This window comes from Bacteroidetes Order II. bacterium, assembly GCA_016788705.1.
Lineage (GTDB): Bacteria > Bacteroidota > Rhodothermia > Rhodothermales > UBA2364 > UBA2364.
Genome location: JAEUSQ010000039.1, coordinates 230,686 through 288,356 on the forward strand (window position 1 = coordinate 230,686; position 57,671 = coordinate 288,356).

General features: G+C 45.9%; 46 protein-coding genes (1 of these 46 running past the window's edge). 25 read left to right on the forward strand and 21 right to left on the reverse strand.

Features of this window, described 5'->3' with window-relative positions:
- The 5 genes from secD to JNN12_10760 form a co-directional block, all read right to left on the reverse strand.
- Positions 1-1,490 carry the 5' portion of a protein translocase subunit SecD gene (secD, locus tag JNN12_10740; GenBank protein ID MBL7978806.1) on the reverse strand. It extends 265 nt beyond the left edge of the window, so only the first 1,490 of its 1,755 coding nucleotides appear in the window; it begins with the start codon at positions 1,488-1,490; its stop codon lies beyond the left edge, outside the window.
- A 128-nt stretch (positions 1,491-1,618) separates the two neighbouring features.
- Positions 1,619-2,167 carry a hypothetical protein gene (locus tag JNN12_10745; protein ID MBL7978807.1) on the reverse strand — a complete coding sequence of 183 codons (549 nt, stop codon included), beginning with the start codon at positions 2,165-2,167 and terminating at the stop codon, positions 1,619-1,621.
- Positions 2,168-2,330: 163 nt separating this feature from the next.
- The gene (locus tag JNN12_10750) at positions 2,331-2,786 is read right to left on the reverse strand and encodes a hypothetical protein (GenBank protein ID MBL7978808.1); all 456 of its coding nucleotides are present in this window, start codon (positions 2,784-2,786) and stop codon (positions 2,331-2,333) included.
- A gap of 105 nt (positions 2,787-2,891) precedes the next feature.
- Entirely contained in the window at positions 2,892-3,536 is a 645-nt protein-coding gene (locus tag JNN12_10755; GenBank protein ID MBL7978809.1) for a response regulator transcription factor, read from the reverse strand.
- Positions 3,537-3,570: 34 nt separating this feature from the next.
- Entirely contained in the window at positions 3,571-5,319 is a 1,749-nt protein-coding gene (locus JNN12_10760) for a PAS domain S-box protein (GenBank protein MBL7978810.1), read from the reverse strand.
- Between the two features lie 225 nt (positions 5,320-5,544).
- Here JNN12_10760 and JNN12_10765 point away from each other — a divergent pair, with 225 nt between their 5' ends.
- From JNN12_10765 to JNN12_10780, 4 genes are read left to right on the forward strand one after another with little or no spacing between them, the layout of a single operon-like run.
- A complete protein-coding gene (locus tag JNN12_10765) occupies positions 5,545-6,513 on the forward strand; it encodes a universal stress protein (GenBank protein MBL7978811.1) in 969 nt (322 codons plus the stop codon).
- Positions 6,514-6,542: 29 nt separating this feature from the next.
- Positions 6,543-7,502: a universal stress protein gene (locus tag JNN12_10770; protein ID MBL7978812.1), complete on the forward strand. Its 960-nt coding sequence runs from the start codon at positions 6,543-6,545 to the stop codon at positions 7,500-7,502.
- Between the two features lie 43 nt (positions 7,503-7,545).
- A complete protein-coding gene (locus JNN12_10775; protein ID MBL7978813.1) occupies positions 7,546-8,514 on the forward strand; it encodes a universal stress protein in 969 nt (322 codons plus the stop codon).
- 52 nt (positions 8,515-8,566) lie between these two features.
- Positions 8,567-9,526: a universal stress protein gene (locus JNN12_10780; GenBank protein MBL7978814.1), complete on the forward strand. Its 960-nt coding sequence runs from the start codon at positions 8,567-8,569 to the stop codon at positions 9,524-9,526.
- Between the two features lie 1,092 nt (positions 9,527-10,618).
- Here JNN12_10780 and JNN12_10785 read toward each other — a convergent pair.
- Entirely contained in the window at positions 10,619-11,065 is a 447-nt protein-coding gene (locus tag JNN12_10785) for a VOC family protein (protein MBL7978815.1), read from the reverse strand.
- Positions 11,066-11,178: 113 nt separating this feature from the next.
- The gene (locus JNN12_10790; protein MBL7978816.1) at positions 11,179-11,565 is read right to left on the reverse strand and encodes a VOC family protein; all 387 of its coding nucleotides are present in this window, start codon (positions 11,563-11,565) and stop codon (positions 11,179-11,181) included.
- 659 nt (positions 11,566-12,224) lie between these two features.
- Here JNN12_10790 and JNN12_10795 point away from each other — a divergent pair.
- From JNN12_10795 to JNN12_10810, 4 genes are all read left to right on the forward strand, one after another.
- Positions 12,225-13,544, forward strand: coding sequence for an MFS transporter (locus JNN12_10795; GenBank protein MBL7978817.1), 1,320 nt, complete (start codon positions 12,225-12,227; stop codon positions 13,542-13,544).
- 11 nt (positions 13,545-13,555) lie between these two features.
- Entirely contained in the window at positions 13,556-14,416 is an 861-nt protein-coding gene (locus JNN12_10800) for a hypothetical protein (protein ID MBL7978818.1), read from the forward strand.
- A 41-nt stretch (positions 14,417-14,457) separates the two neighbouring features.
- Positions 14,458-16,635 carry a hypothetical protein gene (locus tag JNN12_10805; GenBank protein MBL7978819.1) on the forward strand — a complete coding sequence of 726 codons (2,178 nt, stop codon included), beginning with the start codon at positions 14,458-14,460 and terminating at the stop codon, positions 16,633-16,635.
- A gap of 69 nt (positions 16,636-16,704) precedes the next feature.
- Positions 16,705-18,141 carry an AAA family ATPase gene (locus JNN12_10810; GenBank protein MBL7978820.1) on the forward strand — a complete coding sequence of 479 codons (1,437 nt, stop codon included), beginning with the start codon at positions 16,705-16,707 and terminating at the stop codon, positions 18,139-18,141.
- Between the two features lie 48 nt (positions 18,142-18,189).
- On the opposite strand, the gene JNN12_10815 is transcribed toward JNN12_10810, so the two are convergent.
- From JNN12_10815 to JNN12_10825, 3 genes are all read right to left on the reverse strand, one after another.
- Complete coding sequence (locus tag JNN12_10815; protein MBL7978821.1) at positions 18,190-18,681, reverse strand: hypothetical protein; 492 nt, start codon at positions 18,679-18,681, stop codon at positions 18,190-18,192.
- 115 nt (positions 18,682-18,796) lie between these two features.
- Entirely contained in the window at positions 18,797-19,204 is a 408-nt protein-coding gene (locus tag JNN12_10820) for an ACT domain-containing protein (protein MBL7978822.1), read from the reverse strand.
- A 17-nt stretch (positions 19,205-19,221) separates the two neighbouring features.
- Entirely contained in the window at positions 19,222-19,902 is a 681-nt protein-coding gene (locus JNN12_10825) for a DUF4397 domain-containing protein (protein MBL7978823.1), read from the reverse strand.
- A gap of 90 nt (positions 19,903-19,992) precedes the next feature.
- On the opposite strand from JNN12_10825, the gene JNN12_10830 reads away from it, so the two are divergent.
- The gene (locus JNN12_10830; GenBank protein ID MBL7978824.1) at positions 19,993-20,832 is read left to right on the forward strand and encodes a 1-acyl-sn-glycerol-3-phosphate acyltransferase; all 840 of its coding nucleotides are present in this window, start codon (positions 19,993-19,995) and stop codon (positions 20,830-20,832) included.
- On the opposite strand, the gene JNN12_10835 is transcribed toward JNN12_10830, so the two are convergent.
- The gene (locus JNN12_10835) at positions 20,810-21,625 is read right to left on the reverse strand and encodes a polyphosphate kinase 2 family protein (GenBank protein ID MBL7978825.1); all 816 of its coding nucleotides are present in this window, start codon (positions 21,623-21,625) and stop codon (positions 20,810-20,812) included. The two genes, JNN12_10830 and JNN12_10835, sit on opposite strands and share 23 nt — an antisense overlap.
- Positions 21,626-21,695: 70 nt before the next feature.
- On the opposite strand from JNN12_10835, the gene blaOXA reads away from it, so the two are divergent.
- Positions 21,696-22,499 carry a class D beta-lactamase gene (gene blaOXA, locus JNN12_10840; GenBank protein MBL7978826.1) on the forward strand — a complete coding sequence of 268 codons (804 nt, stop codon included), beginning with the start codon at positions 21,696-21,698 and terminating at the stop codon, positions 22,497-22,499.
- A 109-nt stretch (positions 22,500-22,608) separates the two neighbouring features.
- Here blaOXA and hisN read toward each other — a convergent pair whose 3' ends face one another.
- The 6 genes from hisN to JNN12_10870 form a co-directional block, all read right to left on the reverse strand.
- Positions 22,609-23,382, reverse strand: coding sequence for a histidinol-phosphatase (gene hisN / locus JNN12_10845; protein ID MBL7978827.1), 774 nt, complete (start codon positions 23,380-23,382; stop codon positions 22,609-22,611).
- Between the two features lie 26 nt (positions 23,383-23,408).
- A complete protein-coding gene (gene ppk1, locus JNN12_10850; protein MBL7978828.1) occupies positions 23,409-25,700 on the reverse strand; it encodes a polyphosphate kinase 1 in 2,292 nt (763 codons plus the stop codon).
- 217 nt (positions 25,701-25,917) lie between these two features.
- Positions 25,918-27,807: a DNA primase gene (locus tag JNN12_10855; GenBank protein ID MBL7978829.1), complete on the reverse strand. Its 1,890-nt coding sequence runs from the start codon at positions 27,805-27,807 to the stop codon at positions 25,918-25,920.
- A gap of 26 nt (positions 27,808-27,833) precedes the next feature.
- Entirely contained in the window at positions 27,834-28,307 is a 474-nt protein-coding gene (locus JNN12_10860; GenBank protein MBL7978830.1) for a hypothetical protein, read from the reverse strand.
- Between the two features lie 3 nt (positions 28,308-28,310).
- Positions 28,311-28,883, reverse strand: a complete 573-nt coding sequence (locus tag JNN12_10865) for an SPOR domain-containing protein (protein ID MBL7978831.1) — start codon at positions 28,881-28,883, stop codon at positions 28,311-28,313.
- A 75-nt stretch (positions 28,884-28,958) separates the two neighbouring features.
- Positions 28,959-29,873, reverse strand: a complete 915-nt coding sequence (locus JNN12_10870) for a diacylglycerol kinase family lipid kinase (protein ID MBL7978832.1) — start codon at positions 29,871-29,873, stop codon at positions 28,959-28,961.
- Positions 29,874-29,942: 69 nt separating this feature from the next.
- Between JNN12_10870 and JNN12_10875 the strand changes: the two genes are divergently transcribed.
- The 4 genes from JNN12_10875 (at position 29,943) to JNN12_10890 (ending at position 34,422) form a co-directional block, all read left to right on the forward strand.
- Positions 29,943-30,860 (forward strand): ABC transporter substrate-binding protein, encoded by a 918-nt coding sequence (locus JNN12_10875; protein MBL7978833.1) that lies wholly within the window; start codon positions 29,943-29,945, stop codon positions 30,858-30,860.
- Positions 30,861-30,992: 132 nt separating this feature from the next.
- Entirely contained in the window at positions 30,993-32,024 is a 1,032-nt protein-coding gene (locus JNN12_10880) for a polyprenyl synthetase family protein (protein MBL7978834.1), read from the forward strand.
- A gap of 314 nt (positions 32,025-32,338) precedes the next feature.
- The gene (locus JNN12_10885; GenBank protein ID MBL7978835.1) at positions 32,339-33,100 is read left to right on the forward strand and encodes an MBL fold metallo-hydrolase; all 762 of its coding nucleotides are present in this window, start codon (positions 32,339-32,341) and stop codon (positions 33,098-33,100) included.
- 80 nt (positions 33,101-33,180) lie between these two features.
- Entirely contained in the window at positions 33,181-34,422 is a 1,242-nt protein-coding gene (locus JNN12_10890; GenBank protein ID MBL7978836.1) for a DUF445 family protein, read from the forward strand.
- A gap of 20 nt (positions 34,423-34,442) precedes the next feature.
- Here the strand turns inward: JNN12_10890 and JNN12_10895 are convergent, their stop codons facing one another.
- The 4 genes from JNN12_10895 to JNN12_10910 are packed head-to-tail and all read right to left on the reverse strand — an operon-like array spanning position 34,443 to position 40,068.
- The gene (locus JNN12_10895; protein ID MBL7978837.1) at positions 34,443-37,001 is read right to left on the reverse strand and encodes a CotH kinase family protein; all 2,559 of its coding nucleotides are present in this window, start codon (positions 36,999-37,001) and stop codon (positions 34,443-34,445) included.
- A gap of 18 nt (positions 37,002-37,019) precedes the next feature.
- Positions 37,020-37,337, reverse strand: a complete 318-nt coding sequence (locus JNN12_10900; GenBank protein MBL7978838.1) for a hypothetical protein — start codon at positions 37,335-37,337, stop codon at positions 37,020-37,022.
- Positions 37,334-38,725, reverse strand: coding sequence for a TIGR01777 family oxidoreductase (locus tag JNN12_10905; protein MBL7978839.1), 1,392 nt, complete (start codon positions 38,723-38,725; stop codon positions 37,334-37,336). Before JNN12_10905 ends, JNN12_10900 begins: the two co-directional genes overlap by 4 nt.
- A gap of 5 nt (positions 38,726-38,730) precedes the next feature.
- Positions 38,731-40,068: a M48 family metallopeptidase gene (locus JNN12_10910; GenBank protein MBL7978840.1), complete on the reverse strand. Its 1,338-nt coding sequence runs from the start codon at positions 40,066-40,068 to the stop codon at positions 38,731-38,733.
- Between the two features lie 66 nt (positions 40,069-40,134).
- Here JNN12_10910 and JNN12_10915 point away from each other — a divergent pair, with 66 nt between their 5' ends.
- The 11 genes from JNN12_10915 (at position 40,135) to JNN12_10965 (ending at position 57,647) form a co-directional block, all read left to right on the forward strand.
- Positions 40,135-41,937 carry a DegV family EDD domain-containing protein gene (locus tag JNN12_10915; protein ID MBL7978841.1) on the forward strand — a complete coding sequence of 601 codons (1,803 nt, stop codon included), beginning with the start codon at positions 40,135-40,137 and terminating at the stop codon, positions 41,935-41,937.
- 22 nt (positions 41,938-41,959) lie between these two features.
- Positions 41,960-42,601: a glycerol-3-phosphate 1-O-acyltransferase PlsY gene (gene plsY / locus JNN12_10920; GenBank protein MBL7978842.1), complete on the forward strand. Its 642-nt coding sequence runs from the start codon at positions 41,960-41,962 to the stop codon at positions 42,599-42,601.
- Between the two features lie 124 nt (positions 42,602-42,725).
- Positions 42,726-43,385, forward strand: a complete 660-nt coding sequence (locus tag JNN12_10925) for an LON peptidase substrate-binding domain-containing protein (GenBank protein MBL7978843.1) — start codon at positions 42,726-42,728, stop codon at positions 43,383-43,385.
- Positions 43,385-44,242, forward strand: a complete 858-nt coding sequence (locus JNN12_10930) for an MBL fold metallo-hydrolase (protein MBL7978844.1) — start codon at positions 43,385-43,387, stop codon at positions 44,240-44,242. The genes JNN12_10925 and JNN12_10930 overlap by 1 nt, the downstream gene beginning before the upstream one ends.
- Positions 44,243-44,564: 322 nt before the next feature.
- Positions 44,565-48,500 carry a type IX secretion system sortase PorU gene (gene porU, locus JNN12_10935; GenBank protein MBL7978845.1) on the forward strand — a complete coding sequence of 1,312 codons (3,936 nt, stop codon included), beginning with the start codon at positions 44,565-44,567 and terminating at the stop codon, positions 48,498-48,500.
- A 106-nt stretch (positions 48,501-48,606) separates the two neighbouring features.
- Positions 48,607-49,731 (forward strand): type IX secretion system outer membrane channel protein PorV, encoded by a 1,125-nt coding sequence (gene porV / locus JNN12_10940; protein MBL7978846.1) that lies wholly within the window; start codon positions 48,607-48,609, stop codon positions 49,729-49,731.
- 89 nt (positions 49,732-49,820) lie between these two features.
- A complete protein-coding gene (locus tag JNN12_10945) occupies positions 49,821-52,412 on the forward strand; it encodes a hypothetical protein (GenBank protein MBL7978847.1) in 2,592 nt (863 codons plus the stop codon).
- 5 nt (positions 52,413-52,417) lie between these two features.
- Positions 52,418-53,002 carry a hypothetical protein gene (locus JNN12_10950; GenBank protein ID MBL7978848.1) on the forward strand — a complete coding sequence of 195 codons (585 nt, stop codon included), beginning with the start codon at positions 52,418-52,420 and terminating at the stop codon, positions 53,000-53,002.
- Between the two features lie 129 nt (positions 53,003-53,131).
- A complete protein-coding gene (locus tag JNN12_10955) occupies positions 53,132-53,755 on the forward strand; it encodes a hypothetical protein (protein ID MBL7978849.1) in 624 nt (207 codons plus the stop codon).
- A gap of 2 nt (positions 53,756-53,757) precedes the next feature.
- Positions 53,758-54,333, forward strand: a complete 576-nt coding sequence (locus JNN12_10960) for a hypothetical protein (protein ID MBL7978850.1) — start codon at positions 53,758-53,760, stop codon at positions 54,331-54,333.
- A complete protein-coding gene (locus JNN12_10965) occupies positions 54,333-57,647 on the forward strand; it encodes a PD40 domain-containing protein (GenBank protein ID MBL7978851.1) in 3,315 nt (1,104 codons plus the stop codon). Before JNN12_10960 ends, JNN12_10965 begins: the two co-directional genes overlap by 1 nt.
- Positions 57,648-57,671: the final 24 nt, after the last annotated feature.

Sequence of the window (57,671 nt, forward strand, 5' to 3'; positions counted from 1 at the left end):
ATCCGTTCAAACACCAGAACGTTGGCATCCACCGCCATCCCCATCGTCAACACAATACCTGCAATCCCTGGTAGGGTGAGGGTCGCACTAAACGAGGCCAGAATGCCAAAAAGAAATACGATATTTAGCAACAGGGCAATCACCGCAAACACCCCACCTAAGCGATAATAGAACATCATGAAAACCCCGATCACCAAAAAGCTGATGATGAGCGACCACTTTCCGGCTTCAATTGAAGCGGCTCCCAAACTGGGTCCAACCGTCCGTTCCTGAACAATGGTTACGGGTGCAGGTAAGGAACCAGATTGCAAAACCGTCACCAAGTCTTTTGCCTCCTCTACACTACCCATGCCATTGATAGAGGTACGGCCCCCTGGGATTTTCTCGTTGATCACCGGATAAGAGTACACCACATTGTCCATAGTAATGGCAACCTGTTTGCCTACATTGGCTCCCGTAAGACGCGACCAAATACCAGCGCCTTCGCTGTCCATGGTAAGGGAGACTTCTGGTGCATTGGTGAACTGATCGAACTGGGTATCGGCATTGGTAATGTAGTCTCCTTTTAGTTCCACTTTTGACCGAACGGCTAGATAGTTATACACTTCTTTTCCGGGCTCACCACTCGGCTGTACGGCCCACATCGGTACGACACCAGCCGGCATCATAGCCCGTACTTCCGGACGACGGAACATCTCTGCTACCTTGGCGGTGTCTTTTTTGGCGGCAACCCCAAACGTAGTCCCCCCAACTGGCGTAAAGATGGCCAGCAATGGGTTTTTAGCATTATCGGCTTTCGGTGTTTCCTTTTTGGTAGTGTCTGCCTTTGCGGCTTTAGAGGTATCTGCAGGCGTGTTTTTCCCACCGTCGCGGTAGAATGCCACAATTTTTTCGAGGGAAGCCGCCACCTCATTTTGCTCGGCCATCAGGTGAAACTGCAACTGTGCGGTTCCACGGAGCAGTTTCCGTACCCGATCAGCATTGGCCACCCCCGGCAACTCGACCGAAATCCGTCGGGTTCCTTGCTTCACAATGGAAGGCTCGGCCACCCCGAATCGGTCCACCCGATCACGTACAATTTTAATGGCGGCATCCATCGCCTTGTCTGCCTGTGCGTTCAAATAGGTCTGTATTTCGGCATTTGTAGATTTGCGGGTGATGCCTTCGTCGGTATTACGAAAATATCGAGACAGGCGCACATTCGCATCTCGTTTTTCAAATTCCTGAACAAAAGTGGCAATAACGTCCACGTCACTGGTTCTGGCGTTCGCTCCAGCAGTCTTAAGCACCTTATCAAACTGCTCATCGCGGTCGGTTGCCAAGTCCCGAACAAGGGCTTCCAAGCCTACTTCTAGCGTCACCTGCATCCCACCTTGCAGGTCGAGGCCCAAGTTCAGTGGGCGCTCGTTTTTGGTTGTGGGATAGATCAGATAAAACAATGCGATTACGAGAAGACCGATGGTCGCATATAGTCTAAAACCACCTTTCATAAGGGTTTATTATTTATAGGTTTGTAAATAGAATAAAGACAAAGATTCAGCAGGATTGACAACTGCCATCCTGTCAGTATGGAATCCACGAAGGTACGATACGTCCTTCAAACTGACCACAAAAACGACTAGGGCCCCATCGGGCAGACGTCATGGGCGTCTAAAATAAAGGAATTGGGTAGAGAACGTGTAGCGTAGGAAAGACTTTCCTCGATTCCGGTTGCATGTAATGCCAGTATAGACTCTGGCAAGACGGCGGTCAACGTGCGGGTTAAAGAAAGGAATTTAGCCGATCCCGCATCGGTAAGTGAAGCCTGGATAGGTGGTGGTTGTAACGAGAATCCAAATAAGCGCGCCTTGAGCTGAATCAGAAGGACTTCATCCGGCTGTGAAAATTTCAGATCAAGGAGCAATCCAACTGCCTCTGTTTTACGAATAGCACGTATAAAGCCCAACAAAAATTCGTCTGTGCTTGCGGGATGTAGGGAAACCGATGCGGAAATGGCTTCCTTAATTAGGCTTTTTCCCTCCGGATTAAGTTCCGCAGAGAGCCATTGCACCCGTTGTTGAGCACTTTGTCCTGCAACAGCAAATGGCACTCCCAATGGAGAGGTCATACCTACCAGTAGCAGGACTACACATAGTTGACGATATTTTTGGGGATACGGAAAAGACATTAAGCACGATGATTGCTATAGAGCCTTTTAAGATACACAATCTTTGACCTTATTGCAATCCCCAAAAACCTACTGTGGGTACAACATCAATAGAGGCTACCCAGTTGTGAATAGCCTTTTGATTAAAAGGAATAGCCTTTTGATTAAAAGATGGACTCCTATTTCAATCAAAGAAACGACCGATATTACCTATATCTATGGTTGTTTTTTGTGTGAAACCATCTTCTGAAGGGTAATAGTGATACAAATTACTGGTTACGCCATCTTCCGTTCTCCAAAAACGAAATTTGTACTGACGGTCTATGTCGCACCCAAAATCTAAAGAAGAACTTTCCGTCATGCTTCCTTTAGCAGGCACGTAAAAAGCGTCCACATGGCTGGGCCAAATTCGTGCCCATAAACCGTTTTTGATTTTCACTTTGCTAAAAGACGTGCTCACTAGAATCTTTTGTGTGGACTTATTTTCCATTTTAATGGTAATGGCACACCCTTTTACCCAGAAAGTTTTAGAAATGGTTTGTGGTCCAGCGTGGGCCATATGGGGTGTGAGGCTACCGATTAATAGAGCAGAAGCGACCATGGCAATGGCAGCAAAGGATAACATCCAAGTTTTTTTCATGATGGTATTCATTATAACATAAATGGATTAGGAAGCAGGTATTTTTTAACAAGACGACGGAAAATCTCTTGATCCTGCTCATCCACTACAATCCCCCACGAAAAATCATTCCGAAGACTCGACCCATTGCACAGCGTGTTTCATCAACTCGGCGGCAGAAGTAAGGCCCAATTTGTCCTTAATCCGGGTACGATACGATTCTACGGTTTTCGGTGATATATGCAAACGTTCTGCAATTTCGCCCGACTTGTAGCCGCGCCCGGTCATCTCAAAAATCTCCAATTCGCGATCACTGAGAATTTCTAACGGAGACTGACCAATGGGCCGTCTGCCGGGCATCATACTCTGAATCAGGCGTTCATTGATGGCGTCACTGATATAGATTCCCCCACCCAAGATTTTCCGGATGGCCTCGATAATCACTTTTCTGGCTTCCACTTTCATCACATACCCCTTTGCGCCGCTCCGAATGACCCGCTCCGCATACAATTGTTCATCATGTCGAGACATCACCAACATTTTGAGTGTTGGTTTCAGGGCAGACATATGCTTCACCAATTCAAGCCCACTCATTCCTGGTAGGGAGATGTCCACAATCAACAAATCTATATGGTGCTTATCAATAATTTCCATCGCCTCTTCTGCACTTCCAGCCATTGCAACGATGTTAAAATCCGGTTGACTTTCTAAAATCATGGCCAATCCTTCACGCATCAGCGGATGGTCATCAACAATAAAGAGATTATACATACAACAATATATTTTGGGGGTGATGGTTTTTATTCTAATCTAAGTGTAAAACACCTGTTCCAAGAGGTTGTGTGCAGGTGATGATGGTTCCGCCTTTTGAGGAGTTTCGGATATCCAAGGTACCTCCAATAAGCCGCGCACGGTAGTTCATAATGTGAACCCCCATCCCCCTTGGCTTGTTAAGTGCAGGAAAGAATCCGGTGCCATTGTCTTTGATACGCAACCGGAGTTGATCACTTCCAACTGCCAGTTCTACATGTATTTGCGAGGCTTTCCCATGTTTGACCGCATTGCTAATTGCTTCCTGTACAATGCGATACAAATGGATGGCACTGGGATCTGTATAGGTATCATACTCGCCGAATACCTCAAAAAAGCACTTAATCCTAAAAATTTGTTCGGCTTGGTGACAAAGACGTTCGAGTGCTGAGGCCAGTCCATAGGCTTCGAGTTGGACAGGCACCAAGCCCCGGGCCAAAAAGCGGGCAAATGTATCCGCTTCTTCTAAATGGCGGACAATTTTCTGGGCTTCGTTTGCAAGGGGGTTTTTCTCCCGCTCCAGTTTCATGGCCAAGTTGTCTGCCATCAGACTGAGGGCTGTTAACATCTGACCAAGGCCATCGTGAAGATCTTGCCCAATGTTTCGACGTTCTTGCTCGCTGATTTGCAGAATCTCCTTTTCCAATTCGCGTTGTTTGGTTACATCGCGCACAATGCCGCTATAAATCCGCCGGTTTTTAAGAACCACTTCATTCACGGCCAGATCCATCGGAAAAACAGAACCATCTTTTCTCAGGCCCTGTACTTCTCGACCAATACCGATAATTTTTCGGACACCTGTAGAGTGATAGTTATTCAGATACAAGTCATGCTCACGCTTATATGGATCAGGCATTAACATGCGGATATTTTTACCAATTACCTCTTCGGGTTGGTAACCAAATATTTTGGCCGCAGCCGGATTAAAGGTTTCAATATGGCCTTGGTCATCTATGGTAATGATTCCACTGATCGTAGATTCAAGAATGGCGTTGGCGCGTGCCTCCATATCATATAGGGCGGCCTCGGTGTGCCGTTGCGATGAAACATTTTCCACCAATAGTACCCGGCTCGTACCCGGCGTTCCAATGGAAGCCTCGGAGCACGATACCGACACAATGACCTCGCTACCAGATTTATGCTGGCCTGTCACCTCATCTCCCCTTAATCCAAAAGCACGACGGATGGCAGGGGCAGAAATCTTCGGAATAATGCACTGTATTAAACGCCCGTTCAATTCTTCTTTAGGATAGCCAAACATTTTCTCGGCCACCGTATTACACCACAAGATTTCGTCCTGTGCAGAAAGTTCAAAAATGCCTAAGGGCAATGTATTGTAAAACCTCAGATGCTCCTTTACTAACCGCTCGCGATCCAACTGCACTTCCTTAAGTTTGCGTAAGCGAAGGATTTTTTTCAATTTCACCCGAAGCATGTTCTCGGTTGTGGGCTTTATCAGGAAAGCATCCAATCCAAAATCCACCAGATTGGCCAGCATTTGATCGGTATCGGGTGGCAAAATGCCTAACATTACAACTGGCCTGAGCGCCTGGGCCTGTCGGATAATCCCTTCTGCCGCTTGCGTGTTCGGAATTTCTATTATCAGAATATCCGGTGGGGCGCCCTCCAAAGCAGCATAAGAAGGCAATCTGGAAATCACCTTCAGTTCATCGGCAGCTGAACCAAGACTTCTTTCCACCTGTTCAATAAACCCAGAAGTAGTGCTAAAGAGCCATATTTGCATGAAAATCCCAAAATGAAAAACCGCTATTGTATCACTTGTTTTAAAATAAGTTGGTGATACTTTATTCTATGTAGGCAATTCCCTTACAATCTTGCCCTAATTACCCTACACCCTGCTACCAATGAAGTGGGCAAGTATGCACAAGGCATTGCCCACACCATTGTATTGATTGTTTTTTATAATTTCAAATGAGAGGAAGAACCGTTCATTATATCCGAAACCGCAATGCTTTCTGCACATCAAATTTTAATTCCCTTTACAGAGATCAGTGATATCTACGCTTTAGCCGAGGTGGCTGATTCTCTTGGGAAAATGCTCAACAGCACCTCCCTGCATTTAATTTATCTGCCTCGGATGTCGGTACTGAACAGCGCGAAAGCCGCTATTACCGATTTAGACGACCTTTCTGATGCCCATCCAGCAGGACTCACCCAAGAAATAGAGCGTCGTCTAAGTGAAACAAAACATTTTCTTAAAATCCGTGGGATAGAGGTGTCTATCGAAGTAATTCCCACTGAATATCCTTCCGAGTCCATTTTAAAAGCAACCATGCGGCTACGGCCCGAAATGGTGGTCATGACTACTTCCGCTAAAGGAAAAGAACGCTTGTCAGAAGAACAACAAACCCTTAAACTTTTGTTAAGAAAGGGCGGTGTCAATGTGATGATGGTTCCTCTACGGAATGCTGAACAAGTACTTTTTTCCAGTCCTGAACGCATTCTTGTCCCCGTTGATTTTTCCGGTTATGCTCGTGCAGCCCTTACGGTTGCCAAAGAGCTGGCTCACGAACTACCTCATTCACGGCTAATGGTTCTTAATGTGGCGACCCAATCAGCGGGCTATTTGGCTCCCCAAGTTCATAATTGGGAGTATCAATTTGCACGGGATCGTATTCGCATGTCGCTATTCCAACGCTTAGAAGGCTTTATCCACGATACCCATGGCCCCGATGCCCAATATGATCTGGATATTTTGTTTGGCGATCCGGTTCATCAGATCCTTACGACGGCTACCCGCTCCAGAACCGACCTCATCGTTATGTCCTCCCACGGCCTGAGTGGTATTGAACGATTGATGATGGGCAGTGTCACCGAAGGCGTGATGCGCCAAGCCTCCGTCCCCTTGTTGGTGGTGAAAGCTTCCGACGTTCCAACAGGCATGATCAATGCCCCTCTTTTGGCGGCAAGTGCATAGTTTTTCCGAACCCTAACCCCTGTATAACCATGCTCCATATTAAACGCATCCTGATTCCACTTGATTTTTCTCCGGCATCGGTTGCCGCAGCCGAGTACGCACTCGCTTTTGGAAAAGAACTTGATGCCCAAGAAATCCACCTGATCCACATATTGGTTCTTGGTCCCGCAAACGATTTATACACGGATGTTTTGGATGTTCAGGATCCACAACACCATCTCCAAAACCTTCCGTTAGAGTGGCAAGAAACGTGGCATCGGCTACAACACCGGGCCGAATCTACGGGTTATGTTTTTGTCCCTGGAATGTTGCAATCAGATTCTATTGCGACCCCATTGGTCAAATATGCACAAACCCATAAAATTGATTTGGTGGTAATGGCTACCCATGGCCGCACCGGGATTGCACATCGGCTTCTGGGGAGTGTGGCAGACGGCTTAATTGAATATGCCCCTTGTCCTGTACTCACCCTCCGTGCCGATCTTGCAGAAAAACCATACCAAGATGTACGAAAAATTTTGGTTCCTTTAGATTTTTCGGAACGCTCGGCAGAAGCCCTTCGGGTGGCACGAGAATATGCACAGCGGACAGATGCGGGGTTGACAGCCTTGAATGTGATTGCTCGTACCGAACACTCCGACCTACCCGCCTCCCCGTGGGAGAAAGCCTACAATGATAAAAACCCGGATGTCCGGCAAATTCATAAATTAGAAGCCTTTATTCGTTATGCTGGTGGACCTAAAGTGCGCTTACAGACCGCTTTGATGTATGGAGACCCGGTAGAAGCTTCACAAATTTATTTAGAGGCGTATCCTCAAGACCTGATATTGATGTCCACCCGCGGACGTTCTGGAGACGGACTTTTCCACTACGGAAGCACCGCAGAGGAATTGGTTCGACGTGCCCCATGCCCTGTACTCACCTTTAAACAAGGAGACCGTATCCGATTTAAACACGCCCGCAAAAAAACGAGTACTGCTGAAGCTTAAGCGCCGTGTCGTTACGATTTTGACCACCTAACTCCCCAAAATCATGTTGACGAAAGCTAAATTACTGATTCCGATAGATCGGACAGATGCCTCGTATGATCTCGTTCCTTTTGCACGTGCTTTTGCGCTTGAGTATGGAATACGGGAAATTCATTTGGTACATGTATTGCCTCTCAATCCTCCTGTTGGTTCCTTAGAACCCTTGCTTCAAGCCACCCTTCCGGTATCGGACCTACCCGTTTTGCAGGAAGAATCCAAGACCTATCTGGATCAATTCGCACAAAAGGTCTTGGCAGGTGGCTTCGAAGTACACCAAGCCGTTTTATACGATTGGGATGTGGCCAATGCCTTGATCCGTTACACCGAGGACCAGCAAATAGACTTGGTAGTAATGGGTACACACGGCCGTAAGGGCTTAAACCGCCTCTTGATGGGCAGTGTCGCCGAAAAGGTCGTCCGCGAAGCCCCGTGTCCGGTATTAACAGTCCGCCCTGACGCAAATTTGGTAAAACCCGCATTGATCCGACGGATTGTGGTCCCTACCGACTTGTCTAAGCATGCAAAGATGGCCTTTAAGGTTTCTCTGCATTTGGCCGCTCGGCATGGAGCAGCTATCCACCTACTCCATGTGGTGAATGAGGAGGGGCTTCCACCTTTCTATGACCCATATTGGAATTATAACAAAAGCAAAGAAGCCCTACGTTCTAAGGTATATCGCCTCCTCACCAAGTTTATGGAAGAAACCGAAGGGCCGTCTGTTCAGGTAAATCGGGCCATTCGGTTTGGTCAACCCGAAAAAGAGATTATAGCTTTTGCTTCTGGTATTAATGCAGACCTGATCGTCATTCCAACGCATGGACTAACAGGTCTGGCACATTTTCTAATGGGAAGTATTACAGAAAAAGTTTTACGGAATGCCACCATTCCTGTTCTTACCCTTAAATCCTTTGGTAAACACATTAGCCCACTGCTTGCCGAAACCCCCTTGCCAGAGGAGTCATCCCCTGCATAAGTCATTATTAAGCAGAAGCGGTTTTTTTTATCACCCAAATTTAACGACTGCCATGCTGTACGCCCGCAAATTACTGCTACCCATTGAGTTTTCTGAAATGTCTTACGTGGCTGCCTCATGGAGTCTTGGTGTAGCCCGTAAATTGGGCATTCAAGAGGTACATCTTGTTCATGTTGTTCAGATGAACCCTGCCCCATCGGTTGCATCCGTTTCCCAAAGAACCCATTCGGGGCACGAAATCCGAGATAACATTCCACCCGCCTTTATGGCCCCTTGGGAAAGTCTGACCCAACAAGTCATTCAAGAAGGCTTTCGGCTGAGGATTGAAGTCTTGGAAGCCACCGATATTACCCAAGCCCTTGTAACGTATTCCGAAAGCCACCTAATTGATCTGATTGCACTGAATACCCATGTCCGGACGGGCTTTGCAATGGAAATTTTGGGAAGTGTTGCAAAAAGCCTTATTCGATATGCGCCTTGCCCAGTTCTGACCCTAAGGGTAAGCAATCAACAGTTATACAATACCCAGTCTGTTCAGCAAATTTTGGTTCCGATTGATTTTTCGGACCGATCCAAACAGGCCGTACGGATTGCAAGAGCCATTGCCGAGAGAATAGGCGGCGAAATTACGGCATTCCACGTTGAACCAATGAATGGTCCACCGACACACCACTCTCAGTGGGAGCGGCAATATGATGCCACCCACCCCCATGTTACCCAAACGCCTAAATTGGTTGAATTCCTCCATACGGCATCTGGCCCAAGGGTAACCTGTCATACCGCACCGCTCTTTGGGGACTTGGTTCCGGCAACCCTGCAATACCTCGCCCGTTATCAGCATGACCTGATCGTCATTGGCACACATGAGCACCGTCAAGAGGGGCTGGGATTCACCCAGAGTATGACAGAAAAGCTTATCCAATTTGCCCCATGCCCTGTTATTAGCTTCCGGCCTTCCTCCCGTTCCTTGATTGAGTTTCATCGCACCGATGAGCGGCTTGCATTGAACTAAGCCGTTCATCATTTCTCCTACACTTTTCTAAGGTTTTTAAAAACAGATAGATAAGTGGTGGAATTGGTCATAAAAAAGCTTCTGTCATCCATTGGCGCATTTGTATATTTATGGCCTTGGGCTGAGTAAACTGTTTTCGTGTATAGGTTTTACACGACGGAAAAACTTCGGTAACGTAGAAAGTTAGGCTATGAAAATGACTTGCCTATTGATGATTATTTTTTGAACATACAAACCATTTTGGATACATCAGCAATTCATTTGCATTTATCTTTCTTTATGGACCTAAACTATATAATAATTCTCTTATTCGTTTTTGCAGATGATTTTAGCTCTTAATTATCTTTAAATCTATTTTATAATCAATAATAAATTAATTAGTACCATCTTACATCCCAAAAGCGCAAATAAAATTATTAACATGACAGCACCACCTACTCAGAGAAAAATAAAAATAGAAATTTTGTATTATTTTTTATGACTTTTAAATCATTATAATATCTGATATTTTCTTAAATGGCAAAATGTATCTTAATCGGTCATAGTTCCAAGCAAGAAGATATAACCATTAGAGCCGAAGTCACCATTGAGTCTTCAAAAATAACCGAATATGAGAGCATCCAAATATTAAAAAATAATCAAAAAAAACACAGTAAAACACCTAAATTTAGCGTTCTTCTTATTAGCAATAAAACAACCAAAATTGCTTGTGCATCGCCAATAAATACAGAACGATAGATAGTATATATATTACCGATCTTGGAGAGCGACGACCATTATCTTCATCGTTAACCCATTTAAAACCAATCCAAGAGATAGTATTGGGATCTTTATAATTTATTTAGCACTCCCCAATCGGTAAACATATTCCTCTTCAAAAGTAGGAATACTACAAAAACGGAGAGTGTCAAAATCACAACAAATGCAACCATTTTATCAAGTCTATAATATTTTGATCAATAAGTGGTTATTACCCGTTGCAGAACGGATAATAACCACTTCAGAGACTACTCCAATTTTAAATGCTTACTTATGAGCTGCGCCTAATAATCCGCATAGAAAGTGTCATACAGTAACTGCTCCATTTAATTACTACTCATCAGATTGATTTGTTACATTAAACATCCAACGAATTCCAAATTTGTCAAGACAAACACCCCAATACCCCCAAAATGTATCATGGGGCGTAACACATTGCTTGGCGTCCCCACCTTCTGAAAGTTCTGCATACAGGCGGTCGGCCTCGGCTTTGGTATCGGTATTTAAACTGATCGTCGTATTATTTCCCACCGTTAGGCTATGACCCATGCTTTCAAGCATATCTGTTCCCATAATTTCCGTTCCTCCCAGAATCGGCAATGCAACATGCATCACTTTCTTCTTGTCTGCGTCGGAAAGTGGGGGCATGCCTGGCTGTTGAGGCATATCACCTATACGCATAAAGGGAGCAGAGAATTCTGTTTTGAAAACATGCTTGTAAAAGATAAATGCTTCTTCGGTATTACCCATAAAGTTGAGATAGATGGATACGTTTGCCATATTGATTACTATTTCAGGGGTTAATGATTTTTCGTGAAGGTTCAATAGAAAATTTATTTCACATTCATCTTTTTTTGTTTTTTTGGATCAAAATCTACCATCCACTCAATTCCTTATTTATCTCTAAACATACCAAAATAGGAACCCCATGGGCTATCAGAAATAGACATTTCAACTTGCCTACCTGTCGAAAGACCACTAAATAACTTACCAGCTTCTTCTTTGCTTTCTGCACTAATCACCATTTTACTCCTGTTCTCATTTTCGTTTGTTCTTCCCAACATCTCCGGGACATCATTCGCCATTAGAATGCTGTCACCTATCGGTAAAGCAATGTGCATTATTTTATTTTCTTCATGTACTGATACGGCAAAATCTGAGCTTGCAAAGTCTTTGAAACGCATTATTATTGCAAATTCACCTCCAAACATTGATTTATAAAAATTGAATGCTTCTTCAGCATTACCATTAAAATTTATGTGGGTATTGATAGTTGCCATGATTTTTAGTATTTAGTCATTAATTAATTATTTAAATGACACACTCAGTCATTTAAGGTATTTTTAGCTTTGAAGATTTTAGTAAAATAAAGGTTTTCTGCAAACAATCTTATAAAATTATTAAATGGAATATAAGGCTGGTTTCAAGTAGATACAACAACTTGTTTAGTTTGTAAATAAAATTTTGTACGTGATTTAGTTTTAAACACCTATATCGAGTAACTATAATGATTTAGCACATTAACTATTTATTGATTTTGAACACAATCGTTTGTCAAACTCTATACCCGATAAACCATAAAAACAGTTATCTGCTTCTCGGAGTAGGTTCACCAAAACCGGAATAAACCGTTCTTTTGTATCAAACCATGAAAATCATTTCACCGAACCCGCACTTCGCCTCTCCCTACCTCTTGGTCACTATTAGCGGGAAAAATTAAGTAACCTAATCGTCTGTCTAAACCACCATGCGCTTCTGGTCTATGTGCAAAAACATCTACCAACTAAAATTCACATTTTGTAAGCCCTTCCGGATTGCCTCCTCCGTTTGACACTGCTTTCCGTCTCACCGTACTTTGTCTATATCATCTGAAAACGTTTACAAAAATTTTCTCCCAGCCTGTAGGGTGTAAACGCTTCAACACAAACTCCTGCAAGATATGAAAAATCCTCCTCGTCAGTCTTTCTGGCAAATTTGGAACATGAGCTTTGGCTTTTTGGGTATCCAATATGGCTTTGGGCTTCAACAAGCGAACATGAGTCCGATCTACCGATATTTGGGTGCAGATGAAGCCGCTATTCCGGCCCTTTGGCTTGCTGGACCTGTCACCGGATTGCTTATTCAACCATTGATAGGCGCGATGAGTGACCGAACGTGGTCGAATCGTTGGGGACGGAGGAAGCCTTACTTTTTAATAGGCGCCGTTATTACCAGTATCGCCCTGATCTTAATGCCAAACTCCTCTTCCCTGTGGATGGCAGCGAGTTTAATGTGGATTTTGGATGCGGGTCTGAACATTGGTATGGAACCGTTCCGCGCATTTATCGGAGATCGTCTGAATTCTGAACAACGCACCCTCGGTTTCTCGATGCAAAGTTTCTTTGTTGGGTTTGGACAAACCTTGGCTAATCTGATGCCAGCACTTCTTGGGATTTTCGGATTGGTTATGGTAGCCGATGCAGGTGCCAATCATATTCCGGATATGGTTAAATATTCGTTTTACATTGGCGCATTTGCCATTTTGGCCTCTGTACTCTGGACGGTCTATACCACCAAAGAATATCCACCAGAAGATTTGGAGGCGTTTCGGCGGGAAAATGCCGAAAAAGGCATTCTCCATGTTTTTACCGAAATATGGGATGCTTTGCGGGAAATGCCTACCACCATGAAGCAACTTTGGTGGGTAAAGTTCTTCACTTGGTTTGGCCTGCCGCTCATGTGGCAATACCTGAGCCTCGCCATTGCCCGACATGCTTTTAATGCTCCAGAAGCCAACATGCCCGGATTTGAAGCAGGGAATGCATGGGGGGGTATTACGTTTGCCGCCTTCAATGTCTCTTGTTTTATGATCTCTTTTTTCTTGCCAGCCATTGCAAAAAAAATCACCCGGCGGGGGACACATGCCCTTTTTCTTACCATAGGAGGGGTTGGGTTTTTCTCTATGCTACTTGGGAATGACAAATACGTCTTCCTTTATGGTATGATTTTGGTTGGCTTGGCGTGGGGATCTATCTTATCTATGCCTTATGTATTGCTCTCGGACAGTGTTTCCCCAAAACGTATGGGGGTCTATATGGGTATCTTCAACGGTTTTATTGTGGTGCCCCAAATCATCAACATGATTACAATTCCCTTTTTGTACAAAACGTTGCTTGGCTCCGATCCACGAAATGCCTTAGTCTTCGCGGGCGTTTGTCTGATTTTGGCGGGTGTTTCCAGTTTCTTTGTTACTGAAAATCAACCGCAGAAAAGCGAATAACAGAAAGGTACATGAACAATCACATGACCATCGTTGGTTTGGGGGAAGTGCTTTGGGATGTATTTCCGGATGAACGTCGTCCCGGAGGTGCGCCCGCAAACGTTGCATTCCACGCTCAGCAACTAGGGAATCGCGGCATCATTGCCAGTCGGGTAGGGAACGACGAAGAAGGAACGGCCTTAACCAAATGGCTTGCCGGAAAAGGGCTAAATACCCATTATATCCAAACGGATACGACATATCCTACTGGAACCGTCCCCATTCATTTTATAAAAGAAGAACCCCACTATACCATTACGCCCAATGTGGCATGGGATTATCTGGCATTTACTGCCGAATGGCAAGCCTTGGCCCAAAACACCGATGCCGTTTGCTTTGCGACTTTAGCCCAACGAACACCTACCTCGGCCGATACGATTCGGCGTTTCCTCTCCGAGATGCCTACCAAAAGCCTGCGTGTGATGGATGTCAATATGCGGCTTCCGTTTTTTGGGAAAGAAGTATTGGAAATTTCTTTCCCACTGGCCGATGTGGTCAAGTTAAATATAGATGAGAAAGAAGCCATTTGTCGTTTATTCGACCTTGAAGACCCGTATGCGTGGTTGTTCCGAGAATTTGATATTCAATGGATTTGCCAGACACATGGAAAAGATGGCGCAGAATTAATCTCGCCGCAAGCGCGGTGGCGGGTTCACGGTGAAGCGGTGGATGCCTCGCAAGGGGATGCTGTTGGGGTTGGTGATGCCTTTTTGGCAGCCCTAACCACCGCCCTGCTTCGGAAGGACATCCCGGAAACCGCCCTTCATTTCGCCAACCGATATGCTGCCAAGGTCGTCACCTTCAAAGGTGCAATGCCTGTTTTTGACCCTTAATTCAACCATTAAGACCGTTTAACTCCCCCAAGTGCTCCGATATGCCCCCAACAGATGTAGCCGAACCAGTAAGTTTTCTACCGGATCTGCAAGCACGTATTCAAGCGTATTATCCCGATTTTTTTGCTTCCTACCGAACCCTGTACCCCACAGCGGGTCAAGAACGCATTGATGCCCTTTTGAAACAGGTTCAAGAAGCCTACGAACAACGCCCCAATGCACTTCGCGAGCGGGATCAACTACGGGTTCAGCACCCAAACTGGTTTACCGAAAATGGCTTGATTGGGATGATGTTGTATGTAGATCTCTTTTCCGGAGACCTTCAGGGCCTCGCAGAACGGTTAGATTATCTTGAAGAGTTGGGCATCACCTATCTTCATCTAATGCCCCTCCTCAAATCCAGAGAAGGCGCAAATGATGGCGGTTATGCTGTTGCCGACTACAAACAGGTTGATCCGCGTTTGGGAAGTATGAAAGACCTACGCCAACTTGCTGATAAACTCAGGGACCGAGGCATGGTCTTAGTCATAGATTTTGTCATGAACCATACGGCAAAAGAACATGAATGGGCGCAACGAGCGATGGCAGGTGAAGCCTATTATCAAAATTTCTATCGTATGTTCCCGGACCGTAGGCAACCGGATGCTTACGAAAAAACACTCCCCGAAGTCTTTCCCGATTTTGCACCTGGTAACTTTACCTGGGAAGAACAACCTCAAAAATGGGTTTGGACTACCTTCAATACGTATCAGTGGGATCTCAACTACGAAAACCCCGATGTTTTTGAAGCCATGTTGGGCGAAATCTTTTTTCTGGCTAACCAAGGAGTGGACGTATTGCGCTTGGATGCGGTGCCTTTTCTTTGGAAAAAAATGGGAACCAATTCACAAAATCAACCCGAGGTGGTTCACCTTCTGGCTGCTTTTAAGGCCCTTGTCCGTATGGCCGCCCCCGGCGTACTCTTCAAGTCGGAAGCCATTGTTGCACCAGAAGAGATCATCAAGTATTTAGGAAGTGGTGGGTTTGAAGGAAAGGCCTGCGAAATGGGGTACAATGCCACATTGATGAACCATTTATGGCACGCATTGGCATGTGAAAATACCCAACTATTGTACACAACCCTATCTGGCCTCCCGCATTTGCCAGAAACTGCAACTTGGTTGAATTATATTCGCTGCCACGACGACATCGGTTGGGGGATTTCTGACGAGAATGCCGCAGCAGTCCACCAAAACGGACGCAATACTAGAAATTTTTGCACCGATTTTTATGCAGGAATTCTACCTCATAGCTATGCAGAGGGTTACGCCTTTCAACGTGACCGACATACAGGAGAAGCACGTATTTCAGGAACGGCTGCCGCACTTTCGGGTCTCCAAAAAGCACAAATTGAAGCAGACGCTGATAAAATAAACGCTGCAATTCACCGAATTAGACTACTAAACGGCGTAATCTTTTTCATGAAGGGAATTCCTTTGCTCTACTCCGGAGACGAAATAGGGCAATTAAATGATTTTACGTATCTCACCGACCCACTCAAAGCTTCCGATAACCGTTGGATTCACCGCCCGCCCATGAACTGGACCAAAGCAGGGCTAAGAAAACGACAAGGAACGGTCGAGTCGCGTCTTTTTCACCTCCATCGCTCGATAATCGAAGCACGTAAGTCGCTCGCCATCATCAATGGTCATACACCGGAGAGCTTAGTTTTTGCCCAAAATGACGCCCTTTTTCTATGTGAACGCCATGATCACAAGAACAGCCCTTGTCTCTTGGTTGCCAATTTTAGCCAAAGTACCCAAATACTGCCTCTCAATCGGCTTTCGGAAATTTGGCGTGACGGCACCTGTACCGATGTGCTTACCAGAACAGCTTTTCATTTTGGGGCTGGGCACCTCGTTATTGGCCCGTATGATGTGTATTGGTTGCAACCGGAATCCAACTTCGAGGCAGTGGATTATGTTAAAATGCCCATATCGGTCCACGTTGAGACCACTCATGGTGAAGAAGTGATGATCGCAGGCTCTAACGGCGCTTTAGGAAATTGGGAACTTACCCATGCCAAACGGTGCAGTGCCCAAAATTATCCTTGGTGGCATACCGAAATCAGTGTGCCTGTGGGAGAAGCCTTTTGTTTTCGGTGGGTTAGGGTGAAAGACAACCAAATCATACAATGGGGGCCGGAATTATTTCATCGGTTGGCTGGATTTGTTGCCTAATTAACTTGGGTTCCTGCACGGTTTCCCCTATTTTTGGCAAACCATTGTTTTGAACAAAAACACCCATTTGTGAACCCCGAATCTTCTGCATCCAATGAATTAATTTGGGACCGCCGGGCGCGTTTTGCGCTCTGGCTGATGGAACACACCAAGGAACCTGTCTTTATCACCGGGCGTGCTGGAACGGGTAAATCTACGCTACTTCAATATTTCCGCAAATCCACTGCCAAACGAATTGCCATTTTGGCCCCAACAGGTCTTGCAGCAATTAATGTGAACGGGCAAACCATCCATTCGTTTTTTCGTTTTCCGTCCCGAATGATTACGGATGATGCCATCAAGCGCATTTGGGGAAATCAGGTTATCCGAAAAATTGACACTTTGGTCATTGATGAAGTCTCGATGGTTCGTGCCGATCTGATGGACGGTATTCACAAAGCCCTTCAGGTAAACCGAAAAAATGATTTGCTCTTTGGAGGCGTGCAAGTGGTGTTCTTCGGTGATTTATTCCAATTGCCACCCGTTGTAAGTCGTGCAGAAGAATCTTTGATGCAGGCCCACTACAGTTCGCCATATTTCTTTAGCGCAAAAGTTTTTCAAGAGGTAAAACCGATTCAAATTGAACTCACGACAGTTCACCGCCAAAAAGAAGCATCGTTTCTGGAGCTTTTAAATCAGGTTAGAGAAGACCGATTAAGCGAATCGGGGCTTGGACGGCTAAACGAGCGGGCAATCAATACAAAACCGCCGGATGATTATTTGGTCCTCACCACTGTAAATGAAAAAGCAAGACGAATTAATGAGGAACGATTAAAATCCCTTGGTGGCCCCCCTTTTACTTATGTTGCCCATACCGACGGAGACTTTAACCAACGTGACTTCCCAACCGAATCTGAACTAACCTTAAAAGTGGGGGCTAGGGTTATGTTTTTGCGAAATGATCCAGACGGATTGTTTGTCAATGGAACACTTGGAACCGTGGAATATCTACACGGGGAAATTATCCGCATCGAGACCGACGCCGGCGACCAAGTGGAAGTAAGCCCGGAGAAGTGGGAAAATATGCGGTATTACTTCGATGCAGAAGAGAATAAAATCATGTCCGAGACCGTCGGTACATTTACACAATATCCCCTAAAATTGGCTTATGCCATTACGATTCACAAAAGCCAAGGACAAACATTTGACAAAGTGGCGATAGATTTAGACCGTGGCGCCTTTACCCACGGCCAAACCTACGTGGCGTTAAGCCGCTGCCGTACTTTTGAAGGCATTCTGCTGACAAGGCCCATCCGCCCGTTGGATGTCTTGTTTGATCCAATTGTATATGAAGCCATTCATGCTTTTCAGCCCGGTAATCGGATTTATCAGGACTACCTTGAGCGGTTCAAAGAAGCCAAAAATCAACTCATTCAGGGCAATTCGGCCTATTTGGTCTCCAATCGCCTCCGGCTACCCCTGGCTACCGTCCAAAAAATGGCGTTAGAACTACCCACGTCCACATAAAAAAAGCCCCCAACCCTTATGTGGAGGCCTACTTTAGGGCACAGGTTTTTATTTTACAAAAGCATGTGCAATTTCTGTCACAATCTTATCGTAGGGTGTGCGTTGATTTGCAGGATAAACGATTTCAAAACTTTTGATGTAGTCATATGTCATTCCTGGGACTGTGTTGGCTTTTACCAAAATCGTTTTCCGGTAAAAAATCCGACCATCATCCTGATAACCGGAGACTACGATAAAAGTCGGTTTTACCCGTTTTAAGGTCACCCTGCGGCCTTCGGATGCCATAAAAAGTTGTTCCTGTAACACCGTATCTGTACGAATGACCACACTTCCCCAAGTCGTGTATTCGGCCAAACCATCTGCCGAGCGATAAGATTGTCCATCTCCATTCGTCGGAGGAGGGTCAGCAATCATGGCAGCAGGATATTTGATGCTGTAGTTAAACCGGGCGTTGGCATACAATTTTGTTTGTTGGGCCATACTAACAGAGGCCCCAAAAACAGAAAACACCAACAGTAAAAAAATTCTTCTTGTCAACATGGCGCTACTTATTTTTAGGTTGAGGTGAAGGTAAAAGGTTAAACAATATAACATGCAATCAGTGTGCCCGAAATAAGAAAAAACAAACTTATTTTGACAAATCAGCAAGACTTGATCATTCTGGAAGCATTTTCAACTTGATAAATTCTGTTTTTTCAAATACTTGTACGCATTCGGCTAAATTCTTCGCTTTCACTAATAAATAATCGGTATTATACGTTGAAAAAGCCATAATACTGATTCTTGCTTTCGCCAAAGGAGACAAAACCGCCGACAAAATTCCCGTTTCATTAAATGCAAATGGTCCCACAAATTCAAAAAGCCGCCAACCATGTTCTAGTAAACCGCCAACAGGGACTGCTTCTTCGGTGCAAATCAAAGACCATTCATCTGGGGTTGCGGTGAGGGAAATCACGCCTTTATTAGACCAAAGGGCGTTATCGGGCCGCCAACTTGGAGGAAACTGGGCTACTACATAATGACCAATAAGTAGCCGAAGCATAATTGGGGTACGGACTTCCATTAATCTCTCAAATTCGATTAATTATCTTTCAGATTGACCAGATCAAATTCATCACCGGAGTTGATAGGATCCGCCAGAATGAGGGTTCGTACTTCTCCAGCAGCAAGTGTAACGGTTTTGCTCGTAAAATTACGGTTTGGGTTCATAATGACAATTTGGTAATTTCCGGGGTCGAAAGCACGATAAGCCACCACCGATTTATACCCAACACTACCAGACCACTGCTGGACACTCTCGAAATCAACGCCAACGGGGGCTAAAAACAAGCTATATTGTAAGGTAGTGGATTTTGCACCCAATACAAACCGAACCAACGCTTTTCCACTGGCAGGCGTTTGCGGGGTTTCGGTAATGGAAAGAAACTCTGTCTGCGCGGTGTTCCCTAACAGCAGCCAAAACAATGTTTCGTCTTTCACAAAGGTTTGTTGTTTTTCCAGAAGGGGCGTAGTACCACCTTGACGGTACATCCCAACTGTCTGGCGGCTTCCGGCCTTTATTTGAAAAAAAGGTGTTCTGGCCTGATAGTTCAGATTAGAGGCAATATCTGTCGTCGCTGCTTTGACGGCCATGAGCGGTACATCCGAGAGGCCATTATAAACACGAAGATTTGCATATTCTGTTTGCCCTGGGTCATTGCCATCACAGCCCATAATTAGGGTCAAAGAAACAAATGCAAGCAATAAGAATAGTGTACGCATGGTAAATTAAGGTGTGTTATGAATGAACAGCAATTTTTGCCGTAAAGTAAATATACAGCGTTCCCGATCCCAAGCCCATATAATTAACCTATGTTGTATTTTTTGCCTATTCAACGGATTTTACGCCTTGTTATATCGTTGATTGTCCGAACTGCATGGCTTTCGTTGCGCTTAAAATGGCATCCAACAAGTGATCGCCGAAGAATCGCATATGAAGAAATCTCTCACACAGCACGTCGTTTATGTAATATTCTGAATATCGAAGTGCGGCTACAAAACCAACCGCCAGAGGTGGATCGTGGGCTGGTAGTAAGTAATCACTTGGGTTACATAGACATGTTGGTTTTGGCATCGGTTTGGCCTGTCTGCTTTGTGGCCCGACACACGTTGGAAAAGGAATTTCTTTTTGGTTGGATTGCCTCTACGTTCCAAACCATTTTTGTTAACCGTGAACGTAAATCCGCCACCGAAAACTTTGTGCGCGAGGTTCAAGGGAGGCTGAATGAAGGGTACCGTGTCTTGGTATTTCCTGAAGGCCGGGCCACCTTCGGAGATACCGTGTATCCCTTTAAAACGGGTGCCTTCGAAGCCGTTGCACAAACAACTTTGCCGATTATTCCGATTTATATGGGTTTACACGAAATTGATGGCGTGAAACCATTTGGCCAAATCCGGTGGAAAATTTGTTGGCATGCACCAATGCCCATTTTCAGGCATATTTGGCGTTTGCTGTCTATCCAGAAAACAGTCTTCGAAGTCACTTTTGCAGACTCTTTTCCTGCAAATAACCATACCCGTAAAACCGCTTCGGTAGCGGCCCATCAGCAAATCTTAACACGTTTTGAAGCACACCATCATGCCTTAGAAGCTCCAGAGTGGGCCATCAACCACGCAGGCACACCTCCTGTTAAACTAACTGATCTGCCGTAAATTGTGTCGGATCAAAAATGGGTTTTGGATAACGGGGTTTCATTTTCTCCAATACATCACGCAAGATTTGACTGACCACAAATGTACGGAACCACTTATTTTCGGCAGGGACCACATACCAAGGGGCTTGCTCAGTAGAGCACTTGAGCAGTGCGGCTTCGTAGGCGCTCATATATTGATCCCAAAGTTTACGCTCTTCTATGTCTGCGGGATTAAATTTCCAATGTTTTTTAGGGTCTTCCAAACGCTCCCGAAATTGCGCCAACTGGTATTCGGGGGATATATGCAACATGATTTTTACGACTTTTGTACCATGTGCATGTAGCATTTGTTCAAAATGATTGATATACTCGTACCGCTTTTTGAGTAATTTTTCCGACGCCCAGCCATGAACGCGGACAATAAGTACATCCTCATAATGTGAACGGTTAAAAATCACAATATGACCCTTTGGTGGTGTCTTTTGGTGAACACGCCACAAAAAGTCGTGTGCTTTTTCTTCGTCGCTGGGGGCCTTAAAACTATGTACCAGTACCCCTTGTGGATTTAAGCCAGCCGTAATGGCTTTGATGGTACTGTCTTTCCCTGCTGCGTCCATTGCTTGCATGACCAACAATACAGACTGTTTGTCTTCGGCATAGAGGCGGGTTTGGAGTTCATCTATGGCAGTTATATTTTGCTTTAGCCGTTCCAACGCTTTTTCTTTTTCAAAGCCAAGCGCCTCGGCGGAATTTCTTTTTTTTAAGGACAGTTTTTTGCCCGGTTCCACCCGGAAAGGATCGTAAAAAGCCATTGCTATTGTAGTTTTATTGGAAATTATTGTATTTTGTCTATCTTCTTTTCAAGCTACAAAAAATAAATTCATGATGCAAAGTTCCTTTTTTCTCTTCGCTTTTGTATGCACAATGTGGAGTGGTAAACCCCCGATAACTTCCTCAGAAACGATAGAAGATTTTTCGACACATTATCAAAAATATGGAGTGTCTGGCTCTTTCCTGCTATACGACCTTAGGCAGGACCACGTCTCTGTGTATAATAAAGCCCAATGTGAAACAGGCTACCTTCCGGCTTCAACCTTTAAGATTCCCAATACCTTGATCGCACTTGAAAATGGCGTCGTTCAAGACGAAAATACCGTTTTTAAATGGGATGGCGTGAAGCGAAGCATTGAAAACTGGAATCAAGACACCACTTTGCGGATGGCCTTCCAAAACTCTACCGTTTGGTATTACCAGAAAATTGCACAAGAAGTGGGATATGCCAAAATGAATCAATGGCTTCAAAAACTAAATTATGGCAACCATTCGATGGATGGGAAATTAGACCGCTTCTGGTTAGATGGCAATATTCGCGTTTCGCAATACCAACAAATTGATTTTATGAAACGCCTCCACCAAAATCGTTTACCTGTTTCGGCAAAAAGTGCTGCTGTTTTGAAAAATATCATGATTCGGAAAGAAACCCCCGCTTTCACTTATCGAGCAAAAACCGGATGGTCAGACCGGAACGGGAAGTCATTGGGTTGGTTTGTGGGTTACATCACCAAAGGCGAAAATACTTACTTTTTTGCCAACCGTGTGGACGGTACACCAGAAAGCCCACAATTTGGTGCTTCTCGAATCGAAATAGCAGAATCCATCCTACGTGAAAAAGGAATCCTGCCTTAAGCCATCCCTCATCTTGCTCCACATTTACCCTTAATCCCTACAGCCCTTTCCCATTGCAAAGGGGTATTTAGGTTGATGAGCGGCAAGCACCCACTTCCGAGCACCCAAATTATTCTTCGGTTTCGTTCAGAATTTGAATAATTTTTTTATGCAATAACGGACTTGAAGCCACCACAGAATTCGCACCAATCACCGATTCCCCCTGCCAGTTGGTTATTTTCCCACCTGCACCTTCAATAATGGGGCGCAAAGGCCCCACATCCCACGGATTCATGATTGGATCCACCATCACATCTGCCCTGCCGGTTGCAAGCATCAGATAGCCATAGGCATCTCCCCACGTCCGGAATTGTGCCACGGAGCGCATTAATTTGTCGAATCCAGCCCCATTCTGGTGTTTTTCCACACGGGCTGTCGCATAAGTACAGAGCATCAAGGCTTTAGACAAGTCATCGTTTGCACGCATATGGACGGGTTTTCCATTTAATTTGGTTACTTGACCATCACCAATGACCATTTCTTGTAAGATTGGTTGATGGATCACCCCTAAAACCGGTTGACCTTGTTGCAATAGTGCAATTAGGGTTCCAAAAAGGGGAATACCCGCAACAAACGAATGGGTCCCATCAATAGGATCTAATAACCAGACAAATTCGGCATGTGGATTTTCATTGCCAAATTCTTCGCCGATGATGCCATGCGACGGAAACGCGATGCGAATCAGGTCTCGCATTCGGGATTCAGCCTCTCGATCTGCAACCGTCACGGGCGAATCATCCCGTTTACGATCCACAGAGACCCCTTTTCCATAATATGAGCGGATAATATCGCCGCTGCTATGCGCCAATTTCGCGGCAAACTGATAATATGATGCGGGTAACATGGTCTTGTTGGATTGGTGAAAAGCATTTATAAGTCCCAAGGCATTCCGGTATGGCCTTTTTTTCGGATCTCGGCCCGACGCATCAACTCATCGTGGAAAGAACAGGTATTTTCTCCGTTTTTAGGCCGCCGTTGAAGGTATTGACCGTTTTCGTTCATTTCCCATGATAGGCGATTATCGGCGAGGGCAATCTTGAGAATTCGGATTAGACGATCCCGTATTTCCTCGTCCTCGACAGGCGTGGCCACTTCTACACGGTCTTCCAGATTGCGCCGCTGCCAGTCTGCACTGCTAATTGTCAGATTGGGTACGCCATTGTTATGAAAATAGTATATCCGGCTGTGTTCTAAAAATCGTCCGATGATACTTATTACCCTGATATTTTCGCTAAAGCCCTTTAGTCCGGGTCGCAAGCGGCAATGCCCACGCACAATCAGTTCAATTTTAACCCCGGCTTTTGATGCTTCGTATAGCTTATTGATCACCACAATATCATCCAAGGCATTCATTTTCGCCATGATAAGACCGTTTCCATGCTTTTTGTGGCTGAGCATTTCTGCTTCGATCCATTCGAGGAAACGGTTTCGTAGATCTTTAGGGGCAACAATAAGTTTTTTATAGTGCTGTTCGGGAGCAAACCCCGTTAAATAGTGGAAAAGGTTAATGGCATCTTTTCCAATCTCCCGATCGGCGGTCAATACCCCCACATCGGTATAGATTTTTGCAGTAGAAGGATTATAGTTGCCCGTTCCCAAATGACAATAGGTACGGAGGCCTTTTTCTTCCTGCCTCAAAACCAGAATCACTTTTGCATGGGTTTTAAGTCCCACCAAGCCATATGTCACATGAATCCCATGGCGCGACATCATGTTGGCCCATGCAATATTCCGCTCTTCATCCAAACTCGCCTTCACCTCGATCAGAACGGCCACCTCCTTTCCTTGTTCGGCGGCCAACATTAATGCTTTTACAATAGGCGACTGTTCCGAAGTACGGTATAATGTTTGTTTGATGGCCACCACCTGCGGATCTGCAGCGGCTATTTCTATAAACTTTTGGGTACTCATAGCAAAGGACTCATACGGATGATGCAGCATAAGATCCCTTTCCCGTATGATGCTGAAAATATCCCGACCTTCTTCAGGATCCAAGTCCAAAAGACGAATCGGCGTTATGGAATTCCATGCAGTAAACTGGTGACCGGATAAATTGAGCCCGGCAATCATAAAACAACGATTAAGCTCCATCATCCCCCGTACCTGATATACTTCCTCGTCGGTCAGGTCTAATTCCTCCTTCAACATCCCCAATACATGCGATGGCATGGTTTGATCTACTTCTAAGCGGACAATTTTGGCGAATCGTCTTTTGCGTACCTCCTCCGAAACCATTTCCAATAAGTCATCGGCCTCATCTTCGTTCAAGGACAAATCGGCACTGCGGGTTACCCGGAATGCGGATACAGAAACCACTTCCATTCCCCGAAAGGTTTCATCCAAATTATGGGCAATAACCTGTTCTACTGGTACATAGCGTTCGCGTTTACCCACTTTAACCCAAGGATGGCGCTGTGTAGGCACTTTTAAACGTGCAAAATGTTCGGTTCCTCGGATTGGATGACGGAGAACCACCGCCAACGAAAGGCTGAGGTTAGATAAAAAGGGAAAAGGGTGGCCTGGATCTACGCCTAATGGGGTTAGGATCGGAAACAAATTGGCCTCAAAAAACGCATGGGCTTCTTTTTTCTCGGCTGGCGTTAGGTCGGTATAACTACATATATCCACCCTTGCTTTTTTTCTTAGAGCAGGTTTTAAGGTTTTCTCCCATGTGTCATGCAAATACCGCATCATTTCTTGAATCACAGGACGAATCAAGGCCAACTGCTCCCCTGCTGTACGGCCATCCGGTGTCCGAATCCCAACATTTGCTGCCACCTGAGAATCCAGCCCCCCCACTCGTTTTCGGAAGAATTCGTCTATATTGCTATGCGCTATGGCAAGAAATCTAATTCTCTCCAATAACGGCCAACGTTCATCTTTTGCCTGCGCCAGCACCCGCCAGTTAAAATCTAGCCAGCTCAATTCACGGTTAAAGTACAAGGTTTCATGCCCGATCTTGGCATTTACAGGAACCTTCCTTGAACGAACTGCAACGGGTACACGAACCACATCACTAACCGCTTTGCGTGCATGCACGGGCTTTGGTAAAGAAACAGGCAGATGTACCACTGGGCGAACCGAGTCTATACCGGGGCTTATACGATCACTTGCGGCCTTATTTTCTTCCACAGGGGCGTTAAGGTTTTTGGATTGCGCCATAGGGGTTCATAGATTAAACGCGAAGCAAATAGTTTCCCTTTTACTATATGTTGGCCAAAATTTAAGGAGAACTCAAAATAGTCAACTTTCTGGGCGGTCATTGAGCGCAGTCGAGCCGAGTGAAGCGGCACACGAAGTAAATGCTCATTTTTACAACGTATTTGAGGACGAAAAATAAATTTCGGGCTTTATTCTAAAAAATGGCTAACATATAGTTTTAAGGACTCATTTGTAAAAACATACGTTGTTCAATGTGTTTTTTAAGCACATGTAAATCTCTGACTTGGGTTAGCAAGCCTTCGTCTTCATGGCCTTGCTCTTGAGTCAGACGCAGTTCCTGATTTAATTGTTCAATAACCTGCTCAATCCGATAGCTCTTTAAACGGGTCATGGCATCTCCGGCCACTTTATACGGCTCCTTAAAACCAGAGGCAGTTCCAAAATCGTCTGGAATGCCCCATTTTTTGGATACCGACGCGGTATTCATCAAGACTTCGGTGACCCATTCACGGATTTCCGCCCCAAAGTCGCCCCGAACCATTCGGCTCACCTCTACTTCTCCGGCCTCTAGTTGCGACAGCAACAGGTTCATCAATGAAACCGACACCCCCGGACTAAATTCTTGCAGGGTCATGTGTGCAAAGACAAAATAAATCATTTCCAGCCCTTCTGTCAGCATTAATCGCGCCAAAATAATTTCTGCGGCTTGCGGCTTATTGGAACCCAAACCGGTAAGTGTTTCTTCTTTTACACGAAACCTTTTGGTCACGACCGCCTCCCCTGTCCGCCCGGAAAGACCACCCGTACCTGCACCAATCGAACCTAAGACCCGCCTCAGGCTGTTTTCCGGAACCGAAAGTACTTTTGACGCCTCTTGAAGGTATAAATCCTGCTTAATCGGATCCGGAATGCACGAAATGGTTTCTACCACCTCGTGTACAACCTGGGTTTTTCCTTCTGGAGACGTCCAAAGTCCACTTCTTACAGCCAATGAATGCTTAAAAGCAATAAAATCCTGACGATGCTTTTGGATGTAGTTCAAAAAGGCCTCACCACCAAAATGACGGACAAAAGAATCGGGATCAGATCCTTTTTCCAATTCCACTACTTGCGGAGAAAGCCCGCCAGCGAATAACAGGTTTACCCCCCGCAGCATCGCATTGGCCCCAGCCGAGTCGGCATCATAAATCATGAGCACCTGTTTGGCATAACGTCCAAGCAATTTAACCTGCTGCGTCGTAAGCGCCGTTCCACTACTGGCCACTACATGTATAATTCCGGCTTGATAAAGCGAAATCACATCGGTGTAGCCTTCTACCAAAATCGCTTCTTGTTGCGACCGGATGGCATTTTTGGCTTGTTGTAAGCCATATAATACCTGACTTTTTTGGTAAACGGCCGTTTCGGGGGAGTTGATGTACTTGGGTTGGTCTTTGGCTTCGGTCAGGATACGCCCTCCAAACCCTATTACTTTACCCAAATGGGAGATAATTGGAAACATCGCCCTGCCGCGAAAGCGATCATAATACCCACCCCGCTGAGAAGGCAAAATAAACCCCGCTTCTTCAAGATGTTCTAATCGAATTTGGGCCGTTTCGGCAGCTTTTATGAGTCCATCCCAACCTTGCGGGGCATAGCCTAAACCAAATTTCTTAATGGTATCATTGGTAAATCCCCTTTTCCGAAAATAGGCCAATCCTGCCTTTTTCCCCTCCTCGGTTTTGATGAGTTGCTCCCAATAAAACTTGGCAGCAAAGCGGAGGGCGAAATACACGGGCTCTAAACGATTTTCCGGCAAGGAATCATCGGAGACTTCTTCTGGCAGATGGATATGTGCACGGGCTGCAAGATGTTTAATGCTCTCGTAAAATCCAAGGTGTTCATGATCCATCAGAAAATTAAACACGTCTCCTCCTTTCCCACAACCAAAACACTTATAAATCCCCATCGAAGGATTTACATTAAACGAAGGGGTTTTCTCTTGGTGAAAAGGACACAGCCCGATAAAATGAGACCCACGTTTTTTTAGGGCTACGAATTCTGAAATAACCTCTACGATGTCGGTTGCGGCCCGAACTTCTTCAATTTTGTCATCCGAGATTCGCATGGGTACCGTCCCGAATAGGGCCTTAATTATAGGGATTCTAAGGTTTTACAAGCGGCCCACATCCGCTGAATGTCTGCTTCGGTATGGGCCGCTGGTGTTTCGTCTTCTTTACAGGAAACCAATCCTTTTGAGGTCTTTACATTTCCCAAAAAATGGATTTCTTTACGGCTCTGAAACTGGCTTTCGTAGATCAACACTTCTGGCGATTCGGCCAAAATACGGGTAAGGCGATTCATCCGATTGGCTACAATGGCCGATTTCAGGAAGGGAAGGTCTATCGGCGTAGGGCCGAGGCGCAACTGAAACGCAGTTCCAGACCTAATGATTACCTCGTCACCAAGTGGATCTTTCACAACAACCGCATCATTTGGAACCCTGATACGGAATGCCTTCCCCCAAAGCGTCAGATTTTCCAATCGGTCATTGGCACAACCGACCAAAAAGAAGACCAACAAAAGCCCACCCTCAACCAGGGTTAGGAGCGAACGAAAGCGGATCATCGCTTACTGAACAATGGTATCCGGAACAATAAACGTATCTGGAAACTTGCGTCGCAGATAGGCCGCCGCTTGGTCGGCCTCTTGGCGTGTCAGGTAATTTCCAATCCGCACTTTATATAATCCTTGTTGCTGCGGCACATAAATGGGTAAGTCGCCTCGTCCCATCACAGCAGGTGCACCCGCCTTGTTTGCTGTCCACCACTGAACGACTTCGCGGCGCTTGGAATCTGCACCATCACGGGTTCCACTTGCATATATCTGAACCCGAAAGCCAGCACGGGTAGTACCCGTGGAATTGTTACCGATTGGAGGTTGCGGGTTGGGGGGCGTTGGATTGATAATCGGGGGCTGGGTATCCTTACGCAACAAGGTCTCCGGTACATCATGAACCAAGGTCACGGGCGAACTCGTGCTTGCCGTTCGTTCTGGATACGCTATTGAGTCAAAATTTTCATAGTCCGACATTTTTCCAGAATAACCCTTGTTGTCATTCTGTGTTGGGTCTTTGGGGCCTGTACAAGCCGAGATGCTCCAGACAAGTGCGAGCAGCAGGATGTATCGTTGTGGGTTTTTCATGAAAGTTATCAACGTTTTCATTTTTGGAGAAAGGGAAAATAGTGGAGAATGCAGGTCTATAACAAGAAGATCGTATCATTTTGCCGAAATCACCTTCAAGCGATTTTTAAAGATTTCGACCTCAACAACCAACGCTTCTAAAGACAACATTTCACCATCTGCATGAATAGGTAGCGGAATCTGGGAAGTAACCCGTGCGTTTTGGGTACGTGCCATGTGAACTTCGGGGAGGTGGATGTGTTCCCCTGTCAAGGTTTTTGGCAGGACACGGAGGATACGTGGAATGGAGGCCTGTTCAAATACACAAACTTCGAGCAAGCCATCATCCAGTAGGGCATGTGGTGTTAATTTAAAACCACCTCCCGTACAAAAACCATTCGCAAAGTCTGCCAGAATAAAGCGGCCTTCATAATAAAGGTGTTCATCCAACCAGATTTTGACGGAAGGGAAACGCCATTTCCCAAGGGTTCTTAAGACCGCTACCAGATAGGGAAGGGTTTTCCCCGGAATCATTTTGAGTCTAGATGCCAAATGTGCGGCTTGGGCTTCAAAACCGATACCCGCCTGATTGATAAAATCTACCACTTTTTTGCCGGCATTTTCCTGAATGGTCAGCCTCCCGAAATCTGCCATCACCCATACAGGTGTTTGGGTTAATGCCAAGATCGCAGGTTCCAGTTTTTTGGGTAATTTCAACATTTTAGCGTAATCGTTCCCAGTTCCAAGGGGCAATACCCCCAATGCAGCCTTACACCCGCCACGGATCAACCCACACCCCACTTCATGTACCGTCCCATCTCCGCCAATGGCAACGACCACATCGGCACTTTCGCTACAACGGTATGCAAGTTCTTCGGCATGTCCTGGACCCAAGGTTTCTATGAATGTATAAGACACCGCATGTTTTTCAAGTACCGATTCGATTCTTCGCCGTTGCTTGGCGGCATACCCATTTCCGGCTTTGGGATTCAGAATAAAGACATAATGCATGGGCAAACTTGAAATGAATGCGCGAAAAACCTAAATTGTATTTCTTTTTGGAAGATAGCGCATCCCTTCATGCTTCCCAAGGCTTTTTATCTCCTTTATTTACCTTGTTTTTCACTCATGTTCTCGGCTTGCGAATTTTTCTCGGCAAGTACCGAATCGTTAGCGGATTGGGTTCGTCTTGATCAATCGCCCATAGAAGAAGCAACTTCCGAAGTTTACCGAAGGGTCATTACTTTAGACCAAGGCATGACGGATTTGATGTATAGCGCCGGAGCGGGTGGCTATATTGTGGGCATCTCCGACTTGGAAAAACATGGTATGTTCCCCGACTCGGTAGCTAAAATCCTTATTTTTCCACCAGATATAGAACGCTTTCGACAATTAGAGCCTGATTGGGTAATCGGCACCCGCAATGAAACCTCGGAATTGGTTGCCGAAAAGTTGCGGAAATTAGGGTTTAATGTCCGTCTTTTTTCGTTCAAAAACTGGCACGATGTCACCAGAGCCATTCAGGAATTAGGTACTTATTTTGGGACCGACTACCGTGCCAAAAATGCAACGGATACCTTAACGGCCCAATGGCGTTCCATCCGGAGTCTCATCAATATTGGCCGTCCTAGCGTATTATTTCTTACAGGTGAGAAAGCCTTAGAAGGATTTGGCACCGATGCCCATCTGAATAAAATGATTGAAGACGCGGGTGGTTACAGCCTTACTTCTAAACTTGTTGGTGGCAAACAGCTCTTGAAGCCCGACTTTATTTCCCACGCCCCCGCAGATTTTATTATCCTCACCCCTGATGTTGCAAAATCCTTACAAGAACTCATCCAAAAACACCCCTACCTCGCCCAAACCCGCGCCTTTAAACGCAAGAAAATTTACCTCATCGCATCCGAATTAACCCTTCATCCCAGTCCGCGCTACATAGAAGGAGCCAAAGAACTTGCCCAGATTTTCTTTACCGATCTTTTCACTCCCTTGCAATAACTTTTGCCGTATTTACCGTATGACACCTTCAAACTGTGTTACCAGCCACCGAAATGCCGTTATCATTCTGACTCCACTATCACATTTATTTTGATTTGAAGATTCTTTACCCGACACGACAAACCGATTGATATGACTGCATTGGAAACCACCACCGCCACCACTAAACGCCCCGACCTATCGAACGGGAGACGCATTTCCATGCAAGACATCCAGCGCCCTATCGAGCAGGATCTGAAGGTTTTTGACCAATACTTTAAAGAGGCCATGCGGTCTTCCCATCGCTTGCTCAGCCTCGTAACCCGTTATGTTTTAAAACAAAAAGGCAAACGCATCCGGCCCACACTGGTCCTTTTGGCAGCACAAACAACCGGGGGTACAACCCCGACGACACACCGAACCGCAGCACTTGTGGAACTTCTCCATACGGCAACGCTGGTGCATGACGATGTGGTGGATGAAGCCGACCGACGACGTGGGCTTTTTTCTATCAATGCCCTCTGGAAAAATAAAATTGCAGTCCTTTTTGGGGATTTTCTCCTAAGCAAAGGCTTGTTGCTTTCATTAGACTTTAAAGATTACCGCCAATTACACCTGCTTTCCGATGCCATACGGCGCATGAGCGAGGGCGAACTCCTACAATTTGAAAAAACCCGCCACTTAGACATAGACGAACCTACGTATTTCCAAATTATTTCGGACAAGACCGCTTCCCTGATTGCCGCTTGTCTGGCCTGTGGTGCTGCAAGTACGACCGACAACGAGGACGAAATACAGAAAATGAAAACGATCGGCGAAAAGTTGGGGATGGCTTTCCAGATTCGAGATGACTTATTCGATTTTGGAACCGATGACGTGGGCAAGCCGCTGGGCATTGACCTTCAGGAGAAGAAAATCACCTTGCCCTTGATTTATGCCCTCAAAAATGGTTCTGCGTCTGAACGAAAAGCCATCTTAAAGTTAGTAAAACAGAAAAAAAAGACGCCTAATGATATTGCCATTGTTCATGCCTTTGTTGATAAATACCAAGGAATTCCCTATACCCATCAGGTGATGATGGCCTTCGCGGAAGAAGCCCAAACGCTGCTCTTGACTTTTCCAGAATCCCCCGCTCGCCAAGCCTTAATCGAATTGGTACATTATACCGTTTCACGAAAAAAATAACGACACCAGCACCACCCCACACAACTAAGCACCTCCTGTTTCTGCCTTAAACGTCCTAGCACATCTGTTAGGTTTTCTAGTATCGCACCTTCTGTACCTGGCGTACCAAAACATATTAGGTAAACACCACACCAGTACATTTACCACAAGACGGAGGCCCGCTACCTGCCTCCGTACATACATCCCCTATGGCCAATTGGGCCAAGATAATGAGTGTGCCCCGCTTTCGTTCCTTCCATTTTTTCCATAACCCTTCATCTGTGACTTGGTATATTCCATCCAAGCATAATGATCCCCTGAACGAACGATATACCATGGCTTTATTACACTTATTAGGAACAGGCGCCGGATATACCGATGCTTGGCGCACGACCACCATGCTTGCCTTTCAAGACGAACGCTCGATGGTTGCTGTGGACTGTGGCGGCGATTTAATGCAACGGCTCCAGGCCGCCAACTGCCCTTTGGAAAACCTGAATGCCTTGTTTATCACCCATGAACACCCGGATCATTGTGGCGGCTTTCCTTTATTCATGGAAAAGCGCTGGCTTGCTGGCGTAAACACCCCCCTTCATGTGTATGGCCCTGAGCAAGGGCTAGATCAGGCACGTAAGGCGTTTGAAGTATTTGGCCTGCCCCACTGGAAAGGAATGGCAGAAGTGGTATGGCATGATTTGCCCTTGGAAGAACAGTTCTTGGCATATGAAGATGACATCTGGCATATTGTCACCAGCCCTACTTTTCACCCAGTACCTACCGTAGGAATGCGGGTTGTCCATAAACCGAGTGGATTTGTGACCGCCTATTCCTGCGACACCTCTCCATGCGAAGCCGTACAAAAATTGGCAACCTCGGTGGATATTCTGGTACACGAAGCCAATCTCCTCGAAGGCTCCTTGCCCAATGTTCATTCCAGCATCTCTGAAGCCACCGATACTGCCCTTGCTGCAAATGTCAAGCGCTTGCTACTGATCCATGTCCCCAAAGGCATTTCAGAAGCCCATTTGGTAGAAGACCGTTTACGCTTTTCACCAATCGAGATAGGTAAGGAATTGGGCGTCTATCCTATCGGCTAAATTAAAAATAATGTCGCTATTGCATCCAATCGCCCTAAAGTTCGTCTGTGCGGTTGAATGTTTGTTATAACCCCACGTTAATGGAACCCACACCCTTTGTCCCGCAACCTTCGGATGAAGAAAAGCGGCGTCAACTTATTTACATGAAACGTATTGCCACCGGACTGTTAGGCGTGTCGGCAATCGTTTTTATAATAGCCCATCAACAAAGTGGCTTTTGGTGGGGATTGATTCGTGCGATTTCTGAAGCCTCGATGGTGGGAGGTCTCGCGGATTGGTTTGCGGTTACTGCGCTCTTCCGTCATCCGATGGGCATTCCCATTCCCCATACAGCCATCATTTCTAAGAATAAAGACCGGATTGGCGCTGCACTCGGAAACTTTGTTTATAAACATTTTCTGACACCGGAACTCATCAAAACCAAGCTCACAAACCTTAACCTTGGCGAGAAGATTGGAGAATGGTTGGCAAATCCCGAAAAAACGAGAACAGTACTGGAGGCCCTTACTACAGGTATTACCAACCTCCTCGACCGCTTGAACGACGATGACATCCGCACTTTTATCCGCCAAAACATCTCGGACGAACTGCTTAAGACCGATCTTGCCCCACGGTTAGGACGTATGATAGATGGCTTGATGGATTCCGACCGCTTCAGGGACCTTTTAGACTTTCTTTTATTGAATACGGCGCAAGGCTTAGACCGGAACAAAGAAAAAATTGAACAATGGATGGACGATAACCTGAATTGGGTACAGCGTACCTTCCTCAAACAAGTGATCCGGCGTACACCTGGCGAATTGCTGCACATATTAGATGATCCCGAACACCGCTTCCGAAAACTGGTTTATGCGGGCGTACAGGACATGGCCGATAACTTGCAAGAAAACCCCGAATGGCACTTAAAATTGACCGACATTAAACAGCAAATCCTGCAACGCGAGGAAGTACGTGCATACTTGGGCGATATCTGGACCACCCTAAAAACACGCATCCAAACGGATTTAACAGATGGCAATTCTCAGATCAAGTTTCGCCTACAGCAAGGTGCAGCCAGCCTGGGCGAGGCCATGTTGCGGGACGAAGCCGTCCGAAATGCCATCAACCGAAATGTAGAGCAAATCATCACCGAAATTGTCACCACACGTGGTTCTGAAGTGGCTGTTTTCATCAGCGATACCGTCCGGAAATGGGATGCCCAAACAATGGTTGACCGGGTAGAGATCAACATCGGGCGCGATTTACAATTCGTTCGGATTAATGGCACGATCGTGGGTGGCCTGGTTGGCGCGTTGCTTTACCTCATCACCCGATTATTTTAAGTGTAAGTATTCCCGATGTTTCATCGCTGAATGCTCCACTTAATGGTTCTTGTTGTACCACTGCTGAACACACGAATCAGGTAGAGTCCTGCGGGCAAGACATTGGGTTGTAAGGTAAAATTCAACACTTCCGAGTGATTCTCGGTTTGGGCAATGCGGTGTACTTCACGCCCTAACAAGTCATACACGCTCGCCTTCAACAAACCAGGCTGGAGGCCGGAAAGGCGTAATTGTGCCGTTTCGCGGGATGGATTGGGGTAAAGTGAAAGTGACAGGGGTTGTTGTAAGACCTCCAGTTCGTTGAGGACGCTGGTCCGTTCGAAGCGGGCTACTAGGCCAGACTCTCCCAAAAGCGTAACCGTTAGGGTATCCAAGGAAGACTGTACCATGCCAGACCAGCCGGTAAACGTGAATCCCGCGTCAGGAATGGCCTTCAAACGCAAAGGAACCTCCTTAAAAAAAAGTAGCCGATGGTCACCTTCTGGCATTTTAACCCCTTGAATCGTAACGGTTCCCCCTCCCGTTTCCGCAGTGGACGACTTAACGGATAGGTTTAGCCCTGTACTGCCCGAAAGACCAAATTTGGCCTGATAAAATGCCCGAATGGCATCTGGCCGCCGCCGCCCAAAATCCCGCATCACCTCGATGGCATCATCCCAAGTTTTATAAAAAGAAAGGCTACGTTCCCAACGGGCTTTGTGCCGTGCAATTTCCGGTAAGAGCAGGGTTTGGATGCTATCAATGGTGTGCAGAACGTGATCTGGTGCAAACGTGGTATTCAGATGCGCCGCCATTCGTTGAATAAAGTCTTCTTTAAATTTCTTGTTTTCCAACAACTTACGGAGGATAAAGGTGGACCACGGCGGATTATACTCTGCTGCACTTGCTGGATCGGTCGCCCAGGCTAAGGTATTGCTATTTACCATGCCATTGCTGTTCCCGCCAAATCCGAAATCGAGGTCATAAATAAACCAGCGCCATTTCCCAGTGACGGTTGCAGGTCTCCAATAAGAAAGATTGTGCCCTGGCCAGTCTCCATTGGCCACAAAAATCTCTGAAGTGGTATAATCCAGATAATTTTCTAAATCAATTTGTTTACCCACATACGCCAAAGAAGTAGCTAGGCTCAAATCGTTTTTTGCAAGCCAATCGGTTAACGCCTTAAAATGAGCCGCACTTCCATTTTTTACCACCCCATTGCCTTCAATCACATCTAACTGATCTGGGTCAACCCCATGATGGGCTTCTAAATAGGCTTCATTTTGTTTTTCACGTAGGTTATGTATTCCCCAGAATTCTCCGTTTAGAAAGACCAATGCTGGACGATAAGCCATGATGTCCAGTTGTGTATTTTTACCAATAAGGGTATGCATTAATTCATCGCGAAACATGGTTCGCCACCAATCTTGTCCCCCACTTCTAAGCAAAAGATTATTATAGTCTTTGAAGGGAAGTTGCGGAAAGATAGGATACTTCATTCGTGAAGGCCCATACATACTGCGGGCATATAACGCCAAGCCTTTTTGTGGATAAATGCGGGAGCATCCACCATATATTTGTATCCCCATGTTTTGTGCAAATCCAATGCGGCCATCCGGCTCAAAGAAAGAGACATGCACAGGACGCTCCCAGTCTTGATTCCAGTTTACGGGTTTAGAAGAGCAATTTCCGGTTTTTCCATTGGTTCCTTCTACATAAATGCCAATGTGATTGTCAAAAAAATTCTTCGGATCGGTAGCAATAGACACAATGGGAAGGGTATATTTTCCCCCAATGAGATAGAAATGGGTAACAGGGTCGCTTTCCTGATAATCCGGATGGAAGACCGCAGCACGCAAAACCGTGGTGCTTTCAACGGTCAGGGCCGACGTGTAGAGGGAAGAAAGGGCATTGGGAGGCGTACCATCGGTGGTATAGCGAATGAGTGAATTTGGTAGAGATGTTTGTAGTTGAACAAGTTGAGGATTCCCGTAGATGCCGCCTTGGCGAAGAACAACGGGTTGGGGCGCTTTTCCAAGAATGCCTTTTTCCGGATTTTTGGTTGCGGGACTTGGAGGACTCAGGAACGACCATGACCCCGAACCATCTGGCGAACGGCCCCACGCAATATCCGGTGATTGAACAGGAAACGATACCGAATCAGCCAATACCCCTTGTGTCGTATAAAGCCCTAAATATTCACCTTCCGCAGATAGCTTAAAGTTGGTATGTAGTCCGGTATTTCGGTCATCTGCCCAGAGGAGCATATATCCATTGGAGGGAATAAAGGTATTGGACGGAATGATCCACTTTTTAGCCATTTCTCGGTCATCGGTCAAAGAATACCCCCCAATATTTACTGGAAATGAATGGAGATTGCGCAATTCCACCCAATCCGCTTTAGCCCCGAAATCAGGATCTGAAAGTCCTTGAACATTCGCAGCCATCAATTCGTTAATTACCACTTGTGCGTGACTGCGGGGGATCCATCCTAAAAAAATCAGCCCCCAACACAGTCCTCCGACGATCCGAGCAAATGTTTTTTTGCGGTATATTGAAATTGGGGAAACGTTTTGATGTACCATATTTTTAAGTCTCATTTTTTACCACAAGTAACTTCACCACTCCATCTCTTTTTCAGGCGGATACTTTTTCCGGTACACCAATTTTTCCCTTAGCTTTTCCAAAATGAGGTCCGCAAGTAAGACCGGAATCTCGTCTATCGCAGCAAAGGTGAGAATGCGCTTGACATCGTATTCCCGTACATCTATACGATACAAAATGCTCAACAATTCTTCCCGTCGGTGTGTAAGCAACCAAGAAATGCGGATAGCCAGCGTATTACGAAGCGTTTCAGCATCCCAATTATTTTCAGATACTTCCAAACCAAAGGGTTTGGTTGCCATCCGAGTCAACTCCGGCAGTTCTTCCTTCACAGGTTCCTCCGTGCTTTCTGCCCTAAGAGGTGTTCCAAGGCATCTTTCAGTTTAGGAAATTTAAATGCAAAACTTTGGTATTGTAATCGTTTGGGTTCAACATTTTGGCTTTGCAGAATGGTTTGTTCGCCCATCTCTCCAAACAAAAAGCGAATTATCTTTTCTGGAACCGTAAAAAAAGCTGGCCGACGCAATACTTTACCAAGTATTTTAGAGAATTCAGCATTTGTCACAGGATTCGGTGCCACCACATTGACGGGGCCTGTCACGGTATTTTGATATAATAGATGATAAATGGCCGAAAGGGCGTCATCTAAGGCAATCCAACTTATATACTGATCTCCTGACCCAATCGCCCCCCCTACCCCCCATTTAAACGGCAGCAGTAATTTTTTTAGCGCCCCTCCTTTCATAGAGAGCACCACGCCAAACCGAGTATATACCAATCGGATTCCGGCTTTTTTAACAGGTTCCGCAGCAGCCTCCCATTCTTTAACCACTTCTGCCAGAAAGCCTGCTCCTGGCCGGGTCTGCTCTGTGGCAGGCCGTTGGTGAACTTCGCCATATATACCAATTGCGGATGCGGATATAAACACTTCCGGCTTCTTTTTTAGTTTTACCACGGTTTGTGCCAGCATTGCAGTCAGTGATGTACGGCTTTTCAGAATGCGTTCTTTTCGTTTTGCAGACCAACGCTTGCCCACGTTTTCTCCCGCAAGATGGATGACGGCATCAATGCCTTCCACCTGAAACTCATTGATAAAGTGGGTTTCAGGATTGATAAAGACTTCATTATTCTTTTGCGAGGGGAAGCGTACCAAGCGTAAAACCTCGTGCCCTCCACCGGATAAAAAACCAACCAAGGCTTCGCCTATCAGGCCATTGCTTCCACTAACTAAAATGCGTTTGGGGGCAATGGGATAACGTTTGAATACCGCCAGGTCATGGGCAAGAATACGATGTCGGTACGCAAATGCACGTTCCAAGGTTTTCATGACCCCTTTTAAAAACAGCCGATGTGAGATTTCGGAAAAGGGTAATTTGAATTGAATTTCATCTTCTAAAAAACAAGATTCTTCGCCCGCCTCGGTCACTTTATGGAAGTGTTTCCAATAAGAAAAGGGCCCTTTGCGTTGGATGTCGGCAAATGAAACACCCTCTTTATAGTCCACATGTTCAGCCACCCATTTTCGGTGAAAGGGTGTGCCCGGTATGCCCATTTTAATCACCGTCTTTTGCCCCTCCCGGATGCCGCCATGGGCGATCACCCGTGCGCGTTGCCACGGCGGAATCATGCGGCCAAGTGCACCTTCGGTCTTGTGCCAGTCGAACAACACTTTTGCAGGAACCTCGAATCGGGACTTGTATCGGAAGATGGCTGTTTCCACGGGCATTATGTTTTAGCGGATAAAATACGCTCCATGGCCGCAAGTCTTTGCGGAAGGGGTGGATGCGAATAGTTCAAAAATACAAAAAGCGGATGGGGATTTAGGTTCGTAAGGTGTTTTACCGACATTTTTTTCAAGGCTTCCCCCAATGCTTCTGGTTCTGGAGCCGTTTCTAAGGCATAGGCATCTGCCTCAAATTCATGCTTTCGAGAAAAATAATTGGTCAACATGCCCAACATGAATTCAATTGGGGAAAAAAGCAAGCCAAAAAACACCAATCCCGCATATACACTTTGTTGTTCTATGCCAAAAGCCGCATATAACCCCGGCAATTTTAGACAAAGGGACAATACAAAAAGATACGCCCCCGTCTGCAAGATACCCGTTACCATCCCTTTCAGCAAGTGCTGGTGTTTATAATGCCCCACTTCATGGGCCACAATCGCGGTCAGTTCAGGGACTGTATGATCCGCAATCAGGGTATCAAACAATGCAATACGACGATTTTTCCCAAACCCGGTAAAGAAAGCATTGGCTTTTGAAGACCGCCGAGAGCCATCCATCACCAGAATATTGGTAAGCGGAAACGACACATTACGGGCATATGATAAAACCGCTTGTCGAAGTGGGTCGTCGGCTTGCAAAGGCTTGAAGGTATTAAAAAAGGGCATAATCCATGTTGGTGCAACATACTGTAAGACCAAAGAAATGAGCGTAATGGCTCCCCACACATAAAGCCAAGCAGATTCACCCATTTTATCCAAAAGCCATACGACCAACGCAAGCACAGGCACCCCAATCAACAACCCCAATACAAGCCCCTTCATTCGGTCTATCCAAAATGTTTTAGGCGTCGTCTTGTTAAATCCAAAACGCTCTTCTATAACAAACGTATGATACCAACCAAAAGGCAAGCCCATTACGCCGTTTAGCAAAGCCAAGCCTCCCACAAACAACAATCCTGTAGCTACTTCGCCCCATCCAAAACTACGGGCCACAGTATCTAACCATCCGAACCCATCGAAAAACCAAAAAAACAATAATGCCAGCAAATCCAGTCCACGTTTGAACATGGCAAACCGAGTATTGGATTTCAGATAGGTTTGTGCATTCGTATAGGCCGTTTCATCATACAATGACGCCAATGCAGGAGGCAAGACGGCATCGGCTGCACGTATATTAAGCCACTCCGCCAAAGTATCAATGACATGTGCGAGCAATAAGGCCACAAGGATGAACCAACCAATTTCATTCATAAAACCATTTTTTAACGCCATGAGAGAGAATTGGCCTTCATCGAAACAAAATTTGGGCCAATGGTCATACCCCAAACGTTCCGACACGGTTTCATGAAAGGGTTTTCATAACACACGGTTTGTCGTATATTTCATCAACCTAACCCTACGCCCATGACATCCCCTATACGAATCCGCTATATTGATGGCCGAAGACTCCGGCGATGTACCCTTGCGGCCGCGCGTTGGCTGATTGGTCAACAGCAATCCTTGAACGACATTAATGTATTTCCGGTGCCTGATGGCGATACGGGAACCAATATGGCTTTTACCATGCGCGGGGTGTTCGATCGGCTTTCTTCGCTTCGAAGTCATACCGTGTCGGAAATAAGTGAGGGCATTGCTGATGCGGCACTTTTGGGCGCTCGTGGCAACTCTGGCGCCATTCTCGCACAATTCTTTCAAGGGCTTGCTCACGAATTGCAAGGCAAGTTACACACAAGCACCGAGGAGTTTGCCCATGCGGTAGCCCAAGGCTCGGCGTGGGCACGAGAAGCCGTCTCTGAGCCAAAGGAAGGAACGATATTGACCGTCATTCAGGATTGGGCCATGTACATTCTGCATCATGCCCCCACAAAAAAGGATTTCCTCGAACTGTTTGAGCATGGCGTCGAGCAGGCACGAGAATCGCTGAGGCGTACACCGGAACAACTGGCAGAACTCAAAAAAGCAGGCGTAGTAGATGCAGGTGCTCAGGGCTTTGTCTATTTGTTGGAAGGTGCGCTGGAGTACATGAAAAATGGCCGAATTGACCGTGAACTGGAGATTGCCGAGCAAGACAATCTGCCAGCAGAAGCCCATATTGAGCACGATGCACACGACCTTACCTTTCGATATTGTACCGAATGCATGGTACATGGGGAACATCTGGAAACCACACACATGCGCCAACTGCTAACCGGAATGGGGGACTCGTTGGTGATTGCAGGTAGTTCGCGCAAAATGCGCATTCATATTCATACCGATACCCCAATCCGCGTATTTGAGGCATTAGAAGCCATCGCAACGGTGTCTCACCAGAAAGCGGACGACATGTACGTACAAGCGCGAGATGCTTTTGGGCACGAAACCGCAGCATTGGCCCTTGTGGTGGATAGTGCTTGCGATTTACCGCCCGAACTCATGGAGCAATACAATATTCATGTGGTTCCGGTTCGGCTTAGTTTTGGCGACAAGGAATATATAGACCGCGTTACCATAGACGAAGAAACCTTTTTTCGGAAACTCAAAACCGACCCCCATCACCCTCGAACGTCTCAACCTTCCCCGGCCGATTTTGATCGGGTTTATGCACACGTCATGTCGCACTATGAGGCTGCCATCTCGTTGCATATTCCCGAAATGTATAGTGGAACCATCCAATCTGCCCGCCGTGCAGGCCATCGCTTCGGAGACCGGATAGACATTGTGGATGCAGAGGCCGTTTCCATTGCTACAGGCCTGCTCGCCTTGAATACCGTCCGAAGAATTCGGCGTGGAATGTCACGGAAAGAAGTGCTGAACGCTTTAAAAGCAGATATAAAACGTTTGGAAGTATATGTAGCTCTGCCCACCGTCGAGTTTTTAATCAAAGGAGGGCGTGTCAGCTATTTTAAAGGGTTAATGGGCAGGTTCCTTAACATCCGACCAGTGATTAACTTTGGTGAAAAAGGGAAGATTGAGGCAGTCGGTAAGGCAATCGGGACACAAGATGTGTATCTTCAATTGCTCAAGATCATCGAAAAACGAGTCGGTACGCAAAAAGGTCTGATGATGTCTGTGGGCCATGCTGCCGCACCCGAAAAATGCAGCGAAGTCATTGAATTGCTGCGTCGTCAGTATGAACCAACCGAGTGTTTCAGCGTTCCATTGTCTCCTGCGCTTTCGATTCATGGCGGACCGGGACTGATTGGCATTGCGTTTCTCCCACCCGCATAATTCATTCACTAACCCCAATTATATGTTATCCTTAGTCATTATCCTTTCCCTCAGCTATTTAGTGGGTTCCATTCCCACCAGTATCGTTATTAGTAAATTATTAAAAGGCATAGACATCCGCGAACATGGTAGCGGGAATGCTGGCGGAACGAATACATACCGAATATTGGGGCGAAATGCCGCACTTATTGTGGTGGTGGTTGATGTAATGAAAGGCTTGGTTGCTGCCCTGTTTATCTCCCAAATTCGGATAGGCGGGGAAGTGCTCCCCATTTCAGAAAAATATCATGCTATCATGTATATGGCGGGGTTAGCGGCTGTAATTGGCCATATCTGGACGATTTTTGCTGGTTTTCGTGGTGGAAAAGGTGTTGCAACGGGGATGGGAATGGTGCTGGGTACATTACCCGGCGGCGTCTTGATCGGTTTACCCGTATTTGTCCTGATTGTTTGGATTACGGGTTATGTCTCGCTAAGTTCTATTTTGTCTGCCTTGGCCATTCCTTTTGCATTTGTAATTATGGATGAAACGGGGCTGTATAATTTTTCTCCGGTTGCCATTTGGTTTACCATCGGCCTTTCAGGGCTGATCGTCTTTGCACATCGCGCCAATATCAAAAGGCTCATGACGGGTTCCGAAAACAGTTTTAAAAAGAAAAACTAACTGTACTAGTTCGGTTTCATAATTGGAAGGGGGCACGATTGTTGCCCTTTTTGGTATTAAGGACCACTTAGGGACTCTGTCTAAGACCACACAATTCCAATGCGTATATCATTGTATGCTATCCATGAATTCACCGCAAGAAATTCCAATTTTCCCATTACCTATGGTATTGTTTCCAATCGAACAACTTCCTTTGCATATTTTTGAGCCTCGATATAAAGAGATGATACACTATTGCTTGGCCACACAATCTCCATTTGGGATCGTATTGGCCCATCACAATGGGATTACCCAAACAGGTTGTAGCGCTGTTGTGGTTCGTGAACTCAAAGAATATGAAGATGGGAAAAGAGATATTTTGGTGCAGGGACAGGAACGGTTCCGCATCAATAAAATCAGGCATAAATACACCTATTTTACAGCAGACATAACGTGGTTGGTAGATGAAGTAATAGCAATTCCCGAATCATTAAAATTGCGCTTTCTGGCCTTATATACAAAATGGATGGAGGCCCTACACCAAAAACAACACCTGCTCTTACATCCGGAAGAAGAACGGCTGTCATTTGTGGTGGGTCGTACCCTCCCACTAAAGCCGGAACAAAAACAAATTTTACTCCAATTTGGCTCGGAAGAAGAACGACTAAACTTCTTATCAGATTATCTTGCAAAAAACATCCCAGAAGCTTCTGAAATGGCCGAAATCAAACGACTAATTCAGTCCGATGGTCACTTCGAGAACATCCTTCCAGATTTAGGCCATAACCAAAACGACGAAGACTAATGCCAAAAATTGCCGGATACGAACTTTACACCATTGAAAGTGGCCGCTTTGGCTTAGATGGCGGTGCTATGTTTGGGATAATCCCAAAACCCATGTGGGAAAAATATCTTCAAGCAGATGCACGCAACCGCATTCCAATGAACATGCGTTGCCTGCTTCTGGTTGGGAACAACCGCGTCATTCTCATAGACACTGGCCTTGGAGACAAGTTCGATGCCAAATTTGGCGACATTTATGCGGTAGATACCGAAATGTTCAATCTCCAACGCTCGTTAAAACACCATGATATAAAACCAGAAGACGTGACCGACGTCATTCTTTCTCATTTACATTTCGACCATGCAGGCGGGAGTACCATAAAAAAAGACGGCAACTTGGTGACGGCCTTTCCGAATGCGGTATATCATGTTCAAACCACACATTGGGAATGGGCCACCCAAAAACCGAATATCCGTGAACGAAATTCGTTTTTACATGAGAACTTAGCGCCTCTTGCTGATTCTGGACAACTACAACTTCAAACAGGCCCCGGCACTTTGTTTGAGGGGGTGGAGACGCTGGTCATCCACGGTCACACACCCGGCCAACAAATGATCAAGGTTTCTGATCAATCCCAAACCTTGGTTTTTACAGCAGATTTGACTCCTACATTGGCACACATACCTTCTATATGGGTAATGGGGTACGATCTAGATCCCTTGCTGACCATCGCCGAAAAAGATCAGTTTTTGAAACAAGCTGCCGAGCACAAGTGGAAAATCATGTATGACCACGACCCACTTTCCGAAATATCAGATATTACTTGGACAGATCGCGGGCCTGTTGGTGTACTCCCTCGTCCCCTCGCTGATCTTTAGGAGGAGGCAGCCAATCGCCCATTACCCATTTTAGACACAATTTCTTCACAATCACCCCCATTGAATACAGGCTCTATTCAATCATTGCAAGGGTAACATTAACTTTATAAATGTTTATATTTTAATTATTTACAGACGAAATTACACCTTATGGGAACCAAACCACAAACATTCCGCTTTAAGGCATCAAATTCGTTACACCATACGTTTGCAACCAAAGTTACTATTGCCCTTCTGATACTATCTTTATTTACGAACCCAGACCAGAAACCAAAATGGTAAAAGGTGTTCGGACTATCGGCAAACGTAAACGTAATTTTCCATGTTAAGTCGGTTTTTTTCTCTTTTCGGATTGCAACTTATTGCAACATTGGCCAGTGCATTATACGGCCAGCAAGCCCACATTGAGCGCTTGTCTCAAGATGCAAATCAGGCCATCTTCCGGATTCATACCTCTTGGAAAAGCGAAGTAAATCCAGAAAACCTGAAGGCAAAAACGGCCGAACAAATCCTTATAGCGCTTACCGATGGCTGGGCGATTGTTTCCGAACAAATATCCTTGCCCACACACGCTCTCCCTACCATAGAGGTTTCGGGAACGCGCTTTGAAACCATATCGGTACAAAATATTGCACACAAAACCTTATTTGAAGGCTATGTAAACGATTTGGCCAGTATTGGACAACTGGGGATCGAAAGAAAAAAACCTACGGCCACCCTCACGGCCAATCTTCTTTCCTACGACAAGGAACAGGGGCTTTTATACCGCTACACCGAGTACCTTATTACGGTGCGCTTCGGCAAAAACGATGTCTTATCCAAAAAGGAAACTTGTAGCAACGCCCATGTGGCAACAACCAAAAGTGTGCTCGCACAAGGGCGCTGGTTCCGCTTTCCCGTCACCGAAGAAGGACTTTATAAAATTGATGCCGCTTATTTACAAGGCTTGGGCGTAACGGGAACCATAGACTGGACCAAAGTACAAATATATGGGAATGGGGGTAAGATGTTACCAGCCAAAAATTGCGACCCAAGGCCCGGAGACCTTACGCCTATATCCGTATCCGTCTTGTCTGATGGCCTTGTCTTTTATGGAAATGGGCCCAAAGGCTGGATTTACAATGCCGATCAAAACCTTTGGGAGCACTTTTCGCACGATTTTAGCAATGAAAACATTTACTTCATCCGTGTGGATGAGACCGCTCCCACTCTTGTAAAGGCAGCCCTTGCACCCAACCAGAACAATCCGGTTACCCTCACCCAAACAACTGGTCGGTGGTTCAAAGAAGAAGACAAGATAAACATTGGCGGCGACTCTGGATCGGGTTTAGACTGGTTAGGGCAAGAAGTACTGGGCGGCGGTAGCGTTACCGTTGTGGATCAGGTCTTTGATGGCCTCGCAAGTGGAACCGTACAATACCGTGCCCGAATTGCAGCGCGCGCAAATCCAGGTGCGCAAGTTTCAGTAATTTCGGGCAACAACACCCTCCACCAATTTACCAGTAGAATTGTGGACTTAAACCAAAGTTTAGGAGTTAAAGCGTCTGAGGAGTCTTTCTCCTTCACCCATACTGCTGTTACAGGAAGTAAACAAACCATTCAATTTCGATTAGCGAAAACAGACAATGATCCCCGGTTTTGGATGGATTGGATTGCGGCATTTTATCCGCAAGACCTGGTTGCAGCCAACCAGTACCTCCGCTTTGCCACCCCAACAGGGGAAAAAGGAGAAATAATTTTTGCTTTGTCCGGTTTTGCTTCCACGCCCACTGTTTGGGATATTACAGACGGTAAAGATACCCGCCAATTGCCCGTCTCGGAATCCGGTGGCAAATATTTGGTTAGGATGAATATTGCCGACACGCCAAGGGAACTGGTGGCTTTTGTACCCACAGCCATCACCTACAAAAAACCTGCAACCGGAAGTGCCGTTGCCAACCAAAACCTGCATGGTATAACCACCATTCCAGCTTTTGTAATAGTCACCCCAACCGAATTTAAAAGTCAAGCCGAAAACCTGGCCCAATACCGTCGGAGCCAAGGAATTACTACCGAAGTGGTAGAAATTCACCAAATAATAAACGAGTTTTCAGGTGGCGTAATGGACATGCGGGCGATGCGCGACTACTTCAAGTTTTTGTACGACAAAGATACCCAAGACGTTTTTAAATATGTCTTGCTTTTTGGAGATGGACATTTTGATTACCGCAACATTAATGGTACTACCAATACGCTTAAAAATTGGATTCCAGTGTACCAAACGGATGAATCATTCGATGAAATAACATCGTTCACTTCTGATGATTATTTTGGACTATTAGATGATCAAGAAGGCGAATGGCGATGGCTTTTTGATTCAAGTTCTTCTTTTGAAAGAATGGATATTGGTATTGGTCGGTTTGTGGTACAAAGTACAGCACAAGCAGCAGGGGTGATCCAAAAAATAAAGCATTATGAAAACCCAAAAAATCTAGGCGCATGGAGAACCCGTTTTACCTTTATTGCAGATGATGAAATTGCCGGGTCTCGCCAGCCTGAATCAGATTTACACACCCAGAATGCCGATATGATTGCTCGGATGTTGGAAGACATAGCACCAGACTTTAACCTACATAAAATTTATGCCATGTCTTATAATCCTGTTACAACCGTAAACGGACGACGCGTACCGGAGGCTAAAGACGAAATTTTCCGCGCCTTTAACGAGGGAACTTTGGTATGGAATTACAGTGGGCACGGGGGTTATGAAGCCTTGGCGGATGAAAAATTGGTTTTGCTAGAGGACCTCAATGAATTGGCCAACCTTGATACTTTACCGATCATTGTGACGGCTACATGTTCTTTCGGACACTGGGACTACGCCGATAAACAAAGTGGCGCCGAGGTTGCATTTCTAAATGCAGACGGAGGAGCAATTGCAGTCTTTACAACCGTGCGTCCTGTGTACACTACAAGTTCCTTAGATTCCCTCAACCCTGGACTGAACCGACAACTGACGATTCAGATGGTAACCCGCGAACCGAATGGCCTCCCCCAACGCTTTGGAGATGTCTTACGCAAAACCAAAAATACAACAGCGGGCTCGCAAGATAATAACCGGAAATTCAATTTATTTGGGGACCCTACGATGCGTGTAGGGTTGCCCACCCTTAAAACCGTTGTTTCAACAATTAATGAAAAACCGCTTACCGATAACCTCCAGATTAAAGCCTTAGATAAAGTGGTAGTAAAAGGTGAAGTTGTACAACAAAACGGTCAACGGGCCACTGATTTCTCCGGTAAAGTGGACCTAATGGTGTATGATGCACCGCGCCAAGTTACGCTCCGAGACGCACAATATTTACCAGGTGGACAATATAAAGTTTACCGCGATCTTATTTTCAGAGGACGCGCAAGTGTTAAAAATGGAGAATATACCCTTACTTTTGTCGCTCCCAAAGACATATCGTATAGCAATACCAATGGACGTATTTCGTTGTATGCGGCTGGAGCACAAACAGACGCAATTGGACATAGCTTACGTATCGTAATTGGCGGCACAGCCACAAATCCGATCAAAGACTTAAAAGGGCCGGAAGTTCAGCTTTTTTTGAATGACACCACGTTTGTTTCCGGTGGTATCACCCATAAAAAACCACGATTGATTGCCAAATTATTCGACGAAAATGGCCTCAATACCGTTGGGACAGGAATTGGCCATGAGTTACTGCTGGTGATCAATGGAGATGAACAAAATGCCCGCAACCTGAGTGAGTTCTTTGTAGGAAATGAAAATTCTTACCAGCGCGGAATGGTGTCTTATGCCTTACCCGAATTGGCTCCCGGCACACACACCCTCACATTGAAGGCATGGGATGTCTCTAACAACTCTAGTTTGGCAACTTTAGACTTTGTGGTGGCCGATGAGCAACAGCTGGAAATTCGGAATCTGGCCAATTATCCGAATCCAACCATGGGACCCACCCGTTTTGTTCTGGAACACAACCAAATTCCGGGGCGTACCGCCCGAGCAGAAATCAAAATATTCTCGCTCAGTGGCCGCTTAATCCGAACCATTGGCACAGACGAACTCCTACCCGGCGGTGTTCTAACCGGAAGCACCTTGCAATACCAATGGGATGGAAAAGATGAAGATGGGGATGCACCTGCTATGGGTGTGTATCTCTATAAAGCCAAGATAGAAATCACCGATGAAACCAGCGAAATCCCCACCAAGCAAACTGCGGAACTGATTGAAAAAATGGCCATTATTCGCTAATGGGGTGTTCTCCTTTAAAAACACGAACTTTATTGCTTAGTACCAGAACTAAAAAATTGGTATCTTTATGTTCTGGAAATTTAATCCTTAAAACATTTAATTGTCTATGATCAGAAAATCCCTGCTCGCACTCTTCGTTTTGTTTTACACTTCGGGTGTTTTTGCGCAAAACAATGCTGCGGTCGTTTTCTTACAAATAGAACCAGACGCCCGTTTTTCTGGAATGGGAAATGCTGGCAGCGCAGTAGCCGATAACTCCAGTGCCGTTTTTTGGAACCCTGCCGGACTAGCCTCCCAAAAAAATACAGAATTTAGTTTGACCCACTCAAACTGGTTGCCCAAACTAAGTAGCGATTTGTTCTATGAATATCTTACTGGAAAATATCATGTTGAGGGCTTGGGGACCTTCGGCGCCCATGTTACGTTCCTCAACCTTGGTGAAAGTGAACGCCGCGACGAATCCAACAACCTGATTGATACTTTCCGCTCATACGATGCCGCTGCTGGGGTTTCATTCGGATTTCCGGTGAATGAACGTCTTTCGATAGGAACAGGTGCACGTATCATCTATTCCAATCTGGATAGCGGCGGTGGTAGTGTCGGAACCCAGAAGACACAGGCCGGGATATCGGCGGGTGTGGATATGGGACTACTCTACAAAGCACGTCCAATAAATTTGGGCGGCATCAAGACTTCGCTCTCTGCTGGATTTAACCTTGCCAATATGGGGCCAACCATCCAGTATTCTGATAAAGGGCAAAGCGACCCTATCCCGACCAATATTCGCCTTGGGGTAGCCAGCCGTTTCGACATTGACAACTACAACTCCATTACCTTGGTGGGGGATGCCACCAAATTGTTGGTTCATTCCGAAAAGAACGCAGATACGGGTAACTTCGAAGCTGATCCATTTTACAAGGCCATTTTTAGCTCATGGAAGCCCCTCACTGTAAATATTGCACCACAAGGGCAGCCGGAAGTATTTAAGACCCTTAGCATTGCGAACCAAATGACATGGGCCGCTGGAATGGAATACTGGTACCGCAAATTCTTCGCCATTCGTGCTGGGTATTTTTACGAACATCCGGATAACGGAAACCGGAACTTCCTTACACTTGGCGCGGGAATTCGCCAAAGTATTATTGGTGTTGATTTTTCCTACGTGATTTCTTTACAGGAAAATGGCCCCAACTCCGATACCCCCCGTTTCTCCATCATCCTGAATTTATAATCCCATAAAGAGGTCTCTATGATCTCTGGGATAAACCGAATGGTTATGGGGAGCGTGCCATCGTGCGTTCCCCTTTTTTTAAGACCTCCATGAAGTTGTATAAGCGCCTTTTTTTACCCCTCATTTTTGGCTTTTGGAGCCTCGGAGCCTCCCAGCAAATTATTGCCCAAACCTTGCGTAATCCGGCTGCAGACCTTTATCATGTGGTCGCGCTTCGTGTCGAATTTCAACCAGACACCACTCGTTTTACGACAGGTGATGGAACATTTTCCGACAAACTATGGAAGGGATTGGTGCCCAAAATAGATCCACTACCTCATGATGCAGGTTATTTCCAGGCGCATTTAACGTTTTTAGAAAATTATATCGCAAGGGTTTCGGATGGAAAAACCAGCCTTAAGACACATCTAATTCCAGAAATTGTACGAGTCTCTAAGCAAATGGGTGCTTATGCACCAACGGGCAAAACATCCGACTCGGAGGCCGAAAGACAAAAATTGGCCGCTCTGGTAAAAGAAGCTTGGCAACTTGCGGATGTTCAAAGCAGTTTCGACATCACAGGGATGGACCCCAAACGCACCCTGTTTCTACTCTTCCATGCAGGCGCCGGACGCGATATTGAACTCGTTGGCACCACCTTGCTAAAAACACCGGAAGACCTACCTTCTCTTTTTTTCAACCAGCCAGCCCTCGACAAACTAACCGGCGGTAACATCCGCTTTAAAGGCTTTGAGGTGAACCATACCGCTATCCTGCCAGAAACAGAAACCCGTTTGGGATATGATAGTTTTGCCCAAAAAAACTTTCTCGTAGAAGTTTCGATTAATGGACTCCTTGCGGCTTCGTTTCTAAACTATTTGGGGGTTCCCGATTTGTTTGACACCGTTACTGGCAAAACAGCCATCGGTTCTTTTTGTGTGATGGACGGTGAAGGTATTTTTGCCTATAATGGCCTTTTTCCGCCCGAACCTTCTGCATGGGTAAAATACTATGTAGGCTGGACAGAACCCCGCCTCCTTCTGCCGGAATACGCGAAGCCGCAAGAAGTGGTTTTAGAACAAGCAGGGGCCGCCACTACTTCTGACGTCATCAAAATTCCGTTGTCCCATACCGAATATTATTTGGTTGAAAATCGTCAACGCGATGCAGAAGGGGATGGCATTCGACTCCAAATTCGGAGACCGGATGGTCAGGTTATTACACAAGTTTTTACCAACCACGACCAAACCTTTACCAGAACAGATCAGTCAGGAATTTCAAGTGGAACGGTTGTGGGCGTGGACAATTACGACTGGGCTTTACCGGGTGGTGTGGACCGTGCCGGACATGATCGCATGGGCGGCATTTTGGTCTGGCATATAGACGAAACGGTCTTACGTGCCAAATTGGCGGATAACCGAGTGAATGTGGACGCTCAGCAACGAGGGGTTGATTTGGAGGAAGCAGACGGTGCACAAGACATTGGGGTCGCCTCTTTCCCTTGTAGCGACGAAGGAGATAACAATATACTTCGCGGCAGCTACGACGATTTTTGGTTTTTGAACAATCCCGTAAATTGTGTGATTGATGCTGCCGCAAAACCAATTGGTCAATACAGGAATGAACTTGGTCCAAGCACTTTCCCCAATACCAATACCAATTCCGGCGCCAAGACAGGGGTTCAGCTGTTTGACTTTTCGGCAACGGGCGCCCAAATGGGCTTTAAGGTCAGCCGGAAGAAGGTACCTACTTATCTGGAGAACAGGATATTACCCAATTCCGTTTCGCTCAAAACAACCCAATTGACCTCGGCACCTGTAAAAGCCATGCTAAATGGCCAGACATGGACGCTAACGCCCCAGATGGATACCAAACGTTATACCTGGATGAAGGACAATTCAACCGGAAAAACGTTTGATCCCGCGCAGTACTTGTCAGGAACCACAACGATCAATGGATTCCCTATTCTGACGAACATTGGCCCCCAAGAATCTCTGGTGGCACTCACCACCGTAGATAAGTACTTACTTGGTTTCAATACCGAAGGCGCCATGGCTGAGGGCTTCCCTATTGTACTGCCCAGTTCCTCCATCCACCAACCATTAGTCATTCGGTTCAAGGCTCAACAGAAAGGGACTGTCATTATTGCGGGTACCGACGGCAACCTGTATGGTTTTGATTTAGACCGAGGCGGTAAACCACATCCCGATTTTCCCCTTGCTGCGGGTGGCACGTTTTCACATCATCCAAAAGCAGACCTTGAAGGAATTTATATCAAGAATGGTACAACAGACGGCCAATTTTGGCGTTGGGATACAGGATACATTTCTTCAATTTTATGGGGTGAGTTGTTTTATGATGCACAAAACAGTAATACCATCACACTTACAAGTATGTCACTCCCCGCTTTTGAAGAACTGCTTATCTCGAAGGAAACATATAATTGGCCCAATCCTGTCCGAAAAGGCACTACACACTTGCGTCTTGCTTGCACAGAGACCTGTGACGTAAGTATTCTTATCACCGATTTGGCAGGACAAAAGATCGCTGTTTTTGATTTGAAAAACATCCCCGCACAAATACCATACGAAACAAACTGGTCGGCCTCTGTTCCAAATGGGGTGTATTTGGCAAAGGTTAAAGCCAGCAGTACCAATAGAACCGAGTATAAAATCATTCAAATTGCAGTGGTAAAACAATAATACCTATGAAGTACTTCCTCTTTTTTTTACTTTGCTTTTTGACCTTTCCCATACAAGCCCAAAAAAATCCCGATCTGGTTGTAGAATTGGCCCAGATTGCAGAACCATTACCCTTGATATCTTCGAAGAAACAGCTTACGACTGCCTATATGGCTTCTTTACTCAATACAGCACTCCCGGTTGTTGCCTATCAAGTGCTGAGCCAAAAAATAGACTCCGACGCCCTGATCTGGATTCCTCTATATGCTATGAGTGTGGGACCATCCGGCGGGCATCTTTATACAAGAGATTGGAAGCGTGTAGGCATTGGTTCGGCCAGCCGTCTCGTAGGTACTGCTATGGTCATTTCCACTGCCTTCCTATGTTTTGAGTCAGGTTGTACGGGTCATGAAAAAACGAGGCAAACCTTTATACAGATAATAGGAGGCGTCATGTACATCGGTGGATTGGCCTACAGCCTCGCCACCACTCCAAAATCTGTAATATCTTATAATCTCCGTCATGAGCAAAAAGTCAAATTGGCGTTGGCACTTTTACCGGATAATACGCAAAAGCCTCATCTTGGCATCTCTATGTATGTTAGTTTTTAAAATTATTTTGCCAAAATAAGGATTTAATTTTTTGTTTCAACTGTAATAAATCTATATCGCCTATAAATTATTTGGTAATCAATGGATCACGTTATTTATTTCTATTTTCCTCAATAAAAACGCTGCCCAATGAAAGTCATTATTTACCTTATTCCCTTTCTGACAACCCTTTTATATGGGCAAGTATCTAATTTAGCAAAACCCCTTTTGCCCAATCAATCGCTGTTGTATCAAGATCAAACCGACACCACAAGTAATGGTTTTGACAAAAAAAACTACCGTACAGCCCTAAGGTGGTCTATCGCCAATTCAGTCATTCCTTTTGTTTCTGCGCCACTTGCACAGGCATTGCTTCGTTCCGACAAGGCACTATTACTCAGTTTTTATGGACTTGTTATCGGTCCATCTGGAGGCCACCTTTACACACAAGACTGGAAGCGCACCCTCGTCGGGTCGGGTATTCGGTATGCAGGTGGTCGGATACTGCTTAGAGGCCTTTTTGCTTGCTGGGAACCCGGCTGTACAAAATATGAAGAAAAAGCATCCCAAAGGAGAGGGATCGTTGGATTGCTTATTTATGAAGTAGGCATTGGTTACACCTTATACACGCTTACGAAATCGGTGGAAACTTTTAACACGCGCTACACCAAACGCAATGCTATCGCTGTCTTACCTATCCTGATAGAAAAGCCCTATTTTTTGACGGGTATGCGAGAATACATGCCAGCACTAAACCTGCAAATTGGATTTTAACTATGATGAAATACTTTATAATCGGTTTATTCAATCCCTTAGCACTCTGGGCGCAACCTGTTTCACAAAATCAATCGGCTGAAATAAAGCAGTTATGGCGCCAAGTTGCTATCCATACAATGGTTCCAACAGGGGTTGGAAGCGCCTTTTTATTTAAGGGTTATGAAAGGGATCATCATTTAATTGAAAACATGGGATTGGCCGTATCTTTGTATGGCTTGCTCATTGGCCCCTCTGTTGGACAAATTAGGGTTCAAGACCTTCGTGCTGCTGCAACATTTACTGTAGGCCGTATCGGAGTGGGCGCAGCCTCTTTAGCCCTTTCGCACCGATACCAAAAAAATGGACTTTGTAACAAGCCGACAAGCGACTTTGATGACCCTTGCGATTTCATTGGGTGGACTGGCGCAGCTTCTGTTACGGTTTTAGCACTTTGGGATGTCTTGTCTGCCACACGAAAACTACAAAATGGACAAATACCCCAGCCACGTGGCCGAGAAAGGCTCAGTTTAAGTCCTCGATTACTTTCCACCGGTTCAAAATTAGTACCGGGCACAACGATACAACTACGATTCTAATGACCCGTATCCGGCTAATCCACATTCTCTCCAAAAAACCAGACAACTTCTGGACTATTGTTGTCCTTTTGTGCGCTTTTTGTCTCCCTGTACATGCGCAAGACTGGCCTTCCGAACAGACCTTTAACCGCGCTGGCCTCCGGTGGCACACCTTAGAAACCGAGCATTTTCGCATACATTTCCATACCGACGCAAACGGAAAAGGGAGTACACGAACGGCTGCGGTAGTTGCCCGCATCGCAGAGGAAATCTATGGCCCCATCACCCACTTATACCAACACACACCAGACAGTAAAGTGGATTTTGTGCTGAAAGACTATGAGGATTATTCCAATGGCGCGGCCTATTTTTTCGACAATAAAATTGAGATTTGGGCGCCCGCCCTCGAATCGCCGTTAAGGGGGGATCATCATTGGCTTCGCAATGTCATCACCCACGAATTTACACATATTGTGCAGGTTCAGAAGACCATGCGAACGACACGAAAGACACCCATTTTCTTTTTTCAATATCTTGGGTACGAAAAAGTGCGACGTCCTGATGTCTTATATGGCTATCCCAATATTGTGGCTTCTTATCCCGTCCCTGTGATGAACAATCCGGCTTGGTTTGCCGAGGGTACCGCCCAATTTCAGCGTTCAGGCTTACATTATGAAACCTGGGACAGCCACCGCGACATGCTCCTACGTACCCAGATTTTAGGGAATAAAGCGTTTTCCTTGTCCGAGATGGGTTCTTTCCTTTCCAAAAACAGCCTTGGCCGCGAGAGTGTCTATAATCATGGTTTTGCTTTTACACAATACTTGGCCAACCGATTTGGCGAAGACGTGCTACGGCTTATTTCGGAAGCATTGGCCAAACACTGGAATATGGAAAAAGCATTGGCGTCCGCGACGGGTATTCCGGGCAAAAAACTTCATGCAGAATGGATGTCAGCCATGAAAACGGCTTATGATACCTCCACCATCGAGATCCGTCAAAAAATGGTTGACGGGCACACGATAGAAGACGGTGGCTTTTTCAATTTCCACCCCCGATGGTCGCCCGATGGCAAAAAAGTGGCTTACCTCTCTAATAAGGGATATGATTTTAGTGCAACCGCCCTCTATATCCTGGATTTGGAGACCAACCTAACGACGGCTTTTCCGGTAGAAGGGCTGCAAAACCGATATTTTGAACAAACATGCTCGCATGGACACAAATTGCAAGCGGGTATCTCCGGTGCTTTTGACTGGTTTCCTGATGGTAAACGCCTGGTTTTGGCCAAAGTGAGGGATACCGCTCAAGGTAATTTATTCTCTGATTTATATGAATTGGATATTGCTTCAAAAAAAACAAAACGACTCACTCGTAACCTCCGTGCAGCCGGCCCCAGCCTGAATAGTAATGGCACTGAATTGGTTTTTATCCAGCAACAAGACGGAACGACCAATCTAATACGACGTGCGGAAACGGGCCTCATACAACCTGTCACCCAATTTTCGGGCGGTGAACAGGTCTTGGATGCCCACTGGTCTGGTGAATGGATTTATTTCACCATGAGCCAAGGAGGAAATCCTGACCTCTTCCGTATCAAACCGGATGGATCTTCACTTACCAAGGTTTATGAATCCCCTCACGATGACCGAAATGTCAGGGTTTCGGAAGATGATTTGTACTTTTCGTCTGATGCAAGCGGTATTTTCAACCTATATCGTCTTTCACTTAAGGAAAAAAATGCCAAACCCGTTCCTATAACCAATGTCTTGGGCGGAGCTTTTATGCCGGACGTACATGCTTCTGGGCAACTCCTTTTTGCCCGATACGAAGCCGAAGGCTATAAAATTGCCCGTATTGTACAACCCGAAGTGGTTTCTGTACCAATGTACCAAACTCCAGCAACCCTTGCAAAAAAATCAGTCTATCAAGATGCCGATTGGGCAACCCTCAACGCCGCAAACGATCGTGCGATTCCAGCCTTGGTCCCGGGCACGCCTGAGGTCACTTCCTATGAACCAACATTTAGCCGCATTGGGTTCATTCCTGTCCTTCGCATGGATGATTACAATAGCCCAGCCCGATCCATAGATGCTACCCTACAACGCTCTGGAACCGAAGAGTTGCTACGCACCACCAAGATTGGGGTTATGATGACTTCTCGTGAAGTATTGGAAGGTGTAAACCTTTATGCCAGTGCCTTGGTTGCCCCAGCCTCCATAGAGGCCGAAACCGTCCGAGATTTTCTGGTTCCAAGCCGCCTCCGACGATTGGAACGGGATATACAAATGCAATTAGAATACAACCGTGGGGTTTCTTTCCTCCCCAAAGCCTGGGGGCCTAAACTTTCGTTAGATGTTTTTAATATTCAACGGATTGTTCCAAATGGGCTTACCATCGAAGAATTCCCTTGTACGGCTTGTTTTCCAGAAAAAAGCTATGCAGACCTCACTTATACCCTCTGGGAAGTAGCACTGAATGCCCGTTCAAAGTTTTCGCGCAATTTTTCGGCACTCGCTGGTTATAAAATTAGTCCTTTTAATGTTCGAACCGAATCCTTCTACTCCCGCGAATACCAACAGACCATTGGCGCATCCTCCAGTCGGTACTTTATGGGACGCGGCCTAACAGTCCAAGGTTTTTTTGAGGCCCGAAAACCAAGCCAGCATGACCATTTCTTGCCCGAAGGAATCCGAGCCTCACTCACGTTTGAACACCAACCTGGTCAATTATTAGACCGTTACGACATTCAAAATAATACGTTGGTTCCTATTTATAAGTCCTACAAAATCAATCGCTTAACCTTTGATACTAAATATGGCCTTGCGTTGGGCAAAATAAACCGATCTACACATGGCCTCGAAGCACGCCTCCGAGTAAGTGGGATCGTAGGAAAAGAAGTGGATGATTTTTTCAACGACTACGTAGGAGGTTTAATCGGGGCACGCGGGTACCCCTTCTATGCGGTGGGTGGAAACCAAGCAGCATGGGCACAAGTATCCTATCAATTCCCCATTATTTCCCGATTTACCAATCAATGGGGCTTCCTATCACCTGATCGGCTCTATGGCCGGGTTTATGCAGATGCAGCCATGGGATGGTCGGATAACCGCCCAGCATGGAACCAAATTCGAAAAGATGCCGGCGCAGAATTAAGGTTAAGTTTGGGTTCTTTTTACCTATTTCCAACGGCACTCTTTGTCGGTACGACCTACGGCTTCAACCAATTTGATTATCAACTCAAAAATCGGCTCACCACCGTGGAAGGGAATACATTTGTAACCTATGGGCGGCAATGGCTTTGGCATTTTGGCGTCCTTTTTAGCTTCGACTTATGAAATACTTGTCTTTCTTTTGCATCA

Bases quoted from the DNA above. Each gene is read 5' to 3' on its own strand.
- JNN12_10745 (MBL7978807.1), bottom strand. From the start codon at position 2,167: ATGTCTTTTCCGTATCCCCAAAAATATCGTCAACTATGTGTAGTCCTG.
- JNN12_10750 (MBL7978808.1), bottom strand. From the start codon at position 2,786: ATGAAAAAAACTTGGATGTTATCCTTTGCTGCCATTGCCATGGTCGCT.
- JNN12_10755 (MBL7978809.1), bottom strand. From the start codon at position 3,536: ATGTATAATCTCTTTATTGTTGATGACCATCCGCTGATGCGTGAAGGA.
- JNN12_10760 (MBL7978810.1), bottom strand. From the start codon at position 5,319: ATGCAAATATGGCTCTTTAGCACTACTTCTGGGTTTATTGAACAGGTG.
- JNN12_10765 (MBL7978811.1), top strand. From the start codon at position 5,545: ATGCTTTCTGCACATCAAATTTTAATTCCCTTTACAGAGATCAGTGAT.
- JNN12_10770 (MBL7978812.1), top strand. From the start codon at position 6,543: ATGCTCCATATTAAACGCATCCTGATTCCACTTGATTTTTCTCCGGCA.
- JNN12_10775 (MBL7978813.1), top strand. From the start codon at position 7,546: ATGTTGACGAAAGCTAAATTACTGATTCCGATAGATCGGACAGATGCC.
- JNN12_10780 (MBL7978814.1), top strand. From the start codon at position 8,567: ATGCTGTACGCCCGCAAATTACTGCTACCCATTGAGTTTTCTGAAATG.
- JNN12_10785 (MBL7978815.1), bottom strand. From the start codon at position 11,065: ATGGCAAACGTATCCATCTATCTCAACTTTATGGGTAATACCGAAGAA.
- JNN12_10790 (MBL7978816.1), bottom strand. From the start codon at position 11,565: ATGGCAACTATCAATACCCACATAAATTTTAATGGTAATGCTGAAGAA.
- JNN12_10795 (MBL7978817.1), top strand. From the start codon at position 12,225: ATGAAAAATCCTCCTCGTCAGTCTTTCTGGCAAATTTGGAACATGAGC.
- JNN12_10800 (MBL7978818.1), top strand. From the start codon at position 13,556: ATGAACAATCACATGACCATCGTTGGTTTGGGGGAAGTGCTTTGGGAT.
- JNN12_10805 (MBL7978819.1), top strand. From the start codon at position 14,458: ATGCCCCCAACAGATGTAGCCGAACCAGTAAGTTTTCTACCGGATCTG.
- JNN12_10815 (MBL7978821.1), bottom strand. From the start codon at position 18,681: ATGTTGACAAGAAGAATTTTTTTACTGTTGGTGTTTTCTGTTTTTGGG.
- JNN12_10820 (MBL7978822.1), bottom strand. From the start codon at position 19,204: ATGGAAGTCCGTACCCCAATTATGCTTCGGCTACTTATTGGTCATTAT.
- JNN12_10825 (MBL7978823.1), bottom strand. From the start codon at position 19,902: ATGCGTACACTATTCTTATTGCTTGCATTTGTTTCTTTGACCCTAATT.
- JNN12_10830 (MBL7978824.1), top strand. From the start codon at position 19,993: ATGTTGTATTTTTTGCCTATTCAACGGATTTTACGCCTTGTTATATCG.
- JNN12_10835 (MBL7978825.1), bottom strand. From the start codon at position 21,625: ATGGCTTTTTACGATCCTTTCCGGGTGGAACCGGGCAAAAAACTGTCC.
- blaOXA (MBL7978826.1), top strand. From the start codon at position 21,696: ATGATGCAAAGTTCCTTTTTTCTCTTCGCTTTTGTATGCACAATGTGG.
- hisN (MBL7978827.1), bottom strand. From the start codon at position 23,382: ATGTTACCCGCATCATATTATCAGTTTGCCGCGAAATTGGCGCATAGC.
- ppk1 (MBL7978828.1), bottom strand. From the start codon at position 25,700: ATGGCGCAATCCAAAAACCTTAACGCCCCTGTGGAAGAAAATAAGGCC.
- JNN12_10855 (MBL7978829.1), bottom strand. From the start codon at position 27,807: ATGCGAATCTCGGATGACAAAATTGAAGAAGTTCGGGCCGCAACCGAC.
- JNN12_10860 (MBL7978830.1), bottom strand. From the start codon at position 28,307: ATGATCCGCTTTCGTTCGCTCCTAACCCTGGTTGAGGGTGGGCTTTTG.
- JNN12_10865 (MBL7978831.1), bottom strand. From the start codon at position 28,883: ATGAAAAACCCACAACGATACATCCTGCTGCTCGCACTTGTCTGGAGC.
- JNN12_10870 (MBL7978832.1), bottom strand. From the start codon at position 29,873: ATGCATTATGTCTTTATTCTGAATCCCAAAGCCGGAAATGGGTATGCC.
- JNN12_10875 (MBL7978833.1), top strand. From the start codon at position 29,943: ATGCTTCCCAAGGCTTTTTATCTCCTTTATTTACCTTGTTTTTCACTC.
- JNN12_10880 (MBL7978834.1), top strand. From the start codon at position 30,993: ATGACTGCATTGGAAACCACCACCGCCACCACTAAACGCCCCGACCTA.
- JNN12_10885 (MBL7978835.1), top strand. From the start codon at position 32,339: ATGGCTTTATTACACTTATTAGGAACAGGCGCCGGATATACCGATGCT.
- JNN12_10890 (MBL7978836.1), top strand. From the start codon at position 33,181: ATGGAACCCACACCCTTTGTCCCGCAACCTTCGGATGAAGAAAAGCGG.
- JNN12_10895 (MBL7978837.1), bottom strand. From the start codon at position 37,001: ATGAGACTTAAAAATATGGTACATCAAAACGTTTCCCCAATTTCAATA.
- JNN12_10915 (MBL7978841.1), top strand. From the start codon at position 40,135: ATGACATCCCCTATACGAATCCGCTATATTGATGGCCGAAGACTCCGG.
- plsY (MBL7978842.1), top strand. From the start codon at position 41,960: ATGTTATCCTTAGTCATTATCCTTTCCCTCAGCTATTTAGTGGGTTCC.
- JNN12_10925 (MBL7978843.1), top strand. From the start codon at position 42,726: ATGAATTCACCGCAAGAAATTCCAATTTTCCCATTACCTATGGTATTG.
- JNN12_10930 (MBL7978844.1), top strand. From the start codon at position 43,385: ATGCCAAAAATTGCCGGATACGAACTTTACACCATTGAAAGTGGCCGC.
- porU (MBL7978845.1), top strand. From the start codon at position 44,565: ATGTTAAGTCGGTTTTTTTCTCTTTTCGGATTGCAACTTATTGCAACA.
- porV (MBL7978846.1), top strand. From the start codon at position 48,607: ATGATCAGAAAATCCCTGCTCGCACTCTTCGTTTTGTTTTACACTTCG.
- JNN12_10945 (MBL7978847.1), top strand. From the start codon at position 49,821: ATGAAGTTGTATAAGCGCCTTTTTTTACCCCTCATTTTTGGCTTTTGG.
- JNN12_10950 (MBL7978848.1), top strand. From the start codon at position 52,418: ATGAAGTACTTCCTCTTTTTTTTACTTTGCTTTTTGACCTTTCCCATA.
- JNN12_10955 (MBL7978849.1), top strand. From the start codon at position 53,132: ATGAAAGTCATTATTTACCTTATTCCCTTTCTGACAACCCTTTTATAT.
- JNN12_10960 (MBL7978850.1), top strand. From the start codon at position 53,758: ATGATGAAATACTTTATAATCGGTTTATTCAATCCCTTAGCACTCTGG.
- JNN12_10965 (MBL7978851.1), top strand. From the start codon at position 54,333: ATGACCCGTATCCGGCTAATCCACATTCTCTCCAAAAAACCAGACAAC.